This is a genomic window from Streptomyces sp. NPDC050988, from assembly GCF_044456225.1.
In the GTDB taxonomy this organism is placed as follows: Bacteria; Actinomycetota; Actinomycetes; order Streptomycetales; family Streptomycetaceae; genus Streptomyces.
This window is the reverse complement of sequence record NZ_JBITFQ010000008.1, coordinates 1-56470: the sequence shown is the minus strand read 5'-3', so window position 1 is coordinate 56470 and position 56470 is coordinate 1. Positions and strand designations below refer to the sequence as shown.

Genomic DNA, 56470 nt, shown 5'->3' with positions numbered 1-56470 from the left:
GGCGGTGCCTACGACCTGAGCATCCGGCTCGGGGTCATCCAGCACCAGAGCCCGCTGCGGGTCGCGGTGTCGTTCCTGATCATCCAGGCCGTCACCCCGCTCATCTGGCCGCTGCTGGTCCGCCTGCTCCAGCAGGTGGGGCCCGGCCCGATGCTGGTCGCCGGCTTCCTGTCCCTGGCCGTCGGACAACTGTGGCTGCGTGCCGTGCCGGTGCACGAGACCGGAATCCCCGTCCTGCTGGGGCCGCTCCTCCTCAACGGCGTCGGCTTCGGACTGGTCGTCGCCGCCATCACCGCCGCCGCCGTCAACGCCGTACCGCTCCACCTCACCGGCATGGCGGCCGCGACCACCAGCTTGGTCCGCGACCTCGGCCAGACCCTCGGTCCGGCGATCGTCGGCGCCGTCGCCCTCGCCACGGCCACCCACCAGCTGACCGGCAGCCTCCAGGACGCGGCCCTCACCCCCGCCGAACACGGCACGGCCACGGCCGTCCTCGACGCCGGCGGTCCGCTCGCGCTGCACACCGCCGACCTGGGCCCGCTCAGCGCCAAGATCGCCCCGCTCACCGAACGGGCCCTGGCGGACGGATACGGCGATGTCCTCCTGCTCACCGCCGCAGCCTGCCTGACCGCCGCCGTGATCGCCGCCGTGAGCCTGGGCGTCAGACCGCGCGGCACCGCCCCCGCCCGCAAGAACCAGACGGACCGGATGGACCAGACGGACCGGAGGGAACAGACAGACCGGACGGAGACGGATCAGGCGAATCAGACCGACCAGACCGACCAGACGGACCAGACCGACCAGACGGAAGGGAGCCGGTCATGAGGTTCGCGACCTTCCTGCACGGCGGTCGACGGCGGTCGGGAGTCGTGGTGGACGACAAGGTCCACCCCTTCGAAGTCCCCGCCGAGCTGGTGGAGTTCATCGAGGCGGGCGAGGACACCCTGCGCACGGCGGCCGAGGACGCCCTGGCCGGGACAGCGCCCCTGCCCCTGACCGACGTACGGCTGCTGCCCCCGCTCCAGCCGCCCACAGTGCGGGACTTCGTGACCTTCGAGCGTCATGTGGAGGGCATGGCGCGGGGACACGGAGACACCGTGCCCGAGGAGTGGTACGCGGCCCCCACGTTCTACTTCAGCAATCCCTACGCGGTGATCGGCGCCCACGACGACGTGCCCGTCCCGCCCGGCTGCGAGCGCTTCGACTTCGAGCTCGAAGTGGCCGCCGTCATCGGCAGGGCGGGCCGCGACCTGACCCCCGACCAGGCCCGCGAGCACATCATCGGCTACACGATCCTCAACGACTGGTCCGCCCGCGATCTGCAGGGCCCGGAGATGAGCGTCGGACTGGGCCCGGCCAAGGGCAAGGACTCCGCCACCACCCTCGGCCCCTGGCTGGTCACCGCGGACGAACTCGAACCCCATCGCACGGCGGACGGCTTCCTCGACCTCCGGCTCACCGTCGAGGTCAACGGCGAGACCGTCGGCCAGGACCGGCTCGCCAACATGGCGTGGACCTTCGAGGAGATGGCGGCCTACGCCTCCCGCGGCACCCTGGTCCGGCCCGGTGACGTCCTGGGCTCCGGCACCTGCGGCAACGGCGGCTGCCTGGCCGAACTCTGGGGCCGCCACCACGTTCCGGAACCGCCACCGCTCGCTCCCGGAGACACGGTCACCATGACCGTGCAGGGCATCGGAACCATCAGCAACACCGTCGTCGAAGGGGTGCCGCCCGTCCCCGTCCCACGAGCCCGGCGCAGACACTGATCCACATCCCCGCTGTCACCGCGGTGCCTTCAAGGGCGGCTGCGCGGCACCCGTGATCGCGGCGAAGAACCGTTCCAGGCGCGGTTCACCGGAGTTGTCGAAGACCGTCTCGGGCGGCCCCTGGACAAGGATGCGGCCCTGGTCCATGAAAACCACCCAGTCCGCGACCTCCCGCGCGAAGCGCATCTCGTGGGTGACGACGACCATGGTCGTGCCGTCGGCGGCGAGTTGGCTCATCACCGACAGGACCTCGCCGACGAGTTCGGGGTCGAGGGCCGAGGTCGGCTCGTCGAAGAGCAGCACGCTGGGGTCCATCGCCAGGGCGCGGGCGATGGCCACACGCTGCTGCTGGCCCCCTGACAACTGGTGCGGGTACTTGTGCGCGTGGGCGTCCAGGCCCACCTTGCGGAGCAGTTCCCGCGCCCGGCCCTCGGCGGCCACCCGGCCCTCGTACAGGCGCTGTTGGAGCGGGGCGAGGGTGATGTTCTGCAGCGCGGTCCTGTGCGGGAAGAGGTTGAACCGCTGGAAGACCATGCCGACGCGACGGCGCTGGGCGGCGAGTTCACGGTCCCGGCCGCCCATGGGCCGGCCGTCGATCTCCACACTGCCGCCGTCGGGCCGTTCCAGGTGGTTGAGGGTGCGGACAAGGGTGGTCTTGCCCGAGCCGGAGGGGCCGATGACGGCCACCACCTCGCCCCGGTGCACATCGAGGTCCACCCCGTCCAGGACGCACACCGTGCCGAACGACTTCCGGAGGCCCCGGGCGCGTACGACCGCCTCGCCCTCGTGCGGGACACGGGGCCGGGTCCGCGTCGGAGCGGCGGGGACGTCGGCCTCCGGGACGGTGCCGGCCGTGGCCTTCGTACGGCGCCTGCGGACGTCGAGGCGGCGTTCGAGCAGGGCGCGGAGCCGGTCGAAGAGGGTGACCAGCAGGACGTAGTAGACCGCGACGGCCAGCAGGGTCTCCAGGACCAGGAAGTTCTGGGTGTAGAGGCGCTGGCCGACCAGCAGCAGTTCGGCCAGGGAGATGGAGCTGACCAGCGAGGTCAGTTTGAGGATGCTGATGAACTCGTTGCCCAGCGCGGGGAGGGCGACCCGGAAGGCCTGCGGTACGACCACATGCCGTTGCACACCCGCGTACGGGATACCCAGCGCCTGCGCGGCCTCGCCCTGTTCCCTGCCCACGGCCAGCAGGCCGCCGCGGTGGATCTCGGCGATGTACGCGGTCTCGCTGAGCACGAGCGCGACCAGGCCCGCGGCGAAGGGGCTCGACAGGAAGGGCCTGAGGTCGGGGAAGAGCTGCGGCGAGTTGTAGACGAAGATCAGCAGGACCAGCAGCGGCAGACTGCGGAAGAACCAGACGTACGCGGAGGCGAGCAGCCGCAGCGGACGCGGCCGGGACTGCTGGGCGAGGGCGACGAGCAGGCCGAGCGCGGTGGAGATCACCCAGGCGGAGACCGCCAGTTCCACGACGAGCAGCGCCGCCCGCCACAGGTCCGCGTCACCGAACAGGCCGATGGTGTAGTGCCAGTCGAAGCTGCCCATCACCCGTCAACTCCCCTCGGCCTGACCGAGGTTGTACTTCTTCAGCAGCTCGGCGTAGGTGCCGTCCTTCTTGAGCTCGTCGAGTGCGGTGGTGAGGGTCTTCTTGAGTTCGGTGGCGCCCCGTTTCACAGCGAGCCCGGACTGGACCGGATAGATCAGGGTCCTGCTGGAGATGGTGAGCCGGCCACCGGTCTTGTCGGCGGCGGCCTTGGCGACGGCACCGTCGGTCACCTGGGCGTCGACCTGACCGGACAGCAGCGCCTGCGTGCCCTCGGGGTCGGTCCCGAACTCCCGTACATCAACGGCCTTTTCGCCCTTCCCCTTGCACTGCGTACTCGCCTCGCCGCGCAGCTTCTCGACGATCTGGCCGCCCTTGATCACCGCGACGGACTTCCCGCACAGGTCGGTGACCACGGTCGGCCGGTAGCCGCCCGAGGACTGCACCACGATCGAGTTGCCGGTCGTGAAGTACGGGATGAAGTCGACCTGCTTCTTGCGCGCGTCGGTGATGTAGAGGTCGGACGCGATCACGTCGAAGTGGCCGGTCCCGAGCCCGGCGATGAGCTGCTCGAACCGCGTGTCCACGAACGTGGCCTTCAGCCCCGACGCCTTGGCCAGGGCGCGGGAGATGTCCGGGTCGAAGCCCGCCGGGGTCTTGCCGTCGAGGTAGGCGTACGGGGGATACGTCAGGTCCGATCCCACCGTCAGGGTGCCGGCGGTCATCGTGCCCGAGCCGCCCGAGCCGCCCGAGCCGCCCGAGCCGCCCGAGCCGCCCGAGCCGCCCGAGCCGCCCGAGCCGTCCGAACCACCGGTCCCGCCGGCCGAGGAGGAACCGCTCGAACAGCCGGACAGGGCGAGGAGCAAGCCGGCGGTGATGGAGCGGAGGAGGGTCACGCGCATGAGGGGGCCTCTCGACCGGGAGACTGAAACTGTTGAACAATCTGGTTGCTGATGATGGTGACGGCTTGGTGTTTCAGTCAAGTAAAAGGTCGAAATTTCCTGGATGACACACATGGATCATGTGGAGCATGCCCCTGTTTTGTTCAACAGATCGTGCGTTAGGGTGGGGCCATGTCGACTCTGAACAGTGCGGCCTCCGCCGGGCGCCCCGTCCTGGTGACCGACGTGCTGCGTGAACGCATCGTCGAGGGCGAACTGCCGCCGGGCACCCCGCTGCGGGACGTGGCGCTCTCCGCCGAGCTGGGGGTGTCCCGCAACACCCTGCGGGAGGCCCTGCGCACCCTGCACGACGAGGGGCTGGTGGTGCAGCGGCTGCACAAGGGCACGGCGGTGAAGGCCCTGGCCGCCGAGGACGTGACGGACATCTACATCGCCCGCCGCACGCTCGAACTCAGCGCCGTCGACGCGAGTCCGCTCGCCCCGGAACCGCTGCTCGACGCGATGGAGGCCAAGGTCGCCGCCGCCGAACTCGCGGTCGATATCGAGGCGTGGGACAAGGTCGGCACCGCGTCCCTGCGCTTCCACCAGTCGCTGGTGGCGCTGCTGGGCAGCGCCCGCCTGGACGGCTTCTTCCGCGTCACGATCGCCCAACTCCGCCTGGCCTTCGCGGTGATGGCGGACCAGGGCGCCTTCCAGGCACCGTGGGTCGCCCGCGACCGCGAGATCTGCGACCTGATCCGCGGCGGCCGGCGCATGGACGCCACGGCCGCGCTGCGGCTCTACCTCGACGACTCCGAGCGGACGGTGCTGGACGCCGTACGCGCCAACTCCCGTACGACCAGCACACGTAGCGCTATCAGTACAAGCCGTACGAGCCGTACGACATCGGCAGCGAAAGGCAAGCGATGACCTCCCGCACGGCGCCCCCCGCGCCCCCCGCGCCCGCCGCGTCCAAGGCCGCGGCCGCCTACCAGGCCACCCAGGGCGGCGCCTTGGACGTCGACCGCGCCTTCTACGACCGTTTCGCGGGAGTGCGCCACGAACTCGTGGACTCCTTCGAGATCCCGATCCGCTCCGGCCGCGCCTGGACCGTCCCCCAGGGACACCTGTGCCGGATCGTCACGGTCGAGGGCCCCCAGGTCGGCGACTTCAACGTGTGGAACCTGCACGACCCGCGCGAGCGCATGTGGGCCGCCCGCACCCGCCAGCTCCAGCGCGCGCACATCTCCACGTACGACCGGATCTGGTCCACCCTGCCGTTCCTGCGTCCCCTGCTCACGGTCACCGCCGACACCCTCGCGGACTACGGCGTGGACGGCGACGGCGGACGCGTCCACGATCTGCTGGGCACCCGCTGCGACCCGTACGTCAACCGCATGCTCACCGGCGAGGACTTCGACTTCCACTGCCACTCGAACCTGGTCCGGGCCGTACTGCCGTACGGGCTCACGGAGTTCGACGTGCACGACGTGCTCAACGTCTTCCAGTGCACCGGCCTGAACGACGACGACCAGTACTTCATGAAGGACTGCCCGGCACGCAAGGGCGACTACTTCGAGTTCTTCGCGGAGACCGACCTGCTGTGCGCCCTGTCCACCTGCCCCGGCGGCGATCTGTCCGTCCCCCTCTGGGGCCCGGACGCCCGTGATCCGCTGGACGTCTGCCGACCCCTCGGTATCGAGGTCCACCGCCCCGACCCCGCCCTGCTGGACGGCTGGACCCCACCCCGCAGGGCGGCCTACCGCAACCTCCACGGCATGGGGCGGCCCGAGTTCGTCAGGGCCGCCGACCGAACGCCGTGAGACGTCAGCACACCGGGAAGCCGAAGGAGTAGCCCTGCTCCTTGAGCCGGGGGAGGATCCGGTCCAGGGCCTCGACGGTCTGGGAGCGGTCGCCTCCCGCGTCGTGGAAGAGGAGCGTCGGCCCGTTCGGCACCTCCCGCTCGACGGTGGCGACGATGGCGTCCGTGCCCGGCCGCTCGAAGTCCTTGCTGTCCACGTTCCAGCCCAGCGGACGCATGCCGCGCGAGGCGGCGAGCTTGCGGCTGTACGGGGTGAAGGCCCCGCCGGGCGCCCGGTAGTACATCGGGCGTACGCCCCCGGACGCCTTGGTGATCATGCGTTCGGCGTCGAGGATCTGCTTCGACTGGTAGGTCTCGGAGTTCTTGTCCATGGCGGTGTCGTGCGACACCGAGTGGTCGCACAGCCGGTGCCCGGCCGCGACGACCTTCTTCACGAGGTCCGGGTGGGCCTGCGCCTGCGTCCCCACCATGCAGAACGTGGCCTTCACCCCGTACTCCCGCAGTACGTCGAGGACCTGGGGGGTCCACACGGGGTCGGGGCCGTCGTCGATGGTGATGTTGACGCCACGCGCCCCCTTGTCCGAGGCGTGCGCGATGGTCACCGCGACCGGCTCGACATCACCCGGCTCGGCCGACGCGGACGCCTTCGGCGACGGGGTGCCCACGGCACCGGCCTGCGCCGCCCACGTCGAGGCACCGCCGGCGACCAACGCCACCCCGAGCGCCGCGCCGAGCACCTTGCCGTACCAGCCCCGCCCGCCGCTGTGCCGTGCCATGTCCGCCCCGCTTTCACGCAGTTCCTCGCCGAATTCCCTGGTCGGCCCGCGACCACCAGGAAGGACGAGGAACGGCGGTCACCGGATCCGTCCGTTACCGATCAAGGACAATCCCGGAGTGGTTCCCGGACAACCGGGCCCGCGGCGGGTGGAACGGCATCCGGCGTCGAGGCCCCGCCGCCCGACGGCCCGCACACACGGCGCACGCACTCTCTCGTCCATGCACGGACGCGGATCGACGAAAGTATTTCGTAACCGGGGCATTTCCCGTCCTTGTCCTGGCCGTGAATTCCGTGTCAGTGTCCCGGCCAGCAGGCAGGCCGTCGGAAGCGTGGCATCCGAAAGCCTTTCGTATGGGTCTCCGATCTGCCTGGCCACCGACGGCATGCGGAAAGAAAGAGGGGCACACCATGCGGAGAATCCCGGTCAACGGAACTCGCGGAACTCTCGGCAGTCCGAGAATTCGACGCGTCGTCGCGTCAGCCATCACCCTGACGGCGGCCATGGGCCTTGCCGCGTGCGGGACTTCGGGACCGACCGGATCATCCGGGGGCACGTCCGAGAAGGGCCTCACGATGTGGGCGCTGAACGACCAGACGATCCTCAAGGAGTCCGTCGACGCCTACAACAAGGACCACCCCGACGAGAAGATCACCCTGCGGCTGTTCGCGAACGACGACTACAAGCAGAAGCTGCGCGTCGCCTTCGGCGCGAACCAGGCCCCCGACATCTTCTTCAGCTGGGGCGGCGGCGCCCTCAACGACTACGTCAAGGCCGGCAAGGTCGACGAGCTGACGGCGGCCGACGCGAACACGGACCGGTTCACCCCGAGCGTGATGCAGAGCGCCACCTTCGACGACAAGGTCTACGGCGTGCCCGCCAACGGCCTCGCCCCCGTCGTCCTGTACTACAACAAGAAGGTGCTGGCCGACGCGGGCGTCGAGCCGCCGAAGACGTACGCCGACCTGCTGGCGGCCGTGAAGAAGCTGAAGGGCGAGGGCGTCACGCCGCTCTCCCTCGCGGCGAACTCCAAGTGGCCGACCCTGATGTACCTGGAGTACCTGCTCGACCGGCAGGGCGGCGCCGAGGTGTTCTCGAAGATCGCCTCCGGTGACGCGTCGGCGTGGAAGGACCCGTCGGTCACCAAGGCCAACCAGTACCTCCAGGACCTGGCGAAGGCCGGGGCCTTCGGGGACAACGCCTCCTCCGTCAACTACGACCAGGGCGCCTCCACGGCCCTGCTCTACACGGGCAAGGCGGCCATGGAGGTCATGGGCACCTGGGAGTACGCCAACATCGCCAAGGCCGACCCCGACTTCCTGAAGAAGGACCTCGGCTACACCGCCTTCCCGTCGCTGCCCGGCGGCGCCGGCGACCCGGACAGCATCGTCGGCAACCCCTCGAACTTCCTGTCGCTGAACGCGTCGACCAAGCACAGGTCCGCCGCCCTCACCTACTTCAAGGACTACGTCCTCAACGACTCCCAGATCGACGCCTACCTCGCCGCCGGCAGCGTGCCGCCGGTCAAGGGCCTGGACTCGAAGCTGGCGGCGGTGAAGTCGGCGTCCGACAAGGCGTGGCTGACCTTCGTCTACGACCTGGTGGAGAAGTCGCCGAGCTTCCAGCTCTCCTGGGACCAGGCACTGCCGTCCGACCAGGCGGACCCGCTGCTGACCAACACCGACAAGTCGTTCCTGGGCGAGATCGCGCCCGCGGACTTCGGGACGAACATGAGCAAGGCGGGGTCGTGACGATCACCACCACCCCTGCGCGCCGGAGAGGAGGGAGCGGCCTCCTCATGGCCGCGCCGGCCCTGATCCTCTTCGGCCTGTTCGGTCTCGTCCCCCTGGTCGGCGTGGCGGCGCTCAGCGTCGCCCGCTGGGACGGCCTGGGCTCCGTCGGCTGGGCGGGCCTCACCAACTGGACGTCCGTCCTGACCGACGGCGCCACCTGGCAGTCGTTGTGGCTCACCGTCAAGGTGATGGTGGTCAGCTGGCTGGTGCAGACGCCGATAGCCCTGGCGCTCGGCCTGTTCCAGGCGCCCAAGGGGAGGCTGCGCGCACTGTTCGCCGTGCTGTTCTTCCTGCCGCTGCTGCTGTCCGCGGTGGCGATCGGCCTGACCTGGCAGGCGCTGCTCGACCCGTCCTTCGGCATCGGCTCCACCCCCGGTCTGCACTGGCTGGCCAAGCCGCTGCTCGGCTCGCCGGACCTGGCCCTGTACACGGTGATCTTCGTGATCGCCTGGCAGTTCGTGCCGTTCCACGCCCTGCTCTACCAAGCGGGGATACGGCAGATCCCGACCGCCCTGTACGAGGCCGCCGCTCTCGACGGTGCCGGGCCCGTGACCCGCTTCCTGCACATCACGCTGCCGCAGCTGAAGTACACGCTGGTCACGTCGAGCACGCTGATGCTGGTCGGCTCGCTGACCTACTTCGACCTGATCTTCGTCCTGTCCGGCGGCACGGGCGGCCCCGGCACCGCCACCCGTGTCCTGCCCCTCTCCATGTACATCACCGGTTTCCAGGCCCACGACATGGGCCGGGCCAGCGCGGTGGCCACCCTTCTCGTCGTCCTCGGCCTCGGCCTGTCGCTGCTGACCACCCGCCTGTCCGGCTTCACCCGGATGGACAGCCAGCAGGAGGGCATGTGAGCACCACCGTGACCAAGACCCGTACCGCCGCCAGTCGGGAGACCGTTCCCACGCGCGGGGCGGTGACACCCGGGCCCGTCCGCCGGAACCCCGTCCCGGGCATCCTCCGCCGCACCCTCACCACCGGCGCCGCACTCTTCTGGACGGCGATCGTCGTCGTCCCCATCTACTGGCTCGTCGTCACCAGCCTCCGCAGCCAGGCCGACTTCACCGCCGACAGCCCGCTCGCCCTGCCCAGTCATCCGACGCTGGACAGCTACCGGGCCGTCCTGGACGGCGACTTCACCACCTACCTCCTCAACAGCGTCGTCGTCACCGCGGGCACGGTAGTCATCGCCGTCGCCGTCGCGTTGATGGCCGCGTTCTCGATCGTCCGCAACGCCGGCAGCCGCTTCTCCCGGGTGTCGTTCCGGCTGTTCCTGCTGGGCCTCGCGATACCGCTCCAAGCAGTGATCATCCCGGTGTACCTGCTGATCATCAAGATGCAGCTCTACGACAGCCTGCTCGCGATCGTGCTGCCCTCGGCGGCCTTCGCGCTGCCGATCACCGTGATGATCCTGGTGAGCTTCCTGCGGGACGTGCCCCGTTCGCTGTTCGAGGCGATGATCGTCGACGGCGCCGGCGACTGGCGCATGCTCTGGTCGCTCGCCGCGCCACTGGCCCGCCCGGCGCTGATGACGGTCGCCGTCTACGACGGACTCCAGGTCTGGAACGGCTTCCTCTTCCCGCTGATCCTCACCCAGAGCGGCGACAAGGCCGTACTGCCCCTGGCACTGACCCTGTTCCGCGGCCAGTTCGGCATCAACGTCCCGGCCACCATGGCCGCCGTGGTGCTCTCCACCCTGCCGATGCTGGCCCTGTTCATCCTGGCCCGCCGTCAGCTCGTCGCCGGTCTCACCGCCGGTTTCTCCAAGTAGCCCCCACCACCGGGCAGTTCACACCGTGACGACGGCCGGGCCATGCGCCCGGCCCCGTCGGCGTGCCCGCGCAACACCGAGGAGTCGTGAATGACGACCACCATGCCCGACCACGGCGGCATCCCCCAGGAGGAGAGCGACCGCCCCTGGACCGACCCCGCCCTGCCCGTCGCCGAACGCGTCGAAGCACTGCTCTCCCGGCTCACCCTGCCGGAGAAGGTCGCGCAACTCAGCAGCACCTGGGAGGACATCGAGGCCGACGGTCCAGAAGTCGCCCCAGGCAGCAACCACTTCGGCCGCGTCGGCGACCTCGACGAGACCGCCCGGCACGGCCTGGGCCAGCTCACCAGGCCCTACGGCACCCTGCCCCGGCCCGCCCTGGAACACGCCCGCCTCCTTGCCAGGCACCAGCGACAGGTGGTGGCGCAGAGCAGGTTCGGCATCCCGGCCATGGCCCACGACGAGTGCCTCACGGGCTTCACCGCCTACGGCGCCACCATCTACCCCACCTCGCTCGCCATGGCGGCCACCTTCGACCCCGCGCTGATCCGCAGGGTGGGCGAGGCCATCGGCTCCGACATGGCCGAGGCCGGAGTCCACCAGGGCCTCTCCCCCGTCGTCGACGTGATCCGCGACTACCGCTGGGGCCGCTGCGAGGAGACCTACGGCGAGGACCCGTACCTGGTCGGAGAGATGGGCGAGGCGTACGTCACCGGCCTGCAGAGCGCCGGGGTGTACGCCACCCTCAAGCACTTCGCCGGATACTCCGCCTCCATGGGCGGCCGCAACCACGCCCCCGTGCACGCCGGCCCCCGCGAACTCCACGACGTCATCCTGCCGCCCTTCGAGCGCCTCGTCGCCGCGGGTGTGCGGTCCGTCATGAACTCGTACGCCGAGATCGACGGCGAGGCGCCCGCCGCGAGCCGCCGGCTGCTGACCGAAGTCCTGCGCGAACAGTGGGGGTTCGAGGGCACCGTCGTCTCCGACTACTGGTCCCTGCCCTTCCTGGTCAACTCCCACCGGGTGGCCGCCGACCTGCCCGACGCCGGGGTCCTCGCCCTGCGCGCCGGCCTGGACGTCGAACTGCCCGACCAGCGCGGCTTCGGCGACGCCCTCGTGCACTCCGTCGAACAGGGCGCGGTCGACGAGGACCTGGTCGACCGGGCGGTCCGCCGGGTGCTGCGGCAGAAGGCCGAACTCGGGCTCCTGGACCGGGACTTCGACCCGCGTCCCCCCGCCCTGCTCGCGGGCGAACTCGACCTGGACAAGGCGGCGAACCGCGCGCTCGCCCTCGCGGTGGCCCGGTCGAGCGCCGTCCTGCTGTCCAACGACGGCACCCTGCCCCTCCCGCCCGGCGGCCGGATCGCGCTGATCGGCCCGTGCGCCGACGACGTACGCACCATGTTCGGCTGCTACAGCTTCCCCAACCACGTCCTCGCCGAGCGCGACGACCTCGGCAACGGGGTCGAGGCGGTCTCCCTGCGTACCGCACTGGCCGAGGAACTCCCTTCCGTGGACTGGGAGTTCGTGCAGGGCTGCCCGATCCGGGACGAGGACGGCTCCGGCATCCCGGCCGCGGTGGCGGCCTCGACCGCCGCCGACCTCACCGTCCTCGTCGTCGGCGACAAGGCGGGCATGTTCGGCATCGGCACCTCGGGGGAGGGCTGCGACGTCGAGGACCTGCGGCTGCCGGGCGTCCAGGAGGAGCTGGTCGAGGCGGTCCTGGCGACCGGGAAGCCCGTCGTGCTGATCGTCAGCAGCGGCCGGCCCTACGCCGTGGGCAGGTTCGCGTCCGCCGCCGCGGCCATGGTGCAGGTCTTCCTGCCGGGCGAGGAGGGCGGCCGGGCGGTCGCGGGGCTCCTGTCCGGCAGGGACAACTTCAGCGGCAAGCTGCCCGTGCAGATCCCCCTCTCGCCGGGCGGACAGCCGTACACCTATCTGCACCCGCCGCTCGGCGACCGGCAGAGCTTCCTCTCCAACCTCGACCCCACCCCCGCGTTCCCCTTCGGGCACGGGCTGTCCTACACGACGTTCGAGGTCGACCAGCTGACCGTGGACCGCGAACAGGTGGGCACGGACGGGGAGTTCACGGTCCGGGCGCGGGTCCGTAACACCGGGACGGTGGCCGGCGCCGAGACCGTCCAGCTGTACGCCGTCGACCCGGTCGCCCAGGTCACACGGCCCGTACGCGCCCTGCTCGGCTTCGCCAAGGTGGATCTCGCCCCCGGCGAGGGGGCCACGGTCGGCTTCCACGTCCACACCGACCGCCTGGCCTTCACCGGCCTGGCCGGCCACCGCATCGTAGAACCCGGCGAGATCCTGCTGGAGGTAGGCTCCTCCAGCCTGGACACACCGGTGCGGGGTGCCGTCCGGCTGGTGGGGGAGGAGCGGGATGCGACGGTGCTACGGCAGCATCGGGTGCCGGTTACCGTCGAGCGGGAGTGAGCGTTCCGCGGGAGGGCCGGTTCCTTACCCCGCGGGTCCGTTGTGGCTGGTCGCGCAGTTCCCCGCGCCCCTGGAAAGCGGGGGCTGCGCCCCGCTTTTGGCGGCGCCACCGGGTTCACCGGTGGCGCCGCCTGCTTCTCGCAATCGGTGTCTAGCTCCGTGTCCAGGTCTGCGTCGCGTTGCCCAACCCGGTCCACAGCTGCACCTTCGAGCCGTTGGCCGTCCCCCAGTTGGTCACATCGATGGCCAGCCCGTTGGAGCGGTTGGCGATCGTGCCGTCCACGCGGAACGACCACTTCTGGCTGGACTTTCCGTTGCAGGCCCAGAGGATGAGCGTCGTGCCCGCGGTGGTGCCGTCGCCGTTGGCGGCCAGGCAGTTGCCCGAGACGCGGAGTTCGCCCGCCGTGGTCCGGGTGATGGTCTGGTTGGCGTTGCCCGAGCAGTCGTAGATCTGGACCTGGACGCCCGTCTGGCCGTTCGGGACGTCGAGGCAGCGGCCGGAATGGGTGCCCTTCAGGGTGAAGGACGAGGCGGTGGGGAGCGGGTCCTGGACCAGCTGCCAGTCCTGTGAGCCGTCGTTGGTCGACGCCGCCACGGTGACGGAGCCGCCCGCCGTCGAACCGGTCATGTAGAGGCCGGTGTTGAGGACCGAGCGGAGCTTGTAGTAGCCGCTGGTCGACGACGCGACCTGGGTCCACTGCTTGTCGGTGGCTCCGTCGTCGACCCACTGGGCCAGCTTCTGCCCGGCCGTCGCGGTACCGGTCCAGATGGCGACCGAGCGGCCCCCGGCCTTGTTGAGCAGGGTCACGTTGCCGCCCTTGGGCGTGAGGTGCCAGCGCTGGGTGTCGGCGGTGGCGTTGGCCGCGCTCAGGACGAGGTCGGGTGTGTTCCCGGTGTAGCTCGCGTCCTGTGTCTTCCCGGACGCGGTGCTGAGGACCTGGCCGGTCAGCCGGTTGACGAGGCTGTAGTAGGCGCCGTCGGAGCGGCCGAGGTCGACCTCGGCGTACTTCACGGGTCCGGTGCTGCCGCCGCTCCAGGCCGCCTGGAGGATGAGGACGCGTCCCGTGCCGTCGACGTGCTGGAGCATGCGGCTGTACCCGCCGGGCATCGTCGTCTTGTACTGCTTCCAGGTGCCGGTGCTCAGCCCGGACTCGTTCACCCAGACGTCGCCGCTGCCGGAGGCGTTGTAGACGATCCGCCCGTCCGGCATCGGGAGCAGCACCGGGCTGCCGCCGGTGGACAGGGTGGCCCCGCCGGAGGGCACGGGCAGCGAGGTGATCGCGGCGTCGGTGGCGGAGAAGAACTTCGTCGGGTCGTCCGAGATCCGGTAGCGGACGTTCGTGCCGCCGCCCCAGTACTCGTACGTCAGTAGCCACTTGCCGTCGGTCGTCGGGGCGATGGTCGTCATGCCCGGACGGCCGCCGCCTATCTCCGTCTTGCCGCCGCCCATGTTCACCGTGGCACCGGGGACGTCGACGACCGGGGAACTCCAGGCAGTCGAGCTGCCGCCGTCCCAGGTGCGGTGGAGGAGGACCTGGCCACCGGAGTCGGTCGCGGTGTCGTTGGCCGGGTCGATGGTCGGGGCGCCGGTACTGGTGTTGTAGCCGGTGAAGTCGCTCTCGTCGGAGTAGTAGGCGATGAGCTTGCCGTTGTGGGCGAGCAGGTGCGGTTCCCAGATGGGATCGACCTGGGCGTGGGTGTTGGCCGCCGAGACCCGGCCGACGTTGCCCGCGCTGCCGCCCTGCCAGCCGCCGGCCGCGATGATGTTCTTGAAGCTCCAGGACGCGCCGTCATCCGTACTGGCGTACAGCGCGAGCGCCACGTCCCTGCGGTCGCCGTCACCGGTGGGCGTCCAGTTGGGGTTGGCGGCCTTCTGTTCCTGGTAGTAGTGGTCGTCGCCCGAGACGATGCTCGCGAGCAGCAGCGTGCCGGCGCTCAGACTTCCGACGTTCTGCGGGAGCACGTAGAGATACGCGTTGGTCCAGTTGCTCGTGTATTTCGCGACCGCGGGGTCGCTGGACATATAGGCGGGGGCCTTGACGTCGGCCAGCTTGGACCACGTCGTGCCGGCGTCGTCGCTCTTGTGGATGGGCAGCGTCTGCCCCACCGGAGCGGTCTGGCTGTTCTCGAACGTCGCCACGATCCGCCCGCTCGGCAGCTGGGCGGACTTCGGGTAGAGCACACAGGGATTCTTGTTGCACGCGGCGGGGTTTTCCGCCGTATACAGATTCGCCGGGGTCGGCTGATACGCCGACGCGCTCGTCGCGGAGGCGATGGCGAATGCCACGCCCATTCCGAGGGCCGTCGCCGAAGCGAAAACCTTTCGCGCCCAGGATCTTTTCAACGGCGTTCCTTTCAACGGGCGTTCCTTTTGGAGAAGGAGGCGCGGGGCAGGAAGCCAGTATTCGCAGGCGACATCGCGCTGTCATCGGTACATTACGAAAGGGTTTCGCGGAGTTACGGGCTACGGGGTATTGACGCGGCCGCGCAGGGACGTCGAGGTGCGCAGGGACGTCGAAGTGCGCAGGGACGTCGAAGTGCGCAGGACGAGTTCCGTGGCCAGCTCGATACGCGGGGCCGCGGGCGGCCGGCCCTCGGCGAGGTCCATCAGCACCCGGGTCGCCTCACGACCCAGCTCCTCGAAGGGCTGGCGGACCGCGCTGAGCGGCGGACAGGCCATGGCCGCCACGAGTGTGTCGTCGAAGGACATGACCGACAGGTCGTCGGGCACCGAGAGCCCCAGCTGCCGGGCGGCCTCCAGCACGCCGAGCGCCTGCGCGTCGCTGGCCGCGAAGACGGCCGTGGGCGGATCACCGGCCCGCAGGATCTGCCGGCTCGCGACGAGCGCCTCGGTGTAGTCGAAGTCGGTCGAGCGGACGATCGCCGGGTCGTAGGCGACTCCGGCCTCCTCCAGCGCGGCCCGGTACCCGTGCACACGCGCCGCCCCCGCCAAGGAGTGCGAGCGGCCCGCGACCATGCCGATCCGGGTGTGGCCGAGGCCCAGCAGGTGCTGAACCGCCTCCCGGGCCCCGCTCCAGTTCGTCACCCCGATGCTGGGAATGTCCTCCGAGGGCGCGCTCAGGGGGTCGATCAGCACCACCGGCAGCCGCTGCTCGACGATCCGCCGCTGGTCCTCCTCGGCCAGCATGGAGATCACGATCACGATCCCCGCCGCACCGAGCGACACACACTCCTCCAGCCAGCCGGAGATCGACCGCCTGCTCGTCGTCCCGGTGACCACGTCGAGCCCGAACTCACCGGCCGCGTCCACGATCCCCCGGGCGACCTCCAGGGTGTACGGGCCGGACAGGTCACGGAAGACGACGACGATCTGCCGCGGCGTCGAAGGGCGCGGCTCCCACGGGCGGACGTACCCGTGCCTCGTCAGCAGTTCCTCGACCCGGTCCCTGGTCGCCGTGCCCACGTCCCGGCGCCGGTGCACCACCTTGGACACGGTGCTGAGCGAGACCCCCGCCTCGGCGGCGATGCTCGTGAGCAGCCCGTGCTGCGCTTCCTGCCGGCCCCTGATTCGACCTGTCACCCGATGTCCGTTCCGTACGCCGGACATTGATACGCCGGACCGCACCGCGTATCTGGCCGGGAACTCCGCCGCAAGGTAACGGGGCGGGCCACGTGCGGGCAAGACCGCTGCGCACTGTTCCGTGACGTGCGTCCGGCCTCCCTACGGGCGCGGCGACGGCCGGGCCGGCTCCGACAGGAGGAAGTCGGCGCAGCGCTCGCCGATCATGACGGTCGGGGCGTGGGTGTTGCCGGAGGGGACGGCCGGCATGACCGAGGCGTCTGCGACGCGCAGGCCCGGGACGCCGTGGACGCGGAGTCGGGGGTCCACGACGGCGTCGGGCCCGGTGCCCATACGGCAGGTACCGACCTGGTGGTGGTAGCTGGCCAGGTTGCGTTTGACGTACGTGGCGATGTCGTCGTCGGTGACCACTCCCGGCCCGGGCGCGACCTCGCGCGCACACCACTCGGCGAGCGCCTTCTGCTCCCCGATCTCCCGCGTCTGCTGCACCGCCGTCACCATCGCCCGCAGGTCGTACGGCTCGGCGAAGTACCGGGGGTCGAGGGCGGGCGCCTCGGTGGGATCGGCGGAGCGCAGCCACAGCCGGCCGCGGCTGAGGGTGCGGATCGTGCCCGGGGCGATGCTGTAGCCGTGCCCCTCCTCCGGGACCTCCTGGCCCACGACGGGCAGCGGCACGTGGGACATCACCGGTTGGAGGTCGGGAGCGGCCAAGGCGGGGTCGGTCTTCGCGAAGTACTGGGCCTCGATCTTGTTGGACGTGCCCGGCGGTACCGGGCGGGCCGACTCGTACACCACCGGGGCGAGCGCGTGATCGTGGAGGTTGGCGCCCACCCCCGGCAGGTCGGCGACCACGCCGATGCCCAGCGCACGCAGCTCGTCGGCCGGGCCGATCCCGCTGAGCAGCAGCAGGTGGGCGGAGCCGATGGTGCCGCAGGACAGGACGACCTCGCCGTCGTCGGCGCAGCGCACGGCGGTGAGCCGGCCGTCCTTGACGATCTCGACTCCGCGGGCCCGTCCGCCCTCACCCTCGACGAGGATCCGGACGACCGGCGATCCTGTCATCACCGTCAGCAGGGGGCTGTCGAGCACGGGCTGCACGAAGGCGGTCCAGGCGCTGACCCGCCTGCCGTCACGGACGTTGAGGTGGAGCAGGTTGACGCCGAGGATCTCCTCGCCGTTGCAGTCGTCGTTGTACGGGATCCCGTACTGCTCGCACGCCTCCACGAAGGCGACGGAGACCGGGTTGGGCGCGTGGTTGCGGGTGACCGGCATCGGGCCGCCCGACCCGTGGAAACGCGAGGGGCCGTCCTCGAAGTCCTCCGAGCGCCTGAAGTACGGCAGGACCTCGTCGTACGACCAGCCGGTGGCGCCGTACCGGGTGGCCCAGTCGTCGTAGTCCGACCGGTGCCCGCGCACGTAGATCATGGCGTTGATGGCGCTGGTCCCGCCGAGCACCCGGCCCCGCGGCCAGAACACCCGTGTGCCGTCGGCGTGTTGCTGGGGCTCGGTGAGGTAGGCGTAGTCCTCGGGCGAGGTCCACAGTTCCCACATGCGGCCCGGGTCGTGGATGGCCGGGTTGTCGTCCTGGCCGCCGGCCTCGATCAGCAGGACGCTGCGGCCGGCGTCCACGAGCCGGCGGGCGACGACACAGCCGGCGGAACCGGCGCCCACCACGATGTGGTCGTACGTGTTCTGAAGGGTCTCCATGCCGGGAAGGGTGCCGCGTGGTGCGCGGCCGGGCTTTCGTCGCGGTGCACGGGGAGTTGCCCGGCTGAGCACGGTCACCCGGTCATCGCGCCGCGCGGGCCTCGCTCGGGCTGATGCCGTACGCCGTCTTGAATGCGTGGCTGAAGTGGGCCGGGCCGGGGAAGCCCCAGCGGCCGGCGATGGCGCCGACCGGGAGGTGCGACAGCGCCGGGTCGGCGAGGTCGCGGCGGCAGCGGGCGAGCCGTTGTTCGCGGATCCAGCCCGAGACGGTGTACCCGTGCTCGGCGAGCAGTTTGTACAGGTAGCGGCGTGAGATGTGATGGGCCTCCGCGATCCGGTCCGGGCCCAACTCCGGGTCGGCGAGCCGCTGTTCCATGTAGGCGAGGATGCGCCGAGCGAGTACCTGCCGGCCGTCGTCGTACCGCGGCGCCCGGTCGGCACCCATGTGTTCCGCGAGGAGGGTGCCCACGAGATCGGCCACGTTGTCGGCGAGCCGGGGCGTGCCGAGCGACTCCAGCTCGTCCACCTGACGGGCCAGTCCGTACAGGAAGGGGCGCACCACCGTGCCCAGGCCGGCGCGGCAGGACACCGAGACGGCCGTCACGCGGGCCAGCTCGCGGTCCGGTATCCGGAGCATCGTCCGGGGGAACATCAGGGCCAGACTGCGGCCGGGCCGGTCGGTGTCGAGCGTGTACGGGCGCCGGGTGTCGTAGACCGCGAGTTCACCCGGTCTCAGCTCGGCCTGGTGGTCTCCCTGGGTGAGCACGCAGTGCCCGGTCAGCTGGAGACTCACCTTGACATGGTCGGACGCGTCCGACCCGGCGGGCCGTCGGCTGCGAGCCGTGTGCGGTGGGGTGGTGACGACCGACACCTGAACCGGGCCGACCCGGGCGATCCGCAACTGCGCGTGGAAATCCGGCCCTTCACGCGGCACGATCTCCAGGGGCACGAAGCTCCGGCTGACCGTGTCCCGCCAGAACTCCAGCCTCGTCGCGGTGTTCCCGTCGCTCGGCGTCGTGATCGAGGCCATGCGCTGCTCCCCTCCCCGGGTCCGGCCCGAGCACGGGACCGGACGGCCGACCCGTGACGTCGGAGTCTAGGCCGACCGGGCCCGAGTGCACCCCGGCCGGACGCCGACAGCCGACGGCCGGCCGTACCCGGAGCCGGACCGGTGGGGGGTGAGGAGCCGGGCCGGAGCCGGACCGGTGCGGGGTGAGGAGCCGGGGCCGGAGAGGGCGGCTGCCCACTGTGCCTACAGGGACTGGCGCATGATCCAGTCCCGGATGCCGGGGATCGTGTAGGCGACCTGCCAGGTGGCCATGTGCGCGCTGGTGGTGGAGCCGGACGGTACGACCGTGCCGGTCTCGAAGGCCGAGAAGTTCACCGGGGTCCGCTGTGCCGTCATGCTCCGGACGTCCGCGGCGAACTCCGCGGCCGTGGACCGCCCGTCCCACAGGGCGGTGCTGACCGGCGTGCCCTGCTCCTGGATGACCTCGGTGATGGCCTGCTCACCCGGGTACGCCTTGGTGTCGTCCGCGGCGACGAGGATCCACAGGTTCTTCTTCGCCAGCGGCGCGGCCTGGGTCTCCGGCCACTGTCCGGCGACGATGAACGCGGCGGCGAACAGGTCGGGGTACCTGATGTGCAGGCCCAGCGACATCATCGCGCCCATCGACTGCCCGGTCGTGTAGCGCCGCTTCGGGTCGATGCCGTACTGCCGCGTCACCGACTCGACGAGGGTGGCGGTGGCTTCGAACAGCGTCGACGGCTCGTAGTTGTCGTCGATCACCACGGACCCGTACTCGGGGGCCAGTACGAAGGACTCGTGCCGGGCCTGGTCCTGCGGGCTCGCCCAGCACACCGCGCCGAGGCCCTGGACCAGGGGGCCTTCCGTCGCCACGTTGACCACGCTCGCGTCGTGCATGAACAGCACGAGCGGGTAGCGCTTGCGCGGGTCGTAGTTCTTCGGGACGAACAGGTTGTACCTCAGGGTCTGCCCGGTCGCCGGGTCGGCGAACGAGAACTGCTGGAAGTCGTCGACGATCAGGTTCACCACCGCGTCGGTGGACAACGCCGTGCCGTCCGCGGTGTAGCGGGTACCGCGGGTCGTGGTGACGGTGCCCGTCTGGGTCAGCGTGGCCTTGGCCGCGACGATGGTTCCGCCCGGTGTGGTGTCACCGACCACCGGGCCGCCCGCCCCGGGCCCGCCGCCGGAATCGCCCGACCCGTCGCCGGAACCGTCGGTGGGAGGAGTGCTGGAGCCCTGCTTGGTCACCCACAGGGCCGCCGCCGTGTCGTCCGGCGACAGTTCCACGACGACGTACCGGCCTGCCCTGCCCCGCTGCGCCAGGCCGGCCGTCCGGTTCGCGTAGACCTTGGTGACGGTGCGATCGGTGACCTTGAACGTCGAGGTCGACAGGGCGGAGCCGTCGATGTCCCGGTCGTACTCCACCGCCACCGCGACGAGCTTCTGTCCGGAGCCGAAGACCTGCGTGATGGCGGTGACGCTCCGCACGTGGTCACTCCCCGGGCCCGTGCCGGCCGCCTCGTCGGCGGCGCTGGGGCCGGCCCCGGCGAACACCGCCAGGGCGCCGGCGGTCGCGGTCGCGGATCCGGCCATGAACGTACGCCTGTCCATGAAGATGAGCTCCTTCGGGATGGGGTTCCAGGGCTGCCGCGTTCCACTCTCCCGCCCAATTCTGTGAAGCGGTTCAAAGATTACAGACCGTTTCCACAGGAGGCGTAGAGGTTCCCTGGTCACGTGCGTGAATTCGCGGAGTGCAACCTTAGATATCGCCCCGCAATTGTTGACGCCCGGTAGGTCCGGTGTGACGATCCTGGCGCGCCGGGTCGCCGCCCACCTGCGACGGTGACGCCGGAATGGGCAGGAAGGGCGATATTCGGCCAGGTTTTGGAGTGGCCCACCGTGGACCCGGCGCCCCGGTGTCGTGCGTTTTCTCACATTACCGACTGCGGAAATTCGCAGAATTCCGACTGTTTGCCCGGTGTCGCGGCGGACGTATTCGGCCCCGCCGGGCAGGACATCTCGAGTGCGAAGGAGAAAGCTGTGGTTGCCAAGAATGAGCCTGCGGTTCCCAGGAACGAGAACGAGGACACCCGCCCCGGTGGCCCGCTGCACCGGCGGTCGTTCCTGGGCGGCTCGGTCGCCGCGGCCGTGGCGGCGATGTCCCTCGCGAACGGACCGGCGGCGCGGGCGTCGGACGCCGAACCGGCCGAATTGGCCGAACTGGCCGGAGCCGCCGGAGCGGCCGGAGCGGGGCTGAAGGTGGGGGCCGGCCGGGCCGCGATCGGCATCCCGTCCTCCCTCCTGCCGCTCGACGGCTTCACCACGGTCCACGACGACCTCTACGTACGGATCCTCCTGCTGGAGAACGGCTCGCACCGGGTGGCGCTCGCCGTCCTCGACCTGACGTCGATCGGCGCGGAGGCGATCGCCGGGATGAGGACAGCCATCGCGAAGGCGTCCGGAGTGGCGACGGCCGACATCGTGGTGACCGTGACGCACACGTTCTCCGCCCCGCATGTGCAGGCGGCCGGCACGTCACCGGCGGCGGCCCAGTACGTGCGGCAGATCACGCGGGCGACCGAGACCGCGGTCGCGCAGGCGGTCGCGGGACTGCGGCCGGCGCGGGTCGGGTTCGGGACCGGCGAGTGCGACGTGAACGTCAACCGGGATGTCCGCACGGCCGACGGCTGGTGGCTCGGCACCGGTGAGTCGGGTTCGTCGGACAAGAGCGTGGGTGTCACCCGCTTCGACGACCTGGACGGCAGGCCCCTCGCCGTCCTCGTCAACTACAGCGTCCAGTCCTCGGTCATGATGCAGTCGGTCATGGCCAACGGAGACCTGCCGATCACGGCCGACCTGGCGGGCGCGGCGGTGCGGCACCTGGAGAAGCAGTACGACGGCGACGTCGTCGGATTCTTCCTGGTCGGCTCATGCGGCGACCAGTCACCGGCGTTCAGGTCGAAGCGCTACACCATCGACAAGGACAGGAAGTGGTCCCAGGTCGACGCCCGGGACGCCGGCTGGCTGCTGCTGACCGTGCAGGGCGAGCGCCTCGGCACCGAGGCCGTCCGGGTCAGCGAGGGCATCAGGACCTCCGGCGGCGGCTCGGGCTCGACGGTGCGCCTGCTCACCGACTCCGTCACGGTCGGCACGGTGCCGGGAGGGCACCCGACGGGGCCGACGAAGACGTACGACTTCACCCCGAACGGCACGGCCGACGTGCCGATCTGGATCCTCCAGGTCGGGAACGGGGTGTTCGCGGGTGTCTCCCCCGAGCTGTCCACCGACACGGCGCTGGCCATCAGGAAGCACTCGCCGTTCCCGCACACCGCCGTCATGTCGATGCTCGAGGGCGGCGCGAAGAACATGGCCGAGGCGCAGAGCTACGCCCGGATCACGTACGAGGCGATGGACTCGTCGTACGCCCAGGGCGCGGCCGAGACCGTCGCGGCGAAGATCGGCGCGATGCTGCACTCCCTGCACGGCTGAACCGCACGCCTGAACCGCACGGCTCAACTGCTGTGTTGAACCACACGGCCGAACCGCTCAGCTCAGCGCGCTCTTCCGCTGCCACTCGCTCCACGAGAGGTTCCATGCGCCGAAGCCGTTGCCGGGCGCGACCACGCCCTTGGTGTCCTTGCCGGTGATCTCGAACGGGTCGCCGGGCCGCACCTGCCCGTAGAACCAGGCCGCGTTCGCGTCGCTCATCCCTATGCAGCCGGAACTCTGGTTGGAGTTGCCGAAGTAGCGGGCGTTCCACGGGGCGGCGTGCGCGTACATGCCCGACCAGGTCAGCCGCATCGAGTGCTCGACCATCTTGCGCGGACAGCGGGCCGGGCATTCGGCCCGCGGTGCTCCCGCACATCTTCGACCGCTTCTACAAGGCCGACGCGGCCCGCACCCGCTCGGCGGGCAGCGGCCTGGGACTGGCGATCACCCTGGAGAACGTGAAACTGCACGGCGGGACGATCCACGCGGGGAACCGTCCCGAGGGCGGCGCCGTCTTCGCCGTCGAGATACCGCTTCACGTGGAGAGGGCCGGCGGATGAGGCGTGCGCGGACGCGCCGACGTGCGGCGGCCGTCGCCTTCGCTCTCGCCTTCGCGGCGGTCGTACCCCTGCTCGGTGGCTGCGGTATCCAGGAGACCGACGCCATCGAGGCGGGCGGTCCCGCCAGCTCCCAGGCCTTCTTCAACCGCGACCAGGAAATACTGCTGTTCTTCCGTTCCCCCGACGGCGGGCTGAGCCCCGTGATCCGGACGCCCGCGAGCTCGTCCGTGTTCGACGGCTACGTCGAGGGCTCCGGAGAGCTGAACTCCGATGACACGGCTGAGCCGGTACCGACGGAGAAGGCCGTCCTGGCGCTGCTCGGCGGTCCGGGGAAGGAAGACCGGGCCGCCGGCCTGAGCACGTCCCTCCCCGCCGCCCTCCCCGGCGGGACCGTCAAGGTCGAACTCCTGCCGGGCGGCAGGGTAACGACCCGCCTGCCCTTCCCTCTGGAGGGACTGGACACCACCGCTCTACGCCAGCTGACCTGCACGATCGCCTACAACCAGGATGCCGACGGCCAGGTCGTCGTGCAACTGACGGGCCAGGACGGCACATCGAGATCCGCCACCTGCGGACTCGCCCCCGGCAGCACGGCCAGCACGGGCAGCACGGGCAGCACGGGCGACACCGGCGACGTACCCACGGGGACCGAAACTCGGGCACGGCCCACCCCGCCCGCCGCGTCCGGCTGAGAACGCGTCACACGGGGCCGGTGAGTTCCCGTCGGCGCCCGCGGCTCAGTGGTCGTCGGTGATCGTGGTCGCGATGCCGTTGCTGATCTCGACCTCGGCGGAGAAGCCCTTCTTGGCCGCAGCCTCCAGCTGGGCCTCGGTGCACTCGATGCCGCCCTCGCCGCCGGGCCCGGTGTTCACGGCGTCGCAGATGTCGTCGTAGCCCATGATCTTGGTGTCGTCGGCGACGAGGAACTGCTGCTCGGTGCCCTTCATGTCGGAGACGGTGTACTTGCCCGGCGCCAGGTAGGAGACGTTGCCGAACCAGGTTCCGTTGACGCCCTTGCCCTTGTTGACGCCTTCGACGACCGTCTCGTCGCGGCCGGAGGACGAGTCGGAGTCCGAGTCCGAACCGGAGGAGCCGGAACCGGAACCGGAGCCGGTGTCCTGCTGGGCTGCGCGGCGCTCGCTCACCAGGGTCGCGACGCCGTTCTTCATCTCCACGTCGGCGTTCACGGCACCCTTCTTGAGGGCCGCCTCCAACTGGTCCGGCGTGCACGGCGCGTCCACCTTGGAGCCGGCCTCGCCGCATATGGTGCCGACGCCGTAGACCTCGGTGTCGTCGGCGACCCAGAACTGCTGGTCCTCCTTGCCCGGTACGGACACGATGTACTTGCCCGGGGCGAGATAGGTGACCTTGCCGTTCTTGAACGAGCCGCTGACGCCCTTGGCGTTCTTGGCGTTCTTGGAGTCCGAGGCCTTGTCCGCGGCCACCGGGCTCGTGGTGCCCTTCGGGCTCTTGCCGGACGAACTGTCGTCGGTCCCGTTCTGGCATGCCGTCATCAGCAGACCGGCGGTGAGCGCGGCGGTGGCGACGACGGCCTGGCGCAGGCGGCGGTTCATCACGGGAGGTTCCTTCCGAAGCGGGGGTAGCGGGGAGCCGGTGGCGCATCCGCCGTTCCCGCTCTGTGATCACTATGAGGTCTCCCGGGTCCCGCAGGTCACGCCTGTCCTCGCTTCAGAACAGCGCGGTCACACAGCCGTGACACAGCAACACATCGGCTGCGTACGCCAGTTGGCCGACGCCACCTCGCGGCGGACCGCGAGGCCCGCCGGAGCCGCACCGCCGATGCCCTGAACCCGGCCCGCTGTGGGGATTCGGGGCGGGTCCGCGCGAAGTCCGGTGAAGCCGATCACTGCCAAGTTCGGGCTGAGTACACTCCGTGACCTGGCAGGGCGGACAGTTGTGGGGCGAGGGGTGGCGCGGTGCTGGTGACGCCGGAGGCCGGGGACAGGATCGCCGACCGGTATCTCTTGCGGGAGCCCATCGGCAGGGGCGGGATGGGCGTCGTCTGGCTGGCCTGGGACGAGCGGCTCGAACGGCGCGTCGCGGTCAAGTGCGCACGCCTGGACGACGATCGGGCCACGCGCCGGCTCATGGGCGAGGCGCGCAACGCCGGGCGGCTGCACCACCCGAACATCGTGGGCGTCTTCGACTTCGTCGACGAGGGCGCCACCTGCTGGATCATCATGGAGTACGTCCCCTCGCGCAGCCTCGCCCAGATGATGACGGAGGGCGGCCCGCTCACGCCCGAGGAGGCCGGATCGATCGGCTGCCAGATCGCGGCCGCGTTGGCGAAATCCCACAACGAGGGTGTGGTGCACGGCGATGTGACGCCGGAGAACATCCTCGTCACCGACGAAGGCATCGCGAGACTCACCGACTTCGGGATCTCGCGGGCCCTGTGGAGCGACGTCACCCACAGCACGACGGCCGGTGTGCGCGGCAAACCCCGCTATCTGGCCCCGGAGTTGGCCAAGGGGCAGCCCGCGGGCGAGAAGTCCGACGTGTTCTCCCTGGGTGCCTCCCTGTTCTCGGCGGTCGAGGGCCGGTCGCCGTACGGGGAGGCCGAACACCCCATGGCGTATCTGGCCCGCGCCGTCGAGGGACACATCGAGCCCGCGCTCCGGGCCGGCCCGCTGGACGAGCCGCTCACCGCCCTGCTGGAGGTGGAGCCCCGGCGCCGGCCCGACGCCGCGAGGGCACAGCAGCTGCTGACGCGCGCCGCACCCCCGCCCCCGCACCTACAGGAGCGGTTGCACGACAGCGGTACGGGGGGCGGTCGCGGGGACCTCGCGTCCCGCACGCTCCGGCTGCCGCGGCTCCTGCGCCGCCCGGGGGACTACACGCCCTTCATGCTTCAGCCACCACGGCCCGTACGCCGCCACCGCCACCACCCCTTGGTGATCACGGGGGTCGCGCTGGTCGCGGCGGGCGCGATCACGGCCGGACTCGTCCTCTTCGGCCCGTGGGCCTCGGACGACGAGGGGGACGAGGGCGACAAGGGCGGCCGTACCGACGCGAAACCGCCGGTCGCGGCGCGGGCCGGTGCCATCGGCGACGAGCGCACGGCGGACCCCTGCGGGCTGATGGGCGCGGCCTCGCTGAGCCGCTTCGGCGGTACGGAACTGGACCCCGACTACGGGGAGATCGACCGGTGCGACGTCCTGGTGCGCAACAACAGCGGTGACGACAACGCGGACGTCGAGGTGAACCTCGACTCGGACCGTGACGAGTTCGAAGACATCGTGTCCACCCGGCTGGTCGGCAGCCTCACGGTCGTGACGCTCAAGCGTGACGGGAACGCCTGCGAACGGGCGGTCCTGACCACCGACGGCAAGCAGATCCGCGTCATCGGCAAGCAGCTCAACAAGGTGTCGCCCGACCCGTGCCAGCTGGCCGACGCCGCCTCGGACCGCGTCGTCGGTGTGCTGGCAGAGGGCCCGGTCCCCCGCCGTTCGTCGCCGCCGGCCAAGAACTCCCTGGCCCGGCTCGACGCCTGCGCGCTGCTCGACGCCACCGAGCTCAAGAGGCTTCCCGGCGTCAAGGCGGACAACGACGACGGCGGCTTCGGTTCCTGGAGCTGCGACTGGTCGAGCGACGACGGCGACCGCGAGGTGGAGATCCAGTTCAGCCGGGACAACTCCCTGGACGCCGACGACGGAAAGCCGGTGAACGTCGCCGGCACGAAGAGCTACGTCGTCGCGGACGAGGCCGAGGACGACAGCTGCACCGTACGGACTCCGCACCGCACCTACCGGAACGCGGTCGGCGATCCCACCACGGAGCACCTCCAGCTGACCGTGTACGCCCCGCAGTCCGCGAAGCAACTGTGCGACACGGCAACGGAGTTCGCCGCGGTCGTCGTACGGAACATCGCGAAGCGGCTGCCGGGGACGGGGACGGGGACGGGGACGTGACATGACCGAGCCGGGGATGGCACGCAGACGGCCGGGGGACCGACGGCCGGGGGAGCGGGATCCGGGGGAGCGACACCCGGGGGAGCGATACCCGGGCAGGCGGGGAATGCCCGCTCCAGGCGGCCGGCTCCTGGCCGCCACCCACGGGAGCCTCGCCCGGGGCGCGTCCGCGCCGCTGCCCGGCACCCTCTTCGCGCTCGCGCTGACCGGCGGTATGACACTGGGGCCCGGGGACGGGCGCGAGGTCCTGTTCGGCCGCAACCGGCCCGAGGTACACGTCTGCCTCGGCGAGGACGACCCCCGGCTCAGCCGCCACCAGGGCACGCTCACCCACCGGGAAGGCCGCTGGTGGGTGAGCAACGCCGGGCGCCTGCCGATTCGGTGCGCCGGGGCCCGCCTGCTGTTCCGGGGCGAGGAGCCACTGCCGCTCGACATCGGCTACACCCCGCTGTTCGTCGGCGGTTCACGGGGCCGCGAGCACCTGCTGGAGGTCTTCGTCACCGGCCCCGAGGGCGAGCGACCACTGCCGCGGCACGGTGACGTCACCCGCCCGCCCCGGGTGTGGATCCTGACCGAGCAGGAGAAGCTCGCCCTCGTCGTCCTGGGTCGCCGGTACCTGCTCCACGAGCCCCGGCCGCAGCCCCTGACCTGGCGACAGACCGCCGCCCAACTCGCCGAGTCCCAGCCGCACGCGGGCTGGACGGACAAACGCGTCGAACACCTGGTCAACGGCGTACGCACCCGCCTGTCCCGCGACGGCGTCCCCTGGCTGACCCGCGAGGAACTCGGCGAGCCCCTGGGCAACGCCCTCAACGACAACCTGATCCGCGCACTGCTGTCGTCGACGACGCTCGTACCGATGGACCTGGCATTGATCGACGCCGTCTGACACGTGCTCACGGTGTCTCATGTCAGGTGTCATTTCCGCGTGGGGCGTCGAGTGGGCAGCCAGGTGTCGATGGCGGCCGTCAGTTCGTCGCGGTCGGTGAAGAGGTGTCCGTTCATGCCCACGGCCCGCGCGGCGCGTACGTTCTCCTCGCGGTCGTCGACGAAGAGGAAGTCGGCCGGGGCGGCCCGCATGGCGATGACGCAGTGATGGAAGGCCGCCGGGGCCGGCTTGGCCGCCTTGATCCTCCCGGAGAAGGCGACGTGGTCCAGGGTGTGCAGCCAGGGCTGCGCGGCGAGGAAGGCGTCCGCGTGGTCCGAGGGGATGTTGGACAGCAGGGCGACCTCGGTGACGGCGCGGAGGGACTGGGCGTAGGCGACCATCCGGTTGTCGACGCGCGACCAGCTGTCGATGTCGGCGAGGCGCAGTTCCTCGATCGTGTCGGCGTCGGCGTCGGCGTTGACTTCGACGGACAGGGATCGCAGTACGGCGGTCCAGTACTCGGGCGCGGACTGCAGGCCCGCGTCGTAGGGCGGGCGGCAGGCCCAGTAGGCCGTGGTGAAGGCGTCGGTGGGTGTGTGACAGCGGGCGGCCATCTTCGCCAGGGCGCCCGGGCGTTGGTGGCGGGCTATGACCCCGAAGAGGTCGAACAGCACGATGTGTCGGTCGGTGGGCATGGTGAGGGTTCCTCCGGGTTCTGACGGCGGGGGCGGGAGGAAAGCCTGTGCGGCACGGAGTGAGCCGTGCCGCACAGGCGGTCAGTGGCTGCCGTGTGCCATCTCGCGCGCGTGGCGCGTGCGGCGCGTGCGGTCGGAATCGGTGCGCAGGATCCCGGCGGCCCCAGCGGTGATCGCACACAGCAGGATCAGCAGTACGAAGGTGTGGTTCAGGGCGGTGAAGTGGGTCAGCCAGCCGATGACGGCGGGGCCGGCGAGCATGCCGACGTAGCCGAGCCCGGCGACGCGGGAGACATTGGCCCCCGCGGCGGCGGGGTCGGCGTGCCCCGCCGCGCTGAACAGCTGCGGGACACAGCCGGACAGCCCCAGACCGAACAGCGCCCACCCCGCGAACGCGGCCCACATCCACGGGGAGACGGTCACGATCGCGATGCCGACGGCAGCCGTCGCCGCGCCGTGACGGAGGATCGCCATGGACCCGAACCGGGCGACGAGGCGGTCGGCGAGCAGCCTGCCGATGGTCATGGTCGCCGCGAAGGTGCCGTACGCGAAGGCGGCCGTGCTCGCGGGTGCGCCGAGGACGTCCTTCAGGTGCAGCGCGCTCCAGTCGTTGGCGGCTCCCTCGCACAGCATGACCATCAGGGCCAGGGCGGCGAGGACCCAGATGCGCCCGCTGGTGGAGCGGCGCGCGGTGGCCGGTGCCTGCCCGGCCTTCCCCGTAGAGGCCGCCTCCCCCGTGGAGTCGGCCTCACGTGCGGAGCCGGTGTCGGCAGCGGCGGGTACGGCAGCGGCGGGTACGGCAACGGCGGGCGCCGCCGGCAGCAGGGCCCGTGCCGACGCCAGGGCGATCACGATGCCCAGGGCTCCCATGGTGGCCATGCCCGCGGCAGGGCTCAGCCCGGCGCTCGCCGTAGCCGCTCCGACGAGCGCGGCGAGGACGCCGCCGACCGAGAACGTGGCGTGGAAGGCGGACATGACGGGCCGGCCGTACGCCTTCTCCACATGCACGGCGTGGGCGTTCATGCTCACGTCCAGGCAGCCGTTGCAGAACCCGAAGACCAGCAGGGCACCTGCCAGCGCCCACGGCTCCCGGGGAAGGCCGGGCAGCACCAGGGCCGCGCTGCACAGCACGCCGGTGGCGGGGACGACGACGCGCGCCCCGAGATAGTCGGTCAGACGCCCGGCCACCTGCATACCGACGAAGGCCCCCAGCCCCAGCAGCACCAGCAGCCCCCCGAGCGTGGCGTGACTGATGCCCACGCGCTCCTCGACGGCGGGGATGTTCACCACCCAGGTGCCCATCAGAGTGCCGCAAAGACTGAAGTAGACGAAGGTCGCGACTCGGGCGGCTCGAAGCGAATGATTCATGAAATCCACCGTAACGAACATCCGATGCGATCGAATGCTGTCACTTCGCACACATTGAATGTTCGTTTCGGGTCGTGTTCAATCGCGGGATGAGCAGCACAGACCGGCACGGGATGATCGCGCAGGCCGTCAGGGAGTCGGGAAGGATCACGGTCCAGGAACTCGTCGACCTGACCGGCGCCTCCGAGATGACCATCCGGCGCGACCTCGACGCGCTGGCCGCGCAAGGCGTCCTGGAGCGCGTCCGTGGCGGCGCGCGCACCCTGCTGCTCCGGGGGCAGGAGCCGCCGTTCGCGCTGCGTGCCCACGAGGGAGTCGATGCCAAGCGCCGCATCGCGGCCGAGGTGTCCTCGCTCATCGCCGACGGCGAGACCGTCCTCCTCGACAGCGGCACCACCTGCCTGGAGGTCGCCCACCTGCTGCGCCGGCGCCCGGTCACGGTGATGCCTCTGTCCTTGCAGGCCATCCACGTACTGGGCGAGGTCCCGAGCACGGCCACGCTCATGGTCCCCGGCGGTCAGCCGCGGGCCGCCGAGGGAGCCCTCACCGGCCCTCTCACCCTCACGTCCCTGTCGGCACTGCGCTTCGACACGGCCGTCATGGGCTGCTGCGGTCTGAGCGCGGCCGAGGGCCTGACCGCGTACGACCTCGACGACGCGGCCGTGAAGAAGGCCGCCATCGCCTCCACCCGCCGCGTCATCGTCGCCACCGACGGCAGCAAGCTCGGCCGCACCGCCTACGCCCACGTCGGCCCCGCCACCCTCCTGCACACACTCGTCACCGACACGGCGGCCCCGGCCGACGAGATTACGGCCCTCGAAACGACCGGCATCGTCGTCAAGGCCGTCTGACAGGACGTAACCGGTACCTCGACGCCTACCGTGAACCGGACGGCAAAGCGAGGGATTTCAGCCGCTGCCGCTGCTGCGTGTGCTGGAGGGCTGGAGGAGCTGGTCGACGGGTGCGTAGTCGTCGGTGAGCGGTCGGGCATCGCCGATCCAGGAGGCGAGTTCGTCGCCGGTGGAGGTCTTCCAGCCGGTCTGCCGGGAGTCCAGCGCTTCCTGGGCCGCTCGCAGGTCGACCGGCCGGTCGGAGGCGAGCACCACCAGATTGCCGCCGTCGGGGGTGCCGGGGTTCGGGGCGAGGCCGATGTCGGCGGGTTCGCCGAGGACGGCCACATGCTCGAACGTCTCGCCGAGGGTGGCCACCTCGGCACGGGCGAAGTCCATGCCGCCGTGGTCGATGAGGTTGGCGACGTACAGGCCGTCCTCGTCGAGCACCCGCCGTACGTCCGTCATCGCCTCCACCGTGGTGAGGTGCCACGGCACGCTGACGCCCCCGAACGCGTCGCCGACGACGAGGTCACGACTGCCGTCGTCCAGCCGCCGCAGACCGAGCCTGCCGTCCTCGGCGCGTACGTCGATACCGGCGCCCGGTCCCAGACCGAGTCGCTCGCGGTTGATGCGTACGACCCCGCTGTCGATCTCGGACACGAGGCTGCGCGTCCCGGGCCGGGTGGCGGCGAGGTAACGGGGAAAGGTGAGCCCGCCGCCGCCCAGGTGGTGGGCGGCCAGTGGCTCACCTTCGGGAAAGGCGGCATCGACCACCGACGCGATGGCGCGCACGTACGCGAACTCCAGGAAGGTCGGATCGTCGACGTCGACGTAGGAGTGCCGCAGGCCGTCCAGAACGAGGGTCCGGCCGCCGGCCCGGTCGGGGTCCGCGACGACCCGTGCGCAGTGGTACTTGGTCTCCGTGTCGCAGGCGCCGGGCGCGACCGTGGTGGCGAGGCCGCCGGCCACGACCACGAGGGTGAGGGCAGGGGTGCCGCTCCACCCGCGCGTCCGCCACTCGATCAGCGCCGCGCCGGCCACCAGCAGTGTTCCGAGGCCGATCAGAATGCCGCTGACCGACAACCGCGACACGAGGACGAAGCCGGTGAGGACGGTGCCGAAGATGGCGCCGACGGTACCGACGCCGGACAGCCGGCCGACCACCGTTCCGGTCTCGGCGAGGCTGGTGAGCCGTAACTTCGTCACGATCGGCGTCACCGCGGAGAGCAGCGCGCCCGGCACGAGTATGGTCAGCGCCGCGATCAGCAGGAGCAGCGCCGGTGCCCACTCCGCGCTGGTGCGCAGCACGGCGGGGGTGAGCGCCACGACCGCTCCCGACACCCCGAGCGCGGGACCTATGAGCCGACGCGGATCGACCTGGTCGGCAACGACCCCACCCAGCCACGACCCGAGGGCGATCGCCGTGAGGGCGATGCCGATCACCATCGTGCTGGTCTCAAGGGTGAGGCCGAGGTAGGGAGCCAGCAGCCGCAGGGCGACGATCTCCACCACAAGGACCGCGGCCGAGGACCCGAACACGAGCGCGGCAGCGGCACGGGGACCCAGACCCTGACTGCGAGACGGGCCCTCGGCGACAGACGAGGACGACGATCCGGTCACGGACGACATCCTCGCACGCGACCCGTCGACCGAACGGGACGGTCGAGCGGCAGCGGGAAGTCACTGCCGGACTCGACGCGAGCGTGCGCGGGCAGGCCAGGAAGCCGCCGCTGTGCCGGAAGCAGCCACCAGTGATCCGGACGATCAACGTTCTGGCGCGAATCCGGCACCCGACGATTGATCACTTTCCTTTCAACTTCAGCGTGTTGAAGTGAGCTTGGCCCCAAGTGGCCTACTAGGGAGCCGTGGCGGCCGCCCTCAGCGGAGGAGCCCTCAGCAATGCAAAAGCCCCAGGCCGCTGATCTGGGCCTTCGACAACAGCGGGTGACCAGAATCGAACTCGCGCTCTCGGCTTGGGAAGCGGCGGCGCTTGTGCGGCTGCTCGGCTGCTGACCTCCGTGGATTCGTCGTGCGGCGTCGTTGCCCGAGCGGTGACCGGACCGCTGTGCACCGGACTCCGACCACGACCACGACCACAGCATGAGACGGCCGCCGCTTGCCGGGTGGCTGTCTCTCGGGTGGCTCCGGGGAACACGGCGGTCCGCCTCGCGCTGTGACCGCCACAGGGCGACCGCCTCCGAGATCCGCTGCCCGGTCTCCAGCTCGACGAAGTCGGACCGGCCGCCCTGACCGCACTCGTCGGCGGCGCGGACGAGGCCGCCCGACCTGGGGGAAGGCGCCCTTTCCTTGGTGCGCGGCCACCGCACGATTTCCGCCGGTTCACCCTTGGCGCAACGCCTTCTCGCGCCCCCGAACGGCGAGTGGCCCGGCCGCCGATGGGCGCAGTGGTTACTCGCCCTTCCCGCCGCTTGCCTTGCCGTTGCCGGTCCCGGCCCCGGCCGCGGACCCGTTTTCCGCGCCGTCGGCGTCGGCGTCGTTGCCGGGATTCCCGTTGCCCGACGTGCCGGTGTTCCCCGCCGTACCCGTACCCGTACCCGTACCCGTACCCGTGCCGGCGTCCGCGGCGCCCGCGCCGGGTTTGCCCGTGTCGCCGGACCTGCCCGGAGCGGCTGTCGCCCGCGCCAGCCGCTCGGCGCAGTACGCGGCGACCTTGCCCTCGCCGCCCGCCGCCGCGACGAGTTGCTGCCAGGCCGTCGAGTCGAGCGCCTTGCCGCGGTCCTTGACGTGCTCGTAGGCGCGGCAGTGGGCCTCGGTGTCCTGGGCGGCGGCCGGGCCGTCCGTCGGTCGGACCCCGCCGGAGGAGGCCGACGAGGTCTCACCGCTCGGCCGGGCCGGGGCGGACACCGAGGGGTGCGGGGTCTTCCGGTCGGCACCGGCGCCGTCCGTGGACGAGCCGGCCGAACCGATGGCCGCGACCGCGACACCGCCCAGGGCGAGGCTGGCGAACACGGCGGCGAACGTTGTCTTCACAGGGCGCCCGGTCCGCCGCTCCGCGGGCAGCCGCCAGTCGTCCCGGCGCCGGGTACGCGCCCGGTGCACGTCCGTGCCACGGGTGGCCCGGAAGGCGGCCACGGCCCGCTGCTCGGCCTCGGGGGCGAGATCGGCTCCGCGCAGGACGGTGGCCAGCGCCGTCTCCAGCACGGTGTCGTCGCACATGTCCCGCACGTCACGCACGTCCCGCAGGTCCTGTACATCCCGCACGTCCCGCAGGTCCTGTACATCCCGCATGTCCCGTACGTCCCATGGGGCGGGCGCGGCGTCGTCAGGGTGCACACATCGACGGCCCGGCACTCCGTCGCCGCTCAGCCGTTCACCCATGTCCGCTTCCGTTCCTGTCCGACATGTTCGATCCACCTGGCGTTCCGGGCCCTGTCGCCCGGCCGCCGGCCCACTGTCGCGGGCGTCGTTCACTTCGACTCCCCCAGCGTCCGGGACGCCTCATCCGTCACACGGTCCGCCGCCTGGCCCCCGACGCCCAGCTCCTGGGCGAGGCGTTTCAGACCTCGGTGGGCGGCGGTGCGCACCGCTCCCGGGCGCTTGCCGAGGACGCGCGCGGCGGCGGTACCGTCCAGGCCGACAACGACTCGCAGGAGCACGGCCTCGGCCTGGTCCTTCGGCAGCCCGCGGACCAGTTCCAGGGCCCGCTCGGTGGAGAGGGTCTCCAGTGCCTCGTCATGCGTGCTGTGCGGGCCGGCCAGGTTCAGTACGTCCTGCTCGGTCCCTCCCGACCGGGGCCGCACGCGCTGGCGGCGCAGATGGTCCAGCGCCCGGTGCCGGGCGATGGTCGCCGTCCAGCCGCGGAAACCGGCCCCGTCCCCCTTGAACCGTGTGAGGTCACGGGCGATCTCCAGCCAGGCGTCGGACGCCACGTCCTCCGCGTCCTCGCCGACGAATCCGCGCAGATAGCCGAGCAGGCCCGGCTGCACGATCCGGTACGCGACCGCGAAGGCGGTCTCGTCCCCGTCCTGGGCCCGCGCGACCGCCGCGCCCAATTCCCCGTCGTACGTCTGTACGCGGCGGGATTGCCGTGCCTGGCCCAAGACTGTCCTCGTTCGCACCTGGTTCAAAGCGAGTCCGTTCCGTCCGACGAGCCCCGTTGGCATCGACGGCCCCATTGGGACCAGCGCGCGTTCCCACGGAAGTGTCACAACGCATCAGGCGTCCCTCACGTGGTCGTCGGAGCTCCTGTCGCGTGGCCGGCGAAGCCGCGAGGCCCGTCGCCGGCTCCAAGGAAACGGCGACGTAAGGACGTTGAGCCGATCCGTACGCCGGGCCGGACGGCGTTACGGCTCAGCGAAGCCCGGCGAATCCGGTGTTCGGACACCTGCTCGCAATCCGTGCCGTCCCAGCCGGGTGACATATCGCACCGGCCGTGCGCTGTGTGAGTACCGAGTCCGCACCGGACGGCCCGCCGGTGATCGGTGATCCCCAGGCCGGACGTCACGGCGGTGCCACGACCACTCCCGGAACTCTCTCCGCGCCGCTCTCGACTCCCCCCGGAGGCGACATGGAGAGGGACGCGGGCGGCCGGACCCCGACCGCTGCATGGGGTCCGGCCGCCCCACACGCCGTTCGGACCCACGGCGGACGATCACCTCACCCGCGTATGTTCAGGGAAGCCGCGCAGCGCGATCGACAGATGATCCGTCACCTGGTTCTCCGGGGTTCCGACGACTGGCGCAGAGCCGTCTCCCACCTTGCCGTACGACGGCCGGTGGGGGGCTTCCGGAACGCGGCGTGCGCCGGGTGGAGTGATGCTCCGGCGTCCCCGTGCGCTCCATCTGTGATGAGCCTCTACTTTCATTTGCGAGCGGTGCCGCCCCCGGCACTGCGCAACAGCGCGACCTGGCTGGAGCGGCTGTTCGGGGACGCCTCGGACACCGTCCGGCACCGCGTCGACCGGCACCGCGAGGATGTGCTGGACAAGCGATATCTGGACCAGGAACTCCTCTACGCCGGCGATCCCCCGCACCGCGCGGAGCATCGCCCCCAGGCCCAGGTGGTGCTCGGCGGTCGGCCGGTGTTCCACCCCGATCGGTACAAGCCGCCGTTCCTGGTGCTGACGGCGGGCCAGGCGCAACGGGTGGCCAGATTCCTGACGGTGACCGACTTCGACGCGCTGTGGGTCTTCGCCCGCGACGAACTGCTGCCGCGCTACGGCGGCGTCACCGCGGAGCCCGACACACGAGGCATTTTCGCGGCGGCGCACCGAGAGCTGACGGAGTTCTACACGCAGACGGCCGCGCGCGGAGACGCGGTGGTGAAGTGGCTGCCGACCTGAAGCACGCGGCACACGGACTCCTCCCCGGGAAGCCTTGGCGCTTGGGCGGGGACCAGAGGGAGGTGGCCGGGCCGACGGTCGGCGCTTCCTCCCGAACCTGCTCCGGGCCCGGTCTCGGCACCGCCGAAACCGATTGAGCGTGCGATCCCGACCGTGGTACCAATTCGTGATTCGTAGGGTGATCACAAGGCGCACGAGGGGTCGGTGAGCATGGCGCTCGGAGAACTGGTGAAACTGCGGGCGATGGGTCCCGCGGACGCCGACGCACTGTGGCGCTGGAACCACGACCCCGAGGTCATGCGGTGGATGGACGACACGTATGCCCAGCCGGTGGAACGCGTCCGCAAGGGGCTGGAGGAGCGCCCCCGCAACACCTATGGCGACTTGCTCCTTGGCATCGAGGCACTGGCCGACCGCCAGCTCATAGGCCTGGTCATGCTGCACGACGCGAACCCGGAGAAGGGCATCGCCAAGCTCGACATCTACCTGGGCGAGAAGGCGTATTGGGGCCGCGGATACGCCACCGACGCGGTGCGGACGATCTGCCGCTACGGCTTCGATGACATGCGCCTCCACAAGGTGACGCTGACCGTGGTCACCGAGAACCATGCCGCGCGCAAGGTCTACGAGAAGGTCGGCTTCGTTGAGGAGGGCCGTCTTCGTCAGGTCTTCCGCCGCGACGGCAAGTGGTACGACATGTTCACGATGGGGCTGCTGGCGGGCGAACTCTGCTGAGCCCCGGTTCAGAAGTGGATCAGGACCTGCCATGACCCACACGCGGGGCGCGGAGATGTGACGGACGAGCAGTGGGCCGGACCGGAGCGGTTGTTGCGCGCAGGGCCTGATCGCCTGGGACGTGAGCGCGGACTCCACAGTCGCGCGTGCCCACCAGAACGCGGCCGCGGCCCGCACAAGGGGGACCTCCGGCCCGTGCTGGAGCGAATCCGAGTCCCGCGCACGGGCTCCGGGCGCCCTCGACGGGGGGCGACCTGAAGCGCTGCTGTCCCGTCCGCGTGCCTAGGCCGAGAGCTTGTCGGGGTCGTCGGGCGCGGTGCTGTCCTACACGGCCGCGAGGACGTTGGCGAGGGCGGACATGTGCAACGTCAGGGGTCATGGGCCGGTGTGATAGTGGGCGGCCCACCGGCTCGGTAGGTGGGCCTCCGCGTCCCGCATCTGCCGCACAGCATGGTGCAGGGCGGTGGGGATGCCGGCGGCAGGCGGTATTGCCTGGCGTGCCAAGCTCTTGTAGAACGCGTCGGCGATGGTCGAAGCCGCCCGGTCCGGAACGTTCCAGCGGGTCGCGATCACATGCCGGAAACCCGCGAGACGGTGACCGCCTTCGCGGCGGTCACGTTCGGGTAGTCGCAGATCAGTTTCGCCGGCCTCGGAAGCCAGGGGCAGGCTCGGCTGTCCGGGGCCGGGGTTCCGCCCTCGCTGCGAAGTGCGGTTCCGGTGGTGTTCGTTGTCGGCGCGATCCTGCTCGTCACCGCGGGGGCGATGCTGCTCGCTCAAGCGGTTGCGGTCCCCGTCGAACTCGCCTGTTGCGGCGCATGGCCCGGCTGGGCCCGACCGCTCGCACGTCGGTTGACGGAACGCCGAAGCAGGCGCTGGTCCCAGGCGCACGAGCGGGTGCGCGCGGTCACACCGGCGGAAGGGGAGCACCGCCCCTCGCGTGACGAACTCGTCGCGGCCCGCAACGCCATCTGCCTCGTACCACCTGGCTGCCCGACCTGGACGGGAGATCGTCTGCGGGCCGCCGAAGTCCGGGTCAGGAACGAGTACGGCCTGGACCTCTCCTCGTGCTGGCCCCGGCTCTGGCTGGTCGTGCCGGACACGGTGCAGGAGGCGGTCAGAACCGGGCGGGACGGTTTCTCGGCCGCCATGCTGACCGGAGCCTGGGCCGTGCTGTATCTGGCGCTCGCTCCGCTCTGGTGGCCGGCTGCGGCGTTCGCGGCGGTGCTCTGTGTGGTGTCCTGGTGGCGAGCCCGTACGTCAGCAACCGCTCTCGCCGATCTCGCCGAAGCCGTGGTCGACGTGCACGCGATCGATCTGGCAGTCGCACTGAGGGTGAAGACACCGCATGATCGGGTGACCCCTGATATCGGCCATCTCATTACCGAACGGCTCCGCAAGGGCACCTGAGCGGAATGCCGGATCCACCGGGGGCGCTGAGCGCCGCAGCCGCCGCCCGGAGGCCGGCTTCGGTCATGGGTGAACTGCCTTGGTGGGTCCGAGAAAGCCGCGCTGATCTATCAGCACTCCGACGACGACCGACAGCAGGAAGTCGCTGCCGTGCCAGATGAAGACACCGTTGACGATCAACGCTCTGGCGCGAATCCGGCACGCGACAACTGATCACCACGGACAGCTGGAGCTTGCGAGTGGTCGCGTGGGTCGGATCGCACCGCTGTTCACCATGGTTTTCCGCGCTTACGGGCATGTGGAAGGCACGGATTCTCACAAGACTCGCCACCCGCTATGCTATATTTAATGGCACACTAGATGTGTGACTGATGACGACGTTGACTTCCCGCCCGGCGATGGCCCCACCAGTGGTATCTCCGTCACTCTGACCGCCGGAACTCTCCACGCGATCCGCGAACGAGTCGGCAAACGAGGCGTCTCGGCCTACCTGGAGAAGGCGGCCCAGCGACAGATCGAGCGGGATAATCTGGACGAGCTGATCGCGGACTTCGACAAGGTGCACGGCCCCGCCGACCCCGAGGCCGTGGCAGCCAAGCGTGCCCGGCTGGCCGGAGGCGCCTCGAACGCTGGGGCGGCCGCGTGAGCGGTGCCCTGGTCCTGGACAGCGAGGGCCTGGCCAAGGCCGTACAGCGGGATCGGGAAATCCATGAGTGGCTGACGGCGGCTCGCGACGCGGACCTGCCAGTGATCACCTCAGCCGCCGTGCTGGTCGAGGTGATCCACCCGAAGATCAACGACGCCGCACTGAAGTGGACCCTGTCCCGCCTGAGTATCGAGCCGGTGACCCAGACCGTTGCGCAATCCGCTGCCGCTTTGCTGCGTGCGGCGGGGCTGCACGGCCACAAGTACGCCATCGACGCCATGCTGTGCGCGACCGCCCTGCAGCATCCCGGCCGGGTGACGATCCTGACCTCGGACGTGGAAGACATCGGGCTTCTCACTGCCGAGCATCCGCGCCTGAGCGCGGAGAAGGTCTGAGCCGAGGCGCCTTGCAGAGGCGGCGCTCGCTGTGGGCGGTCCATGAAGTGGTGCGCCCTACTTGCCGACGTGAAGCAGGCCCTTCGTGAAGAAGAGCCAGCCGCTGACCCCGGTGATCAGTGCTCCGAGCGGAGTCGCAGTACGGCGACATTCGCTCTCACCGAAGCGCCGGCCGGTGCGGCTTACCTTTACGTCGGCTCCTGGCAGGAGGCGCGCGTCCGAGGGCCCCAGCCGAGATGCAGCCCAGCGGTGCGACTGACGGCAGTTGAGGTCTCGCGGTGGATGCCCGGATGCGCTCGTCCCGCAGGGCCCCGGATTCGGGGTCCAGAGCCGCTTCGAGTGCGCAGCTGCCGACGTGAAGTCGGGCATGGCGCCGGTTACATAGTGTCCACACCCTGCGGCTCAAGCGCGTATCGCATCGGGGTGGCCGCGGAAAGGGGATTGGCACTGCCCGATGGCTGTCCGTTCCCATTGAGGGTCATGTTCCTTGGCAGCATGACCAGCGTGGCGATGCCGGCCCGCTCGCTGGTGGGGCGTAACCGGACAAGGACGCCGTGTCGGCCGGACAACTGCCCGACCACGAACAGGCCCATGCCCCGCGCGATCGAGGTGTCGAAGACCGGAGGGCACGCCAGCCTTTCGTTGATATCGGCGTAGTCCTCGGAGATGAGGCCGATGCCCCTGCTGTGGATCTCGATCGACACGAGGCCGTCGGGCATACGTGATGCGGTGACACGGACGTTGTCCTGCGGAGGGGAGAAGGTCGTGGCGTTCTCCAAGAGCTCGGCGAGCAGGTGTACGAGGTCGGTAACAGCACGACCGCGCACCTTGGTCTTCGGAATGTCTGAAAACTTAATGCGCTGGTAGTCCCCTACTTCACAGCGGGCGGCGAGCAAGACCTCGATCAGTGGGACCGGCTGGTCCCGATAGCGGTTGGGCTCCTCGCCCGCAAGGGTCAGCAGGGTTTCAGTGTGGCGGCGCGCACGGGTCGCGAGGCGGCCGAGTTCATCGAGGTCTGTCAGACGCTGCGAGCCGGCCTCATCGTTCTTGAGGTCGTCGAGTAGGGCCAGCTGGCCTGCGATCAGCGCCTGGGTACGCCGCGCGAAGGCAGTGAAGATTGCTGTGATACGGGCCCGCAGCAGGGCCTGCTCGACGGCCATGCGGTGGACTTGGTCGAAAGCTCTGGCAATATCGCCGATCTCGTCACGAGTGTCGATCGGCATGTGCGCGAACCAGGTGTCCACGTCGGCCGGGTCAGACCTGGACAGGCGGCCGATCAGTATCGGCAAACGATGTTCGGCGATGTCCGTCGCCACCTCCCGCAACCGGCGCAGTGCCGCGGACCTCGGCACCATCGATGGCCTGATCTTCGTGACCCTGGTCGAGGCTTCCGCAATGATCTTTTTTGCCGTCGCCTCCGCTTCTTCGCGATGGGCGGCAGCCTCCTGGGCTGCCTGCCTACGCACCTGCTCGGCTTCCCTCCGGATCCGCTCGAGATCCACGAGGTGCTGCTCGGCCGAGTTGGCCGCTCTCACCGAGCGCGAGCGCTCTTCGGCGGCCTGCCACTCCAGCTCCTCCCGTTCCGCCAGGTCTTCGGCCGTCGCGAGCTCTGCCTCCAGTTCGGCACAGCGCTTTTGCGCGGAGTCACGTTCGCGAATCGCCCTCTGCAGCGCGCTCTCCAAGCCCTGGATTTTCATACGCAGTTGCTCGCGCTGCTCCTCCAGATTGTCCCTCTGGCGACGGTACAACTCCAGTTCATTGCCACAGCGCTGCCGTTCCTCGAAACGCGCCGCTTCAATCTGCTGAATCTGGGATTCCAGCGCGCGCAACTGGCTTTTCTGGCCGGAAACTTCGGCCCGAAGGTCGTTGATCTGCAGGTCGGCCTGCTCTCTTTGCAGGATCGCGTCTTCCAAGCGATCACTGGCCATCTGCTCGTGGTACTTCGCGGGCCGGTCGGCCAGTAGCGCCTCACGGTGGAGCCGGTAGAGGTGCCCCTGCACATCAGAGGTGACTTCCTGCCCGAGAGCACTGCAGGCAGATTTCAGCAGGGCATCGAGGAGATACTTTTCCGGAAGGCGTTCGCCCGAGAGGTACCGAGAGGCAGTAGAGGCGCTCATGTGATGGGAGGCGGAAAAAGCGCGCAGAGATCTTCCTGAAGCTTTGAGGAGTCGTCGCATGGCGAGAGCCAGGTCGCGAACCTCCGGAGACAGCGATTCCGGCAAATGCTTGAAATCTTTGAGGTCGCCGGTCTCATCTAAAGGATTACTCACCGATCCTTACCCTTTCCGTAGCAATTTTAGATACGTTGGATTTCACTTATGGAATACCCTCTCGTGCGCGGTCCGCTGTTCCTGTTCAGGCGGCCGCCTGCCCGTCGGCTGTATGTGCGAATGTCAGTCGATGAGACCATTGAAGAAGGGCACGGCAGCAGATAGCCCTGTCATGCCGCATAGGACCGCTTCTGGGGGCTCCGCTCCTGCGAACGTGGTCAGGATGCCTGTCCCGATGCCGCAAAGGACAGCGAGGAGAAGGATGAGGGCCGATCTGGTAGTCAGCAATGCGCGGTCCACGACCAACCCCTTTGGCTTCAGCGCGACACTGTTGTTGATGTTCGTATCCTGCTGCTTCGACAAGCCTGCAGTACTCGTGGGGTGTTGCGGGATGGGGAACAGTGCCGTTCCCGCAAACGGGAACGGCTTTTGGCGCCGCGAATCGGCGCTCCCGGATGAATGGAACCGACTGCCGGCGGCCTCGCGTCCTCTCAGAACTGGGGTCTCGCTGCTGCCTTTGGGCGAGGTGAACGGCCGTGGGCAGGCGAAATCCAGCACCGCGCGCGGGAAGTACGAGTGCTATGAGCGTTCCCCGCTCCTGGTGGCCGAGCTGGAACCGTGGCGACGTGTGTACTCGGCAGGGAGGCTGCCCTCAGCGCGGCCGACGACCTGCGGCGCTGGATGAGCCGGAGGCCGTGTCGCTACGCCGGAGATCACGAAGGACCACCTGGGCGCGGCCCAGTCCGTTCGCGTCCGCCAACGCGCGCTGGACCTCGCCCTTGCAGACGTGTTGACCGTGGTTGACCTGCCGTACGGGCACGCCATGGGCACGCCGCCCTGTCGGTGTCGTCGGGAGCCCCTCTCGATGAGTGAGGAGTTGCCCAGCCCTGGGAACGAGCGCTGGGTGGAGGAGAACCCTTGCCGGAGCACACAGGGGAGGGCTGAGCGGAGGCCGGACAACTCCAGGGCGGAGATGGGCCTCGCCCGGGCGGCGTCGGGAGGACGGGGCTTCGCGGATCCACTTCGTCATCGCGGAGCGTCCTTGGTGCGGCTGGGGCACTGACGGCGGCACCTGCGTCCCGTGCCCGTTGGCCCGGGTCACTCCCGGCCGCCGTGCTCGGCGGTGTGGCAGGAGCGGTGGGTTGCTCGAGCCGCACCTATTCCGGGATGTCGCGCTTCTCCAAAGGGTGTACTGCGGGACCTTGAAGGATCTCTCCGTCCGGGGCGAAGCGTGATCCGTGGCACGGGCACTCCCATGCCTGCTCCGCGCGGTTGAAGGACACGATGCAGCCGAGGTGGGTGCAGCGGGCCGAGACTGCCTGTACGTGGCCGTTCTCGTCCCGGTGGACGGCGTACTGCCGTCCGCCCAGGCGTACTACGGCGCCGTCGCCCGGGGGGATGTCGTCCGGTGCGGGGCCCGTCACGGGCGAAAGCCGGTCGCCGACGAAGTGCCGGGCCACGTGAGCCTGGTGCTTCAGGAACGACGTTCCCTCGCGGACGACGGAGGCGAGGCGGCGCGGATCGTAGAGGCCGTCCCACGCGACCTCGCGGCCGTTGATCAGGTCGCTGAGCAGGCCTCCCGCCATGATGCCGCCGCTCATGCCCCAGCCGCCGAACCCGGTGGCCACGTAGGTGTGCCGGCTGCCGGGACGGAGCGGGCCGACCAGAGGTACGGAGTCGGTGGAGTCGTTGTCCTGCGTGGCCCAGCGGTGGGTGAACGTGAGCCCGGCGAAGTGGTCGTCGGCCCAGGCGGACAGCCGGGCGAAGCGCTTCTCGACGTCCGTGGTGCCGGGGACGAAGTGTTCCCCGGTGACGATCAGCAGGCGTTTGCCGTCACGGTACGGCGCGGTGCGCACGGAGCGCGTGGCCTGCTCCGGTGTGATGTACATGCCGTGCGGAGCGCGGTCCTCGTCGATGGTGGCGGCGACGACGAGTTCACGGCGCGGGCTGAGGCGGGTGAAGAGGAGGGCCCGGTCGAAGACGGGGTAGTGCGTGGCGATCACGACCTTGTCGGCGCGGATCGACACACCGGTGTCCGTCCGCAGGACGCAGGGCTCACCCTCGGTGAGGCCGACGACGCGTGTTCCCTCGTACACCGTGCCACCCCGTCGGTGCAGGTCGTCGGTGAGCGCCAGGAGGTACTTGCGGGGGTGGAACTGGGCCTGTCCGCTGACCCGGACCGCGCCGGCGACGGCGAAGGGAAGGTCGGTCTCGGTGACGAACTCTGCCGGAAGCCCCGCCTCACGCGCCGCTTGGGCCTCCGCCCGCAGCCTTCCGACGCGCCGCGGATCCTCGGCAAAGGTGAAGGCCGCCGCCTCCTCCCACTCGCAGTCGATGCCCAGCTCGTCGACGATCTCGCGGGCACGGCCGATCGCCGCGGTCTGTGAGAGCGCGTACAGTCGCGCTCCCTCGGGGCCCCGGGTGCGGCGCAGGTGGTCGTAGACCAGGGTGTGCAGGGCGGTCAGCTTGGCCGTGGTGTGGCCGGTGACCCCGGCGGCGACGCGGTCGGCTTCCAGTACCGCCACCTCGCGTCCCTGCCGGACCAGCTCCCAGGCCGTGCTGAGCCCGGCGATGCCGCCGCCGACCACGGCGACGTCGACGGTGAGATCACCGGACGGCGGGGGCGCGGGGGCGCCGGGCGGTGCGGTCTCCAGCCAGTAGGACCCCTGGATGTCTCTCTCAGCGTTCATGGCGGCCGAGTGCCCTTCGTGACGAGTGATACGCGCCGGTATGCCCCTCTTCGGCCGAACGTGATCGATCCTGCGGGATCGGTCTTCGGGTGTCCGCACTCGGGTACCCGGTGTCCTGCCGGGCCTGCGGTGGGCCGCAGGCCCGGCACGAACGACCGTCAGCGAGGAGGAAACGATGAGCACGGTCAAGGAAGCAGTGGACGTCGAGGTCCCCGTCCACACCGCTTACAACCAGTGGACGCAGTTCGAGGAGTTCCCGAACTTCATGGAGGGCGTCGAGGAGGTGCGGCAGCTCGACGAGCGGCACAACCACTGGACCACCAAGATCGGCGGGGTGCGGCGCGAGTTCGACACCGAGATCGTCGACCAGCTGGCGGACGACCGGATCACCTGGCGGGTCGTCGACGGCGAGACCCGGCAACGGGGGTCGGTCAGGTTCGAGAGGCTGGACGACACCCACACCCGGGTGGAGCTCACGATGGACGTGGAGCCCACCGGCGTTGCCGAGAAGAGCGCGGACATGCTGGGCGTGATCGACCGTCGGATCAAGGGCGATCTGCACCGCTTCAAGGACTACGTCGAACAGCGCGGGGGAGAGACAGGCGCCTGGCGAGGACGCATCCGGCCCGAGAATCCCGGTTCGGCACTCTGACAACTTGGACAACTTGGAACCGCGAAACGGGTTCCCGGACGGGGGCCGGGGCACCGTCTCCGGCCTGCGTCTGGAGGGGCGCCCTGCCTGGGCGTCCCTCCGACCGAGGGCCCGGGGGCAACGAGCGACCCCGCCGCTCGATCGGCACCACGCGATTCTGGAGGCGGCCGGGCAGGTCGGTCCCTTGCTGAAGTGCTGAAGTGCTGAAGTGGCGAGGGGGCTCGTTCCGGTCTCCCCTGGAGAGCGGCAGTCTGTGCCTGCGGTTGTCTGTGCCTGCAGCTGTCTGTACCTGCGGCTGTTTATGTCCGCGGCTGTCCATGCCCATGGCCGGCGGGTCGTCTCAGTCCATGGCGCCAGCAGGGCCATGGGCGCACTCCACGACCAACCGGCCGGATGGCCTGGGCCTCCCCGGTGGTCGAGGGTGGTCGAGCGCCAGGCGACGCCAGGCGAGGAGGGCCGTCATCCTCCACCCGCTCACGGCAGCGGCGTGCCACCCGTGGCGTTGAGGATCTCCGCGGTGATGAAACTCGCTTGTGGCGAGGCGAGGAAGACGAAGGCGGGCGCCATCTCGGCGGGCTGGGCGGGCCGCCCGAGCGGTGCCTGCTTACCGAATTCGGCGGTGTCAGGGAGTGTCGCCGGGATCAGGGGTGTCCATACCGGTCCGGGTGCCACGGCGTTGACGCGGATACCGGCGGAGGACAGCATCTGCGCGAGCCCCTGGGTGAAGGTCACGATCGCGCCCTTCGTCATCGCGTAGTCGAGCAGATGCGGGCTCGGCTTGTACGCCTGCACAGACGTGGTGTTGATGATGGAGCCACCCGCCGGGATGTGCGGCAGGGCCATCTTGCAGAGCCAGAACATGCCGTACAGGTTCGTGTGCACCACCCGGTCGAACTGTTCCGTCGAGATCGCTTCGATTCCGTCCGGCTGGGACATCTGGTAGGCGGCGTTGTTGACGAGGATGTCGATCCGCCCGAACTCGTCGACGGCGCGCTCCACCAGTCGGCGGCACTGCTCCTCCTCGCGGATGTCGCAGGGCACGGCGACCGCCTTGCGGCCCGCGTCCTCGACGAGACGTGCGGTCTCGGCGGCCTCCTGGCCCTCCTCCGGCAGGTAGGTGAACAGCACGTCGGCGCCTTCGCGGGCGTAGGCGAGGGCTACGGCGCGTCCGATGCCGGAGTCGCCGCCGGTCACCACTGCCTTGCGGTCGTTCAGGAGTCCGCTGCCTTCGTAGGAGGTTTCGCCATGGTCGGGAGGCGGGTCCATCGGACCGGTCCACCCAGGATGTTCCTGGTCCTGCTGCGGGAAGTCGGGGCGGGGGTGCTTGTCAGCGGGGTTCTCGGGCACGGTGGCTCCTGCTCACTCGTGGATCAGCCGGATGCGGCGCGGCTGACGCCAGGTTTTGAGGGGTGGTGTCCAGCCCGTCGCAGCCCGCCGGGGGCGGTCGGTGGTCCTGGCCGACTCGGGTGTCCACTGGCCGGTGGGCACCTCCGTTCGGCGCGAACCTCGCGAGACGCGGTGGACCTGTTTCCTGTACTGCGTGTCGTGCGGCACGGGCAGTCTGTCGTGATTATGGAGATGTGTGCGTGTCCGCTGCGCCTCCGGGTGCCCCTGCTGGAGTGATCCACACGGATGGGCCCGGGTCCCGCTGCGGGCAGGCGAGCACGGCAGGTGAATGTGGGATCCCGCACGGATCGGCTGATGGCGGTCCGATGCCGAGAACGCCGGGGTGCCGGTGGCCCTCGCGACGACGGTGGCCTGCGATGCACCCAACCGCATGGCGGCGCTCCGTACAGGGTGCACAACCGGGTCAACGTTGGCCGCCCGGGGCCCAAGGACCTCTTCGCATGGCAGGCCAACACCTCGCCGGACCGGCGGGAGGGCGGCGATCCGCCCCGGCTGCTGTGCGTCGGCCCACGCCCCACGCCCCACGCAGGTGACCCGGCGGGTCAAGGACGACAAGCTCCTCATCCTGGCCGTGGCCTGCCATCCGCAGAACCCGCGCCGGCCACCGGCCATGGGTTCCGCATCGCGGGCAGCTTTTCTGCCTCCTCAGCCTTCCACGCCGGTGGCGCCGTGGGCGGCTCCCACCGGTTTCGACTCCGGGGATCCGCGTTGTCTCAGGTAGATCGAGAGGATGGCCATCGAGGCGACGGCCAGCAGTTCGGACTGCCAGTTCTGCAGCGTGCGGCTCCAGAAGTCCGCGGCGCCCAGGTAGTCGGCCCAGCTCAGCGGGGCCTGCAGCTGCCGTAGCCGCTGTTCGTTGTAGGCGGCCGTGCCGGTGATCGACTGGACCAGCCAGGAGAGCAGGAAGACCGTCCCCATCACCAGCAGCAGCGAGTGCGAGTACACCGCGCGTCGCCACCCACCGGCCTTGGCCCACCTCGGCGAGTTCTCCTTGGCGTGCTCGCCGACCAGCTGCGCCTCGTCGGACTCGGTGCCGGCCCTGTGCAGTTCCTTGGACTCCGGGGAACCGCGTTGCAGCAGCCAGACGGTGACGCCGATGTACAGGAAGAACTGCAGGTACTCCGATTGCCAGTTCTCCGACACGTCGACCGCGAAGTCGGACGTCGTCACGTACTCGCCGAGGGAGACCTGCTGGAGCCCGTCCACGGCCAGCTGGTTGTTGAAGTCGGCGTGTCCGGCGATCGCCTGCCCGACCAGGGTCAGCAGGAAGGCGACGGTGAAGAAGAGGCCGAGCCCGTTGTCCCGCAGGAAGCCGCGCACACCTCCGCGCCCGGTCATCGGTACATCAGCCCCAGGACCGCCAGATAGACGAGACCGACCGCGATGATCCCGACGACGACGGTGAACATGGTCCGCACGTCTCACCCGCCCTTGATCCGGCACTGGTACGGCTCCTGCGGCCGTGGTTCGCAGCCGGCGGCCACGACCTTCCAGCCGGAGGTGAAGCGGGAGAGGAACAGGGTGTCCGAGGAGAGCACCGCCCGTGCCTGGTTCCCGTAGACGTCCGTCCGCCGCACGGCACCGCCCGGCCGCAGCGACTCCTCGCTCAGCGCCTTCGCGCACGGGCCGTCGGCCGTCTGCTCCAGTTCCTCCACGGTCGCGGGCGCGAGGACGGCACACATCCGGTCGTACGCGCGTTCAGTGAGGGCTCGCTCGAACTCGGCCGCCGTGTCGCGTACGTCGTCCCGCCGTTCCGCCACCGTGCCGCACCCGCCGACGCCGCATACGGCCAGCAGGACGGAAAGCGTCACACCGTACGCTCGCCGGGTCATCGGCCCACCTCCCACGGCAGTACACCGCAGCCAATTCCACGAGGGAGGCTACCGCGCCCCGAACCTCCCCCACCCGGCCGAACCTGCGTGAAATCGCGGTCAGGGGGTGCAACTCGCCCCTGGCGTGGCACCTGCAATGGCATGGTGTGGACGCGCAGGGTGACTTGGGCCGTCGGGCGCTGGGCCGGGTCAGCCGTGGAGGCGGTGCGGCGGGCGTGGGCGGGCCCTGGCCGGGAGCGGGATCTGGCGGCTCAGGCCGCCAAGGCGGCCCTGGCCGCATGGGTGGCGTGGGCGGTGGTGGGCTGGTGGCTCGCGGCTCCGATGGCCTTCGTGGCACCGTGGGTCGCGGTCGTGCTGGTGGAGTCGACGGTGTACCGGTCCCTCGCGCACGGGCTCCAGCAGCTCGCGGCGATCGCGGTGGGTACGGTGGCGGCGACAGCGGTGGCGCTGCTGCTGGACAGCACGATGGTCGCCATGGCCCTGGTCCTTCCGGCGGTGCTGTTGCTGGAACAGTGGCAACGCCTCGGGAGGCAGGGCGTCTACGCCGCCACCGGCGCGCTTTTTGTGCTGACCGGTGGCCAGGTGACTGTCGTTTCGTCGGCCGCCCGTCTCGCGGAGGCGGTCTTCGGCGCGGTGGTCGGCGTGGCGGTCAACGGGCTGATCCGGCCTCCGGTGTATCTGCGTGATGCCCGCTGCGCGCTTCAGGACGCGGCCTGTGAGGCCCAGGAGATCCTGGACGCGGTGGCCGACGGGCTGGCGGCCGGTGAATGGGACGGGCAGGCGGCCGGGGACTGGCATGAGCGCGCACTGCGCCTGGGCCCTCTGGTCGACCAGGCTCGTTCTGCGATCGGCTGGAGCCGGGAAAGCCTGCGCGGCAATCCGTCGGGGAGCCGTGAGCGGGCTCTTGCCCCGGCCGACAAGACGTACGCCGACGCGCTGGCCGTGCTCGACCATGTCGCCGTCCACACCGCGGGGGTGACGCGGGCGGTGGAGGAGATCTCCGGCAGCGGGAAGGAGTCCCGGCCCGCCGCGGGCATCACCTGCGCCTACGCGGACTTCCTACGGCAGACGGCGCGTGCCATCCGGTTGTACGGCCTGGCCCGGTTCGCGCCGGGCGGCCGTGACGACCTCGCCGCGGAGGAACTGCGCGAGGCCGTCGGGGAGCTGCACCGCACGCTCGACATGTTCCGCCGACTGCTCCCGGGAGCCGTGCCCGACGACCCGGACGCGCTGGTGACCTACGGCACCCTGCTGGCCCAGGCGCATCGCCTGGCCGGTCAGCTCGTCCAGGCCTGACACCCTCATGACGAGGTGCGGGCCCGGCTCGACCGCGTGGCCCTGCTGGCGTTCGGCCGGTGCGATGCCGAACCCGCAGAATAGAAAGGCACCTTCGCCCTGCTCCAGGTGCCGTTCGTCGTGGCGGGGAGCCGCGCCGGCCAGGGAACGCGCTCCACGACCGGGGTGTCACGCCGGCCAGGGCACGCGCTCCACGACCGGGGTGTCGCTCACGTGTCGTCCCGCGCGCCGGGCCGGTCCGCGCGATGGCGGTGGCCGGGCAGGAACTCCTGCACCTTGGCCTTGAAGCCCTGGCGGACCATGCCCGCGCGGTCGCTGTCGCCCTTGAGGACCGAGGACACGGCGGCCTCGATCTGGTCGAGGGAGGCGTGCGGCGGGATGGGCGGCACGGCCGGATCGGTCACGAAGTCCAGTACGCAGGGCCGGTCGGCGGCCAGCGCGGCCTCCCAGGCGCCCACGACATCGCCCGGCTTCTCGACCCGGATGCCCTCCAGGCCCACCAGGCGGGCGAAGTCGGCGTAGGCGACGTCGGGAATCGACTGCGAGGGCAGGAACTGCGGGGCGCCGGACATGGCGCGCATCTCCCAGGTGACCTGGTTGAGGTCCTGGTTGTTCAGCACCGCCACGACGAGTCGCGGGTCCTCCCACTCCTGGTAGTACTTGGCGATCGTGATCAGCTCCGCCATGCCGTTCATCTGCATCGCCCCGTCGCCGACGAGCGCGATGGCCGGGCGGTCGCCGTGCGCGAACTTGGCGCCGATCGCGTACGGCACCCCGGGCCCCATGGTGGCCAGCGTGCCGGACAGCGAGCCGCGCATGGCACCGCGCAGTTTCAGGTGCCGGGCGTACCAGTTGGCGGCCGAGCCGGAGTCGGCGGACAGGATCACGTTCTGGGGCAACAGGTCGTTGAGTGCGTGGACGACGTACTCGGGGTTGACCGGGTCGGCGTCGACGGCGGCGCGCCGCTGCATGACCTCCCACCAGCGGGCGGTGTTCAACTCGGTCTGCTTGCGCCAGCTCCGGTGCCGTGACTCGTCGAGCAGCGGCAGCAGCCGGCTCAGCGTCTCGCGGGCGTCCCCGACCAGATTGACCTCGAACGGGTAGCGCAGGCCGATCATGTGCGGGTCGATGTCGATCTGCACGGCCCGGGCCTGTTCGAACTCCGGCAGGAACTGGGTGTAGGGGAAGGACGACCCGATGACGAGCAGGGTGTCGCAGCGCATCATCAGCTCGTACGACGCCCGGGTGCCCAGCAGGCCGATGGCGCCGGTGACGTACGGCAGGTCGTCGTCGAGGGCGTCCTTGCCCAGCAGCGCCTTGGCCACTCCCGCGCCGAGCCGGTCGGCGACCGCCATGACCTCCTGACGGGCCCCGCGGGCGCCCTGCCCGACCAGGATCGCGACCTTCTCGCCCGCGTTGAGCACCTCGGCGGCGCGGGCGAGATCCTCGTCGCCCGGCACCGGCGCGTACTGAGACATGCCCAGGCTGGAGGGGACCATCTTGAAGGCGTGTCCGGGCGGCGAGTAGTCCAGTTCCTGTACGTCGGCGGGGACGATCACGGCCGTCACCGAACGGCGGGCCATGGCGGTGCGCATCGCCCGGTCCAGCACGCCTGGCAGTTGCTCGGGGACGGTGACCATCTCGCAGAAGTCGGAGGCGACGTCCTTGTACAGGCTCAGCAGGTCGACCTCCTGCTGGTAGGAGCCGCCCATGGCGCTGCGGTTGGTCTGTCCGACGATCGCGACGACGGGCACGTGGTCGAGCTTGGCGTCGTACAGACCGTTGAGGAGGTGGATGGCGCCGGGCCCGGACGTGGCGGCGCACACGCCGACCCTGCCGGAGAACTTGGCGTAGCCGACGGCTTGGAAGGCCGACATCTCCTCGTGGCGGGACTGGACGAACCGGGGGTTGTCGTCGGCGCGGCCCCAGGCCGCGAGCAGACCGTTGATGCCGTCGCCGGGGTAGCCGAAGACATGCTCCACTCCCCACTCGCGCAGGCGCTCAAGGATGTGGTCGGAGACTTTCATCGACATGTTCGACGACCTTTCCGGTATCGCGTTCAGAGCCACCTCGCCTGCGCCGGGTACCCGGTCCGAGTCCAGGAGCACATTTTTCGGGGCTCAGCCCGCGTGGGAGGAAGACGGCAGACCGCGGGACGCCGGGCCGAGGGGCGGCTGTCCGCCTTCTGCCGGGATTTCTCCGCGCAGCCCTGTGGCGCCCTCGCGCCAGGCACTGAGCAGCCTGTCCGCCAGGCGGTCCTCGAGGTGGGTGGTCGCGCGGATCCCGAACACCACGTCGGCGTCCAGGTGCGGTTCGCTCTCCAGGAGCCCGCCGACGACGTCGTGCCGTACGACCTGCTCGTGCACGGCGTCCGCCGTCACGTGCTCGGTGTAGAACCGTACGGCCGCCGGTCCCGCGCCCACTCGGCGCATGGCCTCGGCGAGGCGGCGGGAGCCCGGGGAGGACGTCACCTCGACGGCGGCGAAGTGTCCGACGAGCGCCGCGCGCAGCGCCCGGTGCAGCCCGAACAGGGACATCAGGTTGACGGTGGCGAGGGCCTCGGCCGGCGCGGCGTCGACGTAGTGGCCGTACGTCGGGTCGAGCCGCAGGTCCGCCATGAGGTCGGCGAACAACTGCGCGTGGATCTCGTCGGCGCGGCCCGCTCCGAACTCGTCGAACTCCACGGCGACCATGGCCGCCTTGGCCCGCCCGTGGAGCCGGGGGATGACCCAGGCGTGCGGATCGGCTTCCTTGAGGTGGTACAGCGAACGTACGGCCGCGTAGGCACGCAGGTGGCCGAGGCTGCCTTCGTCCCGGAGGAAGTACGAGAGGCCGCTGCCGTCGTCGCCGACCGGTTCGAGCTGGAGCTCGTCCAGCGCCTGCTCGGCCCTCTCCGTGTCGTCGACCGGCACGTCCTCGCGCAGTGCGCCCAGGAAGCGGTTCTCGATGGCACCGCGGTGCGCCAGCAGGCCGCTGTCCCACTCAAGGTCGTCCGGGACGTCCTGGAAGCCCTGGTAGTGCAGCTCGTAGAGGACGTAGAGGGCGAGTTGCAGGTCGTCACCGTAGGCGGAACAGCCTTCCGGGGACGGCACCCGCCCGGGGTCCGATCCCCGCAGCAGGGCCGTCACCGCGGCGGAGAGCGGGCCGCGCGGCTCGGGCAGCGGCGGCGGTCGGAGGCGGAGCCGCTGCCGGGAGCGGGAGCCGGTCATGCGGCCCCACCGTCCTGTTCGTGGCTCGGTTCCTGTCCGGGCCTCGCGTCCTGTGCGCGGCTTCCGTGTGCGCGGTTTTTGTGCGCGGGGCTCGGTTCCGTGTCGGCGGGGGAGTCCGGGCCGGACGGTTTGCGGCGCCGGCGATGGCTGGTGTCGCACCAGGGGAGGGTGCGGCTGCGGCGGCAGGTGCAGACGGCCACGGTGAAGCGCTCCGAGACCGTCACCTCGCCGTCCTCGCCCACCACTTCGACCGGCCCCTCGATGAGCAGGGGCCCGTCGCGCTGGACGCGGACGCGGCGGGGGCGGTCAGGCGTGTTCGGCACGGATCACCACCAGCTCCTCCGTCGTCCCGCCGGCCGTCAGCCCTTGCTCGCGCAGCCAGGCGAGCCGTGAACGCAGCACACGGCCGAAGGGCAGCAGGGCCCGGTCGACGACCTCCGCGCGGAGACCGGCTTTCTCCAGGCGGGTCAGCGTCGTGTCGGTGCCGCACAGGTGCGAGTGCACGATCAGGAGCGCCCCCGTCGGCCGCAGGACCGTCGGCGCGGTGTCGCAGATGCGGTCGATCAGCAGGCGGCCGCGCCTTCCGGCGTCCCAGGCCCGGGCGGCGCCCCGGGGCGCCGCGGAGCCCGGAGCGGGCACGTAGGGCGGGTTGGTGATCACCAGATCGAAGCGGCGGCCGGGGACGGCCGTCGCCAGGTCGCCGTGGCGCACACGCAGGGTCTGTCCGTTCAGCAGGGCGTTCAGCCGGGTGGCGGCGAGCGCCCGCCAGGAGATGTCGACCGCGGTGACCCGGCCGCCGAGCCGTGCCGCCTCCACCGCGAGCAGACCGCTCCCGGTGCCCAGGTCCAGTACGTCGGTCTCCGCCGTGATCCGCTCGCGGCGCATCGCCCGCCGCAGGAGCCGGGAGTCGGTCTGAGGGGCGTACACACCCCGGGGCACCCAGCAGCGGAGGCCGGGGGCGGCGGTGAGGGCCTCGGTGGTCATCGGCGCCTTCCTCAACCACGTGCCCGCAACGGCGACACGGACAGTGCCCGCGCGACGCCGAGGAGGTTGTCGGCCATGCTGCGACCGGTGTGGTGCGCCCAGTCGCGCCCCCGCTGCTCCTCCAGGTAGTCGGGCCCGGGTCCGGGACCCAGGTGCCAGTACGTCCACGCCTGGCCGGGAATCGTGTAGCCGATGTCCGCGAGGGCCCCCGAGATCTCACTGATCACGTGGTGTGCCCCGTCCTCGTTCCCGGTGACCACCACGCCGGCCACGCGGTTGTAGGCGACGGGGCGGTCCTCGTCATCGGTCTCGGACATCATCGCGTTCATGCGCTCGAGGGCACGCTGTGCCACCGAGGACGGCCGGCCCAGCCACGTGGGCGAGGCGATGATCAGGATCTCCGATTCCAGTAGCTGCGCGTGGATCCGGGGCCACTCGTCGCCGTCGCCCGCGTCGGTGACCACGCCGGGAGCGATGTCGAGATCCACGGCCCGTACGGAGTCCACCGCCACGTCGTGCTCGGAGAGCCGCTCCGCCACCACGGCGGCCAGCGCCTCGGTGTTGGAGGGCTCGGGGGACCTCTTGAGAGTGCAGTTGACGACAAGTGCTCGCACGTTCGCTCCGGAGTCGGGGGACAAGCGGCCCGCTGCCGCGGACACGAGCCGGCAGCGCCTCACGGGTACCCCCTGGCAGCAGACGTAACGAGAGGCGGGTCACTGGCGGGCACTTCGCCTCGACTTGGGGCACGCGAAGGTCACCCGAAGGGCACGCCACCCTCAAATTGGACTAGACAACAAACAAACCCCAGGCCACTGGCCTGGGGTTTCAATATGGAGCGGGTGACGAGAATCGAACTCGCACTCTCAGCTTGGGAAGCGGCGGCGCTTGGGCCGGTACATGGCTGCTGACCTGCGCAGATTCGTCGTTCCGCTGGACTCGTGCGTGCTTGGTGGCACCGCTGTTGACCGTAGTTGTCCGCTCTGAAGGGCACGGTATGGGCACGACGCCGTGAGGTGGACGAGTGCCGTGTCTGCGCCGCCTTCTCCGTGCTCGGCGCTCGTCGACGCGTAGGCCGACTGAGAAGGGTCGTCGCGACTGCACACGGATGCCGGCCTCCCGCCTAGTTCGCAAGATCACAAAATGCCGGTTCTACGCTGCAGACTTTGATCTCCATGACGGGCAGCGTGTTGCCCAAGGCGGTGGGCGCGGTGCGATACCGCGACGCAAGATCGAGAGATTTGCCTCTTCAGGTAAAGACCTCAGGTCTCATGGTGAGGACACTGCTGCCCGAGGCGAGGAGGCGGCCCGATGGAGTGGATCACCGCAGGATGTGGCGCCGCCGTAGGACTGTTAGTGATGCGCGTGCTGCTCCGCGAGGTGCGAGAACTCCTGATGGGTGTGGCTGCCGTTGTTCGCGCCTGGCGTGAGCTTCTGAGCGTGGTGAGGGATTCAGGGCCTCCCGCCAGAAGTGCTGGCCCAGGGGGAGCCCTGTCGTTCGGGTCAGTGCCGGAACGGTCGGCTTGCCGCCGTTTAAGGAAAGCCTTAAACTTCTCGTGCTGGAGTCGAGGGGAGTCGTCTTGAGCTGGGCGATCAGCGTCACCGATGAGTACGCGGAGTGGTTCCGGCAGCTGATTAAGGAGGATCTCGGTTCTGCCTCCCAAGTTGCCCAGGCCGTTGCCGCGCTGCGTGACGCTGGTCCAACTCTGGGCCGTCCTCTTGTAGACCGGCTGAAGGGATCGGACCTGCATCACCTCAAGGAGCTGAGGCCGGGATCGGGTGGCCGGTCCGAGATTCGGATCATCTTCGCTTTTGATCCGACTCGTTCGGCCCTGCTACTCCTCGGCGGCGACAAGGCGGGAAACTGGGATCGTTGGTACCGCGACAACATTCCCCTGGCTGAACAGCTCTACCGCGACTACACCGGTGACACGGAGGACTGAGGAGTAAGCATGCCCAAGAAGGCCCCGCAGGACTGGGAGACCCTGGAGCAGGAGCTGTACTCGGCCGGTGTGTCTCCCGCTGAGGTGGAAGCTGGTTCGCGTCGTCTGCTGGCGGAAGCCCGTGGGCATCAACTCGCCGAGGCGCGCAAGCAGTACGGGTTGGCCCAGAGGGACGTGGCTGCCCGCATGGGTGTGAGCATCGCTCGCGTATCCCAGATCGAACACGGTGAGGTCGCCACTCTCGATGTCATCGCACGTTACGTCGAGGCGCTCGGCGGCAGGTTGGACCTGGTCGCCGACTTCGGCGATCACACACTGCGGATGTCGGCAAGTGGTGATCAGGGCAGCGCGGCGGCGTAGCTGCCCGAAGGTTTTGGAGTGGGCCCACACGGTGCACCGCTCGGGAGTGCTCTCACGGGAAAGGCAGTCTGAGGGTTCTCTTTATGTGATCTTGCACTGCTCGGCGTAAGAGCAGCAAGTCGGCGATATGCACCGCTATGAGAAGCAGAGGTTCGCTCGCCTCAACTGAGCACTCGTGCCCACCGCGTGCCCAATCTTCGAGTGCGTGGCGGGGCGAAAGGCGCCGGAGAGCCGGTGGCGCAGCAAAAGCCCTAGGTCACTGACCTGGGGTTTCTCTCTGGAGCGGGTGACGAGAATCGAACTCGCACTCTCAGCTTGGGAAGCGACGGCGCTCGAGCGGTGACATCGCTTCTGACCTGGGGATACGTCACTTGCGGTGCAGTTTCGAGGACTGGTTTCGCGCCGCTGTTTACCGTAGTTGTCCGGTCTTAGACGTCATCTCATTTGGATCGGTAGCCTGTCGATCGTGGTTTCGATCGTTGAGCGGCTGGTGCCGGATGAGTTGTGGGAGTTGTTCCAGCGCGT

General features: G+C 70.1%; 48 protein-coding genes and 3 pseudogenes (1 of these 51 cut by a window edge). 23 read left to right on the top strand and 28 right to left on the bottom strand.

All coding sequences use genetic code 11. The features are described 5' to 3' along the window. Window positions 1-825: the final stretch of an MFS transporter gene (locus ACIBEI_RS19560; protein ID WP_398890372.1), read on the top strand. It extends 948 nt beyond the left edge of the window; only the last 825 of its 1773 coding nucleotides appear in the window; the start codon falls outside the window, past its left edge; the stop codon is at window positions 823-825. Further along, window positions 822-1766: a fumarylacetoacetate hydrolase family protein gene (locus tag ACIBEI_RS19555; RefSeq protein WP_398890370.1), complete on the top strand. Its 945-nt coding sequence runs from the start codon at window positions 822-824 to the stop codon at window positions 1764-1766. Before ACIBEI_RS19560 ends, ACIBEI_RS19555 begins: the two co-directional genes overlap by 4 nt. A 15-nt stretch (window positions 1767-1781) precedes the next feature. Here ACIBEI_RS19555 and ACIBEI_RS19550 read toward each other — a convergent pair whose 3' ends face one another. The 3 genes and pseudogenes from ACIBEI_RS19550 to ACIBEI_RS19540 form a co-directional block, all read right to left on the bottom strand. Then, window positions 1782-2501 carry an amino acid ABC transporter ATP-binding protein gene (locus ACIBEI_RS19550; RefSeq protein ID WP_398890829.1) on the bottom strand — a complete coding sequence of 240 codons (720 nt, stop codon included), beginning with the start codon at window positions 2499-2501 and terminating at the stop codon, window positions 1782-1784. A 156-nt stretch (window positions 2502-2657) separates the two neighbouring features. Then, window positions 2658-3311, bottom strand: a pseudogene (locus tag ACIBEI_RS19545) (amino acid ABC transporter permease); the annotation flags it as partial. A 6-nt stretch (window positions 3312-3317) separates the two neighbouring features. Further along, window positions 3318-4211 (bottom strand): ABC transporter substrate-binding protein, encoded by an 894-nt coding sequence (locus ACIBEI_RS19540; RefSeq protein ID WP_398890368.1) that lies wholly within the window; start codon window positions 4209-4211, stop codon window positions 3318-3320. Between the two features lie 171 nt (window positions 4212-4382). Between ACIBEI_RS19540 and ACIBEI_RS19535 the strand changes: the two genes are divergently transcribed. Next, entirely contained in the window at window positions 4383-5120 is a 738-nt protein-coding gene (locus ACIBEI_RS19535; RefSeq protein WP_398890366.1) for a GntR family transcriptional regulator, read from the top strand. Further along, complete coding sequence (locus ACIBEI_RS19530; RefSeq protein WP_398890364.1) at window positions 5117-6013, top strand: urea carboxylase-associated family protein; 897 nt, start codon at window positions 5117-5119, stop codon at window positions 6011-6013. The genes ACIBEI_RS19535 and ACIBEI_RS19530 overlap by 4 nt, the downstream gene beginning before the upstream one ends. 4 nt (window positions 6014-6017) lie before the next feature. Here the strand turns inward: ACIBEI_RS19530 and ACIBEI_RS19525 are convergent, their stop codons facing one another. Continuing rightward, window positions 6018-6788 (bottom strand): polysaccharide deacetylase family protein, encoded by a 771-nt coding sequence (locus ACIBEI_RS19525; protein WP_398890362.1) that lies wholly within the window; start codon window positions 6786-6788, stop codon window positions 6018-6020. Between the two features lie 575 nt (window positions 6789-7363). On the opposite strand from ACIBEI_RS19525, the gene ACIBEI_RS19520 reads away from it, so the two are divergent. The 4 genes from ACIBEI_RS19520 to ACIBEI_RS19505 all read left to right on the top strand — a co-directional run bounded on the left by ACIBEI_RS19520 (window position 7364) and on the right by ACIBEI_RS19505 (window position 12800). Continuing rightward, window positions 7364-8539, top strand: a complete 1176-nt coding sequence (locus tag ACIBEI_RS19520) for an extracellular solute-binding protein (RefSeq protein ID WP_398890360.1) — start codon at window positions 7364-7366, stop codon at window positions 8537-8539. 47 nt (window positions 8540-8586) lie between these two features. After that, window positions 8587-9438 (top strand): carbohydrate ABC transporter permease, encoded by an 852-nt coding sequence (locus ACIBEI_RS19515; protein WP_398890358.1) that lies wholly within the window; start codon window positions 8587-8589, stop codon window positions 9436-9438. Continuing rightward, complete coding sequence (locus tag ACIBEI_RS19510; protein ID WP_398890356.1) at window positions 9435-10355, top strand: carbohydrate ABC transporter permease; 921 nt, start codon at window positions 9435-9437, stop codon at window positions 10353-10355. The genes ACIBEI_RS19515 and ACIBEI_RS19510 overlap by 4 nt, the downstream gene beginning before the upstream one ends. A gap of 90 nt (window positions 10356-10445) precedes the next feature. Beyond that, entirely contained in the window at window positions 10446-12800 is a 2355-nt protein-coding gene (locus tag ACIBEI_RS19505) for a beta-glucosidase (protein ID WP_398890354.1), read from the top strand. A gap of 151 nt (window positions 12801-12951) precedes the next feature. Here the strand turns inward: ACIBEI_RS19505 and ACIBEI_RS19500 are convergent, their stop codons facing one another. The 5 genes from ACIBEI_RS19500 to ACIBEI_RS19480 all read right to left on the bottom strand — a co-directional run bounded on the left by ACIBEI_RS19500 (window position 12952) and on the right by ACIBEI_RS19480 (window position 20686). Next, window positions 12952-15093, bottom strand: a complete 2142-nt coding sequence (locus ACIBEI_RS19500) for an RICIN domain-containing protein (RefSeq protein ID WP_398890352.1) — start codon at window positions 15091-15093, stop codon at window positions 12952-12954. Between the two features lie 171 nt (window positions 15094-15264). Continuing rightward, window positions 15265-16341, bottom strand: coding sequence for a LacI family DNA-binding transcriptional regulator (locus ACIBEI_RS19495; protein ID WP_398890350.1), 1077 nt, complete (start codon window positions 16339-16341; stop codon window positions 15265-15267). A 141-nt stretch (window positions 16342-16482) separates the two neighbouring features. After that, window positions 16483-18048: a GMC family oxidoreductase gene (locus tag ACIBEI_RS19490; RefSeq protein ID WP_398890348.1), complete on the bottom strand. Its 1566-nt coding sequence runs from the start codon at window positions 18046-18048 to the stop codon at window positions 16483-16485. A gap of 82 nt (window positions 18049-18130) precedes the next feature. Beyond that, window positions 18131-19078 (bottom strand): helix-turn-helix domain-containing protein, encoded by a 948-nt coding sequence (locus ACIBEI_RS19485; protein ID WP_398890346.1) that lies wholly within the window; start codon window positions 19076-19078, stop codon window positions 18131-18133. 222 nt (window positions 19079-19300) lie between these two features. Beyond that, entirely contained in the window at window positions 19301-20686 is a 1386-nt protein-coding gene (locus ACIBEI_RS19480) for an alpha/beta hydrolase-fold protein (protein ID WP_398890344.1), read from the bottom strand. 429 nt (window positions 20687-21115) lie between these two features. Between ACIBEI_RS19480 and ACIBEI_RS19475 the strand changes: the two genes are divergently transcribed. Further along, entirely contained in the window at window positions 21116-22564 is a 1449-nt protein-coding gene (locus ACIBEI_RS19475; protein WP_398890342.1) for a hypothetical protein, read from the top strand. 57 nt (window positions 22565-22621) lie between these two features. Here the strand turns inward: ACIBEI_RS19475 and ACIBEI_RS19470 are convergent. After that, window positions 22622-22894 (bottom strand): annotated as a pseudogene (locus ACIBEI_RS19470) (L,D-transpeptidase); the annotation flags it as partial. A gap of 2 nt (window positions 22895-22896) precedes the next feature. Between ACIBEI_RS19470 and ACIBEI_RS19465 the strand changes: the two are divergent. Further along, window positions 22897-23124: pseudogene (locus ACIBEI_RS19465) on the top strand (ATP-binding protein); the annotation flags it as partial. Further along, entirely contained in the window at window positions 23121-23816 is a 696-nt protein-coding gene (locus tag ACIBEI_RS19460) for a hypothetical protein (RefSeq protein WP_398890341.1), read from the top strand. The pseudogene ACIBEI_RS19465 and the gene ACIBEI_RS19460, both read left to right, overlap by 4 nt. A 45-nt stretch (window positions 23817-23861) precedes the next feature. Here the strand turns inward: ACIBEI_RS19460 and ACIBEI_RS19455 are convergent, their stop codons facing one another. Next, a complete protein-coding gene (locus ACIBEI_RS19455) occupies window positions 23862-24698 on the bottom strand; it encodes a hypothetical protein (RefSeq protein ID WP_398890827.1) in 837 nt (278 codons plus the stop codon). Window positions 24699-25061: 363 nt separating this feature from the next. On the opposite strand from ACIBEI_RS19455, the gene ACIBEI_RS19450 reads away from it, so the two are divergent. Together ACIBEI_RS19450 and ACIBEI_RS19445 are read left to right on the top strand one after the other, a co-directional pair. Next, complete coding sequence (locus ACIBEI_RS19450; protein WP_398890339.1) at window positions 25062-27056, top strand: protein kinase; 1995 nt, start codon at window positions 25062-25064, stop codon at window positions 27054-27056. 106 nt (window positions 27057-27162) lie between these two features. After that, entirely contained in the window at window positions 27163-27945 is a 783-nt protein-coding gene (locus ACIBEI_RS19445; protein WP_398890337.1) for an FHA domain-containing protein, read from the top strand. A 29-nt stretch (window positions 27946-27974) separates the two neighbouring features. Here ACIBEI_RS19445 and ACIBEI_RS19440 read toward each other — a convergent pair whose 3' ends face one another. Next, window positions 27975-28619 (bottom strand): HAD-IA family hydrolase, encoded by a 645-nt coding sequence (locus ACIBEI_RS19440; protein WP_398890335.1) that lies wholly within the window; start codon window positions 28617-28619, stop codon window positions 27975-27977. A gap of 81 nt (window positions 28620-28700) precedes the next feature. Beyond that, window positions 28701-29987, bottom strand: coding sequence for an MFS transporter (locus tag ACIBEI_RS19435; protein WP_398890333.1), 1287 nt, complete (start codon window positions 29985-29987; stop codon window positions 28701-28703). 89 nt (window positions 29988-30076) lie between these two features. Here ACIBEI_RS19435 and ACIBEI_RS19430 point away from each other — a divergent pair, with 89 nt between their 5' ends. Beyond that, window positions 30077-30838, top strand: a complete 762-nt coding sequence (locus ACIBEI_RS19430) for a DeoR/GlpR family DNA-binding transcription regulator (protein ID WP_398890331.1) — start codon at window positions 30077-30079, stop codon at window positions 30836-30838. A gap of 57 nt (window positions 30839-30895) precedes the next feature. On the opposite strand, the gene ACIBEI_RS19425 is transcribed toward ACIBEI_RS19430, so the two are convergent. The 3 genes from ACIBEI_RS19425 to ACIBEI_RS19415 all read right to left on the bottom strand — a co-directional run bounded on the left by ACIBEI_RS19425 (window position 30896) and on the right by ACIBEI_RS19415 (window position 34881). Next, window positions 30896-32440: a fused MFS/spermidine synthase gene (locus ACIBEI_RS19425; RefSeq protein ID WP_398890329.1), complete on the bottom strand. Its 1545-nt coding sequence runs from the start codon at window positions 32438-32440 to the stop codon at window positions 30896-30898. 789 nt (window positions 32441-33229) lie between these two features. Next, window positions 33230-34159 carry a hypothetical protein gene (locus ACIBEI_RS19420; RefSeq protein ID WP_398890328.1) on the bottom strand — a complete coding sequence of 310 codons (930 nt, stop codon included), beginning with the start codon at window positions 34157-34159 and terminating at the stop codon, window positions 33230-33232. 89 nt (window positions 34160-34248) lie between these two features. Continuing rightward, window positions 34249-34881, bottom strand: coding sequence for an RNA polymerase sigma factor (locus ACIBEI_RS19415; RefSeq protein WP_398890326.1), 633 nt, complete (start codon window positions 34879-34881; stop codon window positions 34249-34251). Between the two features lie 746 nt (window positions 34882-35627). Here ACIBEI_RS19415 and ACIBEI_RS19410 point away from each other — a divergent pair. Together ACIBEI_RS19410 and ACIBEI_RS19405 are read left to right on the top strand one after the other, a co-directional pair. Beyond that, a complete protein-coding gene (locus ACIBEI_RS19410) occupies window positions 35628-36122 on the top strand; it encodes a DUF1877 family protein (protein WP_398890324.1) in 495 nt (164 codons plus the stop codon). A gap of 210 nt (window positions 36123-36332) precedes the next feature. Next, window positions 36333-36857, top strand: coding sequence for a GNAT family N-acetyltransferase (locus tag ACIBEI_RS19405; protein ID WP_398890322.1), 525 nt, complete (start codon window positions 36333-36335; stop codon window positions 36855-36857). 375 nt (window positions 36858-37232) lie between these two features. Here the strand turns inward: ACIBEI_RS19405 and ACIBEI_RS19400 are convergent, their stop codons facing one another. Further along, entirely contained in the window at window positions 37233-37634 is a 402-nt protein-coding gene (locus tag ACIBEI_RS19400; protein WP_398890320.1) for a CHAT domain-containing protein, read from the bottom strand. On the opposite strand from ACIBEI_RS19400, the gene ACIBEI_RS19395 reads away from it, so the two are divergent. The 3 genes from ACIBEI_RS19395 to ACIBEI_RS19385 all read left to right on the top strand — a co-directional run bounded on the left by ACIBEI_RS19395 (window position 37575) and on the right by ACIBEI_RS19385 (window position 39305). Further along, window positions 37575-38264, top strand: coding sequence for a hypothetical protein (locus tag ACIBEI_RS19395; RefSeq protein ID WP_398890865.1), 690 nt, complete (start codon window positions 37575-37577; stop codon window positions 38262-38264). The two genes, ACIBEI_RS19400 and ACIBEI_RS19395, sit on opposite strands and share 60 nt — an antisense overlap. Window positions 38265-38628: 364 nt before the next feature. After that, window positions 38629-38910 (top strand): hypothetical protein, encoded by a 282-nt coding sequence (locus ACIBEI_RS19390; RefSeq protein ID WP_398890318.1) that lies wholly within the window; start codon window positions 38629-38631, stop codon window positions 38908-38910. Next, the gene (locus tag ACIBEI_RS19385) at window positions 38907-39305 is read left to right on the top strand and encodes a PIN domain-containing protein (RefSeq protein ID WP_398890316.1); all 399 of its coding nucleotides are present in this window, start codon (window positions 38907-38909) and stop codon (window positions 39303-39305) included. Before ACIBEI_RS19390 ends, ACIBEI_RS19385 begins: the two co-directional genes overlap by 4 nt. A 377-nt stretch (window positions 39306-39682) precedes the next feature. Here the strand turns inward: ACIBEI_RS19385 and ACIBEI_RS19380 are convergent, their stop codons facing one another. From ACIBEI_RS19380 to ACIBEI_RS19370, 3 genes are all read right to left on the bottom strand, one after another. Continuing rightward, the gene (locus tag ACIBEI_RS19380; protein ID WP_398890314.1) at window positions 39683-41575 is read right to left on the bottom strand and encodes an ATP-binding protein; all 1893 of its coding nucleotides are present in this window, start codon (window positions 41573-41575) and stop codon (window positions 39683-39685) included. Between the two features lie 123 nt (window positions 41576-41698). Further along, window positions 41699-41938, bottom strand: coding sequence for a hypothetical protein (locus ACIBEI_RS19375; protein WP_398890312.1), 240 nt, complete (start codon window positions 41936-41938; stop codon window positions 41699-41701). A gap of 794 nt (window positions 41939-42732) precedes the next feature. After that, window positions 42733-44265: an FAD-dependent oxidoreductase gene (locus ACIBEI_RS19370; RefSeq protein WP_398890310.1), complete on the bottom strand. Its 1533-nt coding sequence runs from the start codon at window positions 44263-44265 to the stop codon at window positions 42733-42735. A 175-nt stretch (window positions 44266-44440) separates the two neighbouring features. On the opposite strand from ACIBEI_RS19370, the gene ACIBEI_RS19365 reads away from it, so the two are divergent. Beyond that, window positions 44441-44917 (top strand): SRPBCC family protein, encoded by a 477-nt coding sequence (locus ACIBEI_RS19365; RefSeq protein ID WP_398890308.1) that lies wholly within the window; start codon window positions 44441-44443, stop codon window positions 44915-44917. A gap of 474 nt (window positions 44918-45391) precedes the next feature. On the opposite strand, the gene ACIBEI_RS19360 is transcribed toward ACIBEI_RS19365, so the two are convergent. From ACIBEI_RS19360 to ACIBEI_RS19350, 3 genes are all read right to left on the bottom strand, one after another. Continuing rightward, window positions 45392-46264 carry an SDR family oxidoreductase gene (locus ACIBEI_RS19360; protein WP_398890306.1) on the bottom strand — a complete coding sequence of 291 codons (873 nt, stop codon included), beginning with the start codon at window positions 46262-46264 and terminating at the stop codon, window positions 45392-45394. 705 nt (window positions 46265-46969) lie between these two features. Then, the gene (locus tag ACIBEI_RS19355) at window positions 46970-47662 is read right to left on the bottom strand and encodes a DUF6766 family protein (RefSeq protein WP_398890303.1); all 693 of its coding nucleotides are present in this window, start codon (window positions 47660-47662) and stop codon (window positions 46970-46972) included. 83 nt (window positions 47663-47745) lie between these two features. Further along, window positions 47746-48156, bottom strand: a complete 411-nt coding sequence (locus ACIBEI_RS19350) for a hypothetical protein (RefSeq protein WP_398890301.1) — start codon at window positions 48154-48156, stop codon at window positions 47746-47748. Window positions 48157-48297: 141 nt separating this feature from the next. Here ACIBEI_RS19350 and ACIBEI_RS19345 point away from each other — a divergent pair, with 141 nt between their 5' ends. After that, window positions 48298-49452: an aromatic acid exporter family protein gene (locus ACIBEI_RS19345; protein WP_398890299.1), complete on the top strand. Its 1155-nt coding sequence runs from the start codon at window positions 48298-48300 to the stop codon at window positions 49450-49452. A 209-nt stretch (window positions 49453-49661) separates the two neighbouring features. Here ACIBEI_RS19345 and ACIBEI_RS19340 read toward each other — a convergent pair whose 3' ends face one another. From ACIBEI_RS19340 to ACIBEI_RS19320, 5 genes are all read right to left on the bottom strand, one after another. After that, window positions 49662-51485, bottom strand: a complete 1824-nt coding sequence (locus tag ACIBEI_RS19340; RefSeq protein ID WP_398890298.1) for a thiamine pyrophosphate-requiring protein — start codon at window positions 51483-51485, stop codon at window positions 49662-49664. 87 nt (window positions 51486-51572) lie between these two features. Further along, on the bottom strand, window positions 51573-52661 hold the full coding sequence (locus tag ACIBEI_RS19335) for an iron-containing redox enzyme family protein (RefSeq protein WP_398890296.1): 1089 nt from the start codon (window positions 52659-52661) through the stop codon (window positions 51573-51575). After that, the gene (locus ACIBEI_RS19330) at window positions 52658-52984 is read right to left on the bottom strand and encodes a CDGSH iron-sulfur domain-containing protein (protein ID WP_398890294.1); all 327 of its coding nucleotides are present in this window, start codon (window positions 52982-52984) and stop codon (window positions 52658-52660) included. The genes ACIBEI_RS19335 and ACIBEI_RS19330 overlap by 4 nt, the downstream gene beginning before the upstream one ends. Next, on the bottom strand, window positions 52968-53645 hold the full coding sequence (locus ACIBEI_RS19325) for a HemK2/MTQ2 family protein methyltransferase (protein WP_398890292.1): 678 nt from the start codon (window positions 53643-53645) through the stop codon (window positions 52968-52970). Before ACIBEI_RS19325 ends, ACIBEI_RS19330 begins: the two co-directional genes overlap by 17 nt. 11 nt (window positions 53646-53656) lie before the next feature. Beyond that, on the bottom strand, window positions 53657-54259 hold the full coding sequence (locus ACIBEI_RS19320) for a flavodoxin family protein (protein ID WP_398890290.1): 603 nt from the start codon (window positions 54257-54259) through the stop codon (window positions 53657-53659). Between the two features lie 963 nt (window positions 54260-55222). Here ACIBEI_RS19320 and ACIBEI_RS19315 point away from each other — a divergent pair. Together ACIBEI_RS19315 and ACIBEI_RS19310 are read left to right on the top strand one after the other, a co-directional pair. After that, window positions 55223-55585 (top strand): type II toxin-antitoxin system RelE/ParE family toxin, encoded by a 363-nt coding sequence (locus tag ACIBEI_RS19315; RefSeq protein ID WP_398890288.1) that lies wholly within the window; start codon window positions 55223-55225, stop codon window positions 55583-55585. 9 nt (window positions 55586-55594) lie between these two features. After that, a complete protein-coding gene (locus ACIBEI_RS19310; RefSeq protein ID WP_398890286.1) occupies window positions 55595-55945 on the top strand; it encodes a helix-turn-helix domain-containing protein in 351 nt (116 codons plus the stop codon). Window positions 55946-56470: the final 525 nt, after the last annotated feature.

Bases quoted from the DNA above. Each gene is read 5' to 3' on its own strand.
- ACIBEI_RS19345 (WP_398890299.1), top strand. From the start codon at position 48,298: ATGGTGTGGACGCGCAGGGTGACTTGGGCCGTCGGGCGCTGGGCCGGG.
- ACIBEI_RS19500 (WP_398890352.1), bottom strand. From the start codon at position 15,093: ATGGGCGTGGCATTCGCCATCGCCTCCGCGACGAGCGCGTCGGCGTAT.
- ACIBEI_RS19340 (WP_398890298.1), bottom strand. From the start codon at position 51,485: ATGTCGATGAAAGTCTCCGACCACATCCTTGAGCGCCTGCGCGAGTGG.
- ACIBEI_RS19540 (WP_398890368.1), bottom strand. From the start codon at position 4,211: ATGCGCGTGACCCTCCTCCGCTCCATCACCGCCGGCTTGCTCCTCGCC.
- ACIBEI_RS19485 (WP_398890346.1), bottom strand. From the start codon at position 19,078: ATGGCCTCGATCACGACGCCGAGCGACGGGAACACCGCGACGAGGCTG.
- ACIBEI_RS19440 (WP_398890335.1), bottom strand. From the start codon at position 28,619: ATGCCCACCGACCGACACATCGTGCTGTTCGACCTCTTCGGGGTCATA.
- ACIBEI_RS19535 (WP_398890366.1), top strand. From the start codon at position 4,383: ATGTCGACTCTGAACAGTGCGGCCTCCGCCGGGCGCCCCGTCCTGGTG.
- ACIBEI_RS19445 (WP_398890337.1), top strand. From the start codon at position 27,163: ATGCCCGCTCCAGGCGGCCGGCTCCTGGCCGCCACCCACGGGAGCCTC.
- ACIBEI_RS19325 (WP_398890292.1), bottom strand. From the start codon at position 53,645: ATGACCACCGAGGCCCTCACCGCCGCCCCCGGCCTCCGCTGCTGGGTG.
- ACIBEI_RS19365 (WP_398890308.1), top strand. From the start codon at position 44,441: ATGAGCACGGTCAAGGAAGCAGTGGACGTCGAGGTCCCCGTCCACACC.
- ACIBEI_RS19455 (WP_398890827.1), bottom strand. From the start codon at position 24,698: ATGAACCGCCGCCTGCGCCAGGCCGTCGTCGCCACCGCCGCGCTCACC.
- ACIBEI_RS19480 (WP_398890344.1), bottom strand. From the start codon at position 20,686: ATGGACAGGCGTACGTTCATGGCCGGATCCGCGACCGCGACCGCCGGC.
- ACIBEI_RS19505 (WP_398890354.1), top strand. From the start codon at position 10,446: ATGACGACCACCATGCCCGACCACGGCGGCATCCCCCAGGAGGAGAGC.
- ACIBEI_RS19405 (WP_398890322.1), top strand. From the start codon at position 36,333: ATGGCGCTCGGAGAACTGGTGAAACTGCGGGCGATGGGTCCCGCGGAC.
- ACIBEI_RS19335 (WP_398890296.1), bottom strand. From the start codon at position 52,661: ATGACCGGCTCCCGCTCCCGGCAGCGGCTCCGCCTCCGACCGCCGCCG.
- ACIBEI_RS19410 (WP_398890324.1), top strand. From the start codon at position 35,628: ATGAGCCTCTACTTTCATTTGCGAGCGGTGCCGCCCCCGGCACTGCGC.
- ACIBEI_RS19530 (WP_398890364.1), top strand. From the start codon at position 5,117: ATGACCTCCCGCACGGCGCCCCCCGCGCCCCCCGCGCCCGCCGCGTCC.
- ACIBEI_RS19490 (WP_398890348.1), bottom strand. From the start codon at position 18,048: ATGGAGACCCTTCAGAACACGTACGACCACATCGTGGTGGGCGCCGGT.
- ACIBEI_RS19435 (WP_398890333.1), bottom strand. From the start codon at position 29,987: ATGAATCATTCGCTTCGAGCCGCCCGAGTCGCGACCTTCGTCTACTTC.
- ACIBEI_RS19525 (WP_398890362.1), bottom strand. From the start codon at position 6,788: ATGGCACGGCACAGCGGCGGGCGGGGCTGGTACGGCAAGGTGCTCGGC.
- ACIBEI_RS19555 (WP_398890370.1), top strand. From the start codon at position 822: ATGAGGTTCGCGACCTTCCTGCACGGCGGTCGACGGCGGTCGGGAGTC.
- ACIBEI_RS19460 (WP_398890341.1), top strand. From the start codon at position 23,121: ATGAGGCGTGCGCGGACGCGCCGACGTGCGGCGGCCGTCGCCTTCGCT.
- ACIBEI_RS19350 (WP_398890301.1), bottom strand. From the start codon at position 48,156: ATGACCCGGCGAGCGTACGGTGTGACGCTTTCCGTCCTGCTGGCCGTA.
- ACIBEI_RS19430 (WP_398890331.1), top strand. From the start codon at position 30,077: ATGAGCAGCACAGACCGGCACGGGATGATCGCGCAGGCCGTCAGGGAG.
- ACIBEI_RS19515 (WP_398890358.1), top strand. From the start codon at position 8,587: ATGGCCGCGCCGGCCCTGATCCTCTTCGGCCTGTTCGGTCTCGTCCCC.
- ACIBEI_RS19520 (WP_398890360.1), top strand. From the start codon at position 7,364: ATGTGGGCGCTGAACGACCAGACGATCCTCAAGGAGTCCGTCGACGCC.
- ACIBEI_RS19310 (WP_398890286.1), top strand. From the start codon at position 55,595: ATGCCCAAGAAGGCCCCGCAGGACTGGGAGACCCTGGAGCAGGAGCTG.
- ACIBEI_RS19370 (WP_398890310.1), bottom strand. From the start codon at position 44,265: ATGAACGCTGAGAGAGACATCCAGGGGTCCTACTGGCTGGAGACCGCA.
- ACIBEI_RS19355 (WP_398890303.1), bottom strand. From the start codon at position 47,662: ATGACCGGGCGCGGAGGTGTGCGCGGCTTCCTGCGGGACAACGGGCTC.
- ACIBEI_RS19420 (WP_398890328.1), bottom strand. From the start codon at position 34,159: ATGGGTGAACGGCTGAGCGGCGACGGAGTGCCGGGCCGTCGATGTGTG.